The organism is Humidesulfovibrio sp. (assembly GCF_031082295.1).
Lineage (GTDB): Bacteria > Desulfobacterota > Desulfovibrionia > Desulfovibrionales > Desulfovibrionaceae > Humidesulfovibrio.
Genome location: NZ_JAVHLD010000013.1, coordinates 1 through 57,671 on the forward strand (window position 1 = coordinate 1; position 57,671 = coordinate 57,671).

The following is a 57,671-nucleotide window of genomic DNA, read 5'->3' on the forward strand; positions in this document are numbered from 1 at the left end:
CGCTTTTCTTTTGAAAGAACATCCGCTTCGCGTCCAGCCCGTTCGGCCTTCCCGTTGCGGCGAGGTGCGTTTCTATGTGAACCGCGCCCCGTAGTCAACTACTTTTTCACTTTTCTTCTGGAAAGATCTTTCGCTGCCCTGCGACCTTCCGGTCCCGTGCGGCGAAGGGGCTTTCTAGAAGAACCAGCTTCCAGAGTCAACCACTTTTTACTCATTTACTTGGAAAAGATCAGCCGCCCCCACACACCCTCTCGGGCCGTTCGTTGCGGCGAGGGGTGGTTCTAGGGAAACCAGGGCGGAAGGTCAACTGGTTTTTTAGGATTGCGGCAACATTAATTAAAATGCATATAAATTCAGAGTATTATGCGCGACGTTCTTTAAGCTGTCATTGCGCAAGGGCTACCGCTTACCTATAGTATGCTCTTACAGGAGACCAACCATGACTCACCCAGCCAGTTTGCTGGAAGCGCTACGCGCAGACCTACGCGCAAACGTTGACGCAAAGCACCGCGACGGCTGCCGTTCGTTCTTCAAAGAGACGATCCGACCCATGGGGGTACGCTCTGGCGAGCTGAACAGGATCATCGCCAAGCATTGGCGCGACTCAAAGGGCCTTGCTTCAGACGAGCTCATGGCCTTGTGCGACTTGCTCTGGGATTCCGGCGTGTTCGAGGAAGCCACTGTGGCCTGCAAATGGTGCGCTCGCGCCCTGCATACCCTTGGAAGCGCAAGCTTTGACGCGTTTGAGCGCTGGCTCGAAACAAGGGTAGACAACTGGGCGCACTGTGACGACCTTGCCAGCCATTGTGTGGGCGGTCTGCTGATGCGCAACCCTGAGCTGGCTGAGCGCACCATGTCCTGGCTGAGCAGCCCAAACCGGTGGCTCAGGCGGGCAGGGGCCGTCTGCTGCGTGGTGCCTGCCCGACGTGGACTCTATCTGCACCACGTGTTCCGCGTTGCGGATGAGCTCCTGAAAGACAACGACGACTTGGTGCTCAAGGGATACGGCTGGCTGCTCAAAGAGGCCTCGAAACCCTGGCCGCACGAGGTGCTGGAGTTCATCCTCGCCCGGCGCGAGCGCAAGCCGCGGGTGGCCCTGAGGTATGCAATCGAACTGCTCCCGGCGGCACAACGCGCCCAAGCCATGGAGCTGACGCGGAAATGAGAGTTTCCGTCAAGCGGGTCGCACCCGCACAGGCTAGAAGTCTTGCCTGGAGGAAAGGATGAAGCTCGACACCCACAACGATTACGCTGCCCGCATGCTCCGTGTGCTGAACCACATGCAGCGGCACCTGGACGCGCCCCTGAACATCGAACGTCTGGCCAGCATCGCACATTTCAGCACGTCGCACTTCCACCGCGTGTTCAAAGGCATGCTTGGCGAGACCATCATGGACCACGTCCGTCGCATCCGCCTTGAGCGAGCGTACATTGAGTTGGTGCGCACGGACGTGCCAGTGACGGACATCGCATTCGACGCGGGCTACGAGTCCCTTGAGGCTTTCAGCCGTTCCTTCCGCAAGACCTTCGGCCTCTCGCCAAGCCAGTGCCGTGAACAGCAGCACTGGTCGCGCCGGTTTCCAGCGGCGCCCTCAGCGGTTCACTACTGCGGAGGCGAGATCGTGGAAATCCTCTTTGACGAAACAGGAGCAGCTCACATGAATGTCCGCATCGAAAACCTGCCCGACCTGCGAATCCTCAAAGTGCGCCAGACAGGACCGTACATGGAGTCGGCCACCCGCGCCTGGGGCATGCTCTGCGCCTGGGCCGGCCCCAAAGGTCTGTTCGGTCCTCAGACCATGTCCATCGGCATCAGCCACGACGACCCGCAGGTGACCAGGCCTGAGGACATCCGCTACGACGCGGCCATCACCGCGCCGCCCGAAGTCGCCCCAGAGGCGCCGATTGAGGCGGACACGCTCCCTGGAGGCAAGTACGCCGTCATCACCCACCAGGGACCTTACGAAAAGCTTGAGGACGCCTATGCTCAGATCATGGGCCAGTGGCTGCCCGCCAGCAACCATGAATACCGCGATACTCCCTGGTTCGAGGTGTACCGCAACGACCCGGCCAACACCCCGCCGGAACAGCTCATCACAGACATCCACATTCCGCTGAAGTAATGAAAAAGGGCGCCTCCCGCATGTGGGAGGCGCCCTTTCCGTTAAAACTCCAGGTTGCGAGGCGTTCGCGGGAAGGGAATCACATCGCGGATATTGGCGATGCCCGTGACCAGCATGAGCAGGCGTTCGAACCCCAGGCCGAAGCCCGCATGGGGAGCGCTGCCGTAGCGTCGAGAATCCAGGTACCACCAATACGGCTCACTCGGCAGGCCCACCTCGGCCATGCGCGCCTGAAGCACGTCCAGGCGCTCTTCTCGCTGGCTGCCCCCCACCAACTCGCCGATGCGCGGCACCAGCAGGTCCATTGCCGCCACCGTGGCCTGGTCATCATTGAGGCGCATGTAGAACGCCTTTATTTCCTTTGGGTAGTCATAAACTATGACCGGACGCTTGAAGTGCTCCTCGCACAGGAAGCGCTCATGCTCAGTCTGCAGATCCGAGCCAGCATGCACCGGGAACTCGAAGCTTCTGCCCGAGGCCTGGAGCACGCGGATGGCCTCGGCATGGGGCAGGCGTAAAAATGGCTGGTCCAGAATGCCGTTCAGGGTGGACAGGAGCGTCTTGTCCACGAAGTTGCCGAACAGGGCCAGATCCTCCGCGCAATGGGTGAGCGCGTGTCGAACCAGCGAGCAGACAAGGGCTTCGGCCAGGTCCATGTCCTCGGCCAGATCGGCGAAGGCCATCTCAGGCTCCACCATCCAGAATTCGGCGGCATGCTTTGGCGTGTTGGAGTTCTCGGCACGGAAGGTCGGCCCGAAGGTGTACACATCGCCCAGGGCCAGGGCCAGCATCTCCGCCTCAAGCTGTCCAGACACAGTAAGGTTTGCCGGGCGGCCGAAAAACTCGGCAGCCTCGCGGTCTGCAGGGGACAGCTGTGCGGCCTTCTCTGGCTCCAGATTGCTCACGCGGAACATCTCTCCCGCGCCCTCGCAGTCTGAACCGGTGAGGATCGGCGCGTGGATGTGCGCGAACCCGCGCGACTGGAAGAAGGAATGCACGGCCAGGGCCATTTCCGATCGAACGCGCAGCATCGCCCCATACTTGTTGGTGCGCGGGCGCAAGTGGGCGATGGTGCGCAGGAACTCGTCGGAATGGCGCTTCTTCTGGAGCGGATAGGTCTCGGCGTCGGCCTCGCCGTAAACCGTGAGCGCGCTGGCGCGCACCTCCCACTTCTGCCCTGCGGCGGGCGAGGCGACAAGCTGGCCCTCCACAGCGCAAGCAGCGCCAGTGTTCAACCGTTCCAGATGCGGCAGCAGCTGCGGGCTGTGGTCCACCAACACCTGCACGTTGCCCAGGCAGGAGCCGTCGTTGACCTCCAGAAAGGAAAAGCCCTTGGCGTCGCGCCGGGTACGCACCCAACCCTTGAGCAGCAGCGCGCCATCCGGTCCGGCCACGCGGCCGTCATCGCTCGAAAGAATGTCCTTGACCCGTATCCGCTGCATGAGCGCTCCTTCAACCATGTTCTTGAGTGATTCGTCACGTCGCCCTCTTCTAGTGCCGATCCGCCAGGATTTCAACAGAGTTGCGCCCGGTCCGGTCCTGGGTTAGAACGCCGCCACACAGCATCAAGGAGAGCGCATGGGATTTTTCAGCAAGGTCAAGAAGCTCTGGGGCGGAAACGTTGCCACGGAAACTCCTGTTGAGGCCACTCCACAGGCTGCACTTGAGACCGGTTCTCAAGCCGGACAGGCTGTCGAAGTTGAACCCTCTCCCGCCTCTGAGCCCGCTGCTGAACCGGACCTCATCACGCAGCCCGAGGCCAAGCCGCAGACGGCCGAACTCACCCAGGCTTGGCGCGACGCCCTATCCGCCTCCCTGACCTCCGGACGCGCAAAGATTTCGGAATGGCTTGGCATTCTGCTTTCCGACATCAGCGCCACCGGCCCCGACCTCTGGGCGCGCCTGCGCTTTCTCTTTGCCACCCTGGGAGCTCCCAAGGCCGAGGCCGAAGCCTTCATTGCGGAATTCAACGCTTGGGCAACGGCCATGAACCTGCAAAAGCCCGAGGATATACGCTCCGAGCTGCGGTACAGACTTGTCTTGGCCCTGGACCTGGAACAGGAGCAGGAAGAGCGCACCAGCCTGTTCAAAAAGCTCACCAAAGGCCTGGCCAAGACCAAGGCCCGCTTCGCATCCGGCCTGGGCGCGTTGTTCGGCCGCTCTGGCGGGCTCGATGACGGCTTCTGGGACGAGCTGGAAGAGATCTTCATCACCGCAGACATGGGGTCCGAGGCAACTCAAAAGCTCCTCGGCAATCTCAAGACACGCGCGCGCACCATGGGCGTCACCGAGGCCTCGCGCTTCCGCGAAGTGCTTTCCGCCGAACTCGAGGAGATCTTCCCTCTGTTGAAGAAACCGAAGGTTGCCAGTGCGCCTGAAGTAGTCATGATGGTTGGCGTGAACGGAGTGGGCAAGACCACCACCATCGCCAAGCTAGCCTATCGCGCACGCCTGCAGGGCCGCAAAGTGCTCATCGCCGCGGGCGACACCTTCCGCGCCGCCGCCATCGGGCAGTTGGAAATCTGGGCGGGCCGTGTGGGCGCTGGCATCTTCTCCAAGGCCGAAGGCGCCGATCCTGCCGCCGTTGCCTTCGAGGCGGTGGACAAGGCCCAGCGCGAGGGCTTCGACCTGGTGCTGCTGGACACCGCCGGCCGCCTGCACACCAAGGTGAATCTCATGGAAGAGCTGCGCAAGATCAAGCGCGTGCTGGAAAAGAAACACCCAGGCGCGCCCCACCGCGTGGTGCTGGTCATCGACGCGACAACGGGCCAGAACGCACTTTCGCAGACCAAGCTGTTCCACGAGGCAGTCGGCGTGGACGAGATCGTGCTGACGAAGCTCGACGGCACGGCCAAGGGCGGCGTGATGGTTTCCGTGGCCATAACCCACAAGCTTCCAATCAGCTTCATCGGTCTGGGCGAGAAGATGGAAGACCTGCGCCCCTTCGTGGGGGAGGACTTCGCCAAGGCGTTGCTGGGCGACGGCGACTAGAACGCCAAACGACGCGCCTATTCCTGAATCGCCACGCCGCGATTGATGTAGGAGATGCCCAGGCCGTTGCCCGAACCGATCATGACGGCCTCCACAATGGGCACGTTGACCTGGACGTCGGACCTCCAGCGCACCAGGAATGATGCGCCAACGCCTCCCTCCTTGTCCTTTTCATCCACGAGAAACTCCCGCGCTGACAGGGGCGGTATGACCACCGGGGCCGCAAGGTAACGGCGCAGGAGCTTCCCGTCAGAGCCATAGTAGTCCACGAAAGACAACGTGAGTGGACGCTTGGTGTCGATGTTGCGCACGACGAGCGTTACCGTCAGGTCCAGGGGCCGCGTCTTGGGGCCATGGAAGATGTGCGAGGAGCACGGCACGTACTGCGTCTGCCCCGTGGACACTTCGGCCAAGCCCACGGTGGCAAACACGCAAACGAGAAGCGCGGCTACAATCACGGCAATAGAGCGACGACGTATCATGGTTCCTCCCAGCCGGTTTCAAGCAGGCATTCGGTTTACGACAGGACCGGAACGGTCCAGTTCTCCGGCGCCTCGGCCTCGAAGCGCGGAAAGGCGATGCGCCTGTGATGCAGAAACATGCGCGGGGCGACGATGTCGCCTTCACCGTACAGCGGATCCCCGAGGATAGGCAGCATGGCTGCGGCCAGGTGCGCTCGTATCTGGTGCCGGGCTCCGGCGTAGATCTGCACGCGGACCTTGGTCAGCCCTCCCGGCAACTCCTCCACCGGCCAGACAAAAGTCCAGTTGCGCCGCTCCGGGTCGAGCTTGGCCAGCACACGCGTGCGGCGGCGGTCATCGGAGTCAAGCGCGCGCCTGAGCTCAAGCGCCTCGTCCAATTTGCCGACCACAATGGCGACGTATTCCTTTGTCACCTTCATGGTGTCCATGAGCGCGTAGTCCTTCTGCGCCTGTGGCTTGAGCGCCACCAGCAGCAGTCCCGAGGTGAGGTTGTCCAGGCGGTTCAGCAGAACAGGCTGGGAGTCGGGGAAAAGTTCCGGCAGGTGCGCCTCGACGCAGGGTTCGGAGCGTCCGGCGATGGCCGAACTGTGCATCCCGGCAGGCTTGAGAAGCGCAGCGAAGCTCATGGTGCGCTTCACGATGGCGATCTTGGGCGTCGGTGCGCTGGAGCGTTCTTCAGCCAAGAGGTCGACGCGCTGGCCGAGCAAAACCTTGAGGCTTGGCGTGGCAGGCCGTCCCTGCACCAGCACCCGGCCCGACTCGATGAGCCGACGCCGCAGGCGCAGCCCTGAGCCGGGCATGAGCTGCTCCAACACCTTGTCCAGCCGCTGGCCGTTCATGGCCTCATTCACCTGGACGCTTTGCGCTTGCAGCTGATTTTCGTTGTGTTCCATGCCGACACCCTACCCTTTGCGGGCTCGGGCAGCAACAGCCATCAACGTGTTCCCGGTCGACATGTAAGCATCCGCTTTTGACGCGAGGAATAAAACAATCTAGTGAGTTGGGGTCATGCAAACCTCAACCTCGGGAGCTGTCCTCCATGCCTTTCGACGTTCTCTGGCTTTCCCAGGCCAATATCGACACACTTGGGATCACGATGCTTGAAATCATGGACGAGGTGGAGCAAGGCTTCGCAGCCCAGGGACGCGGCGAGGTCGAAATGCCCGCCAAGATCGGCATCCACACGCGCAAGGACTGCTTCAACCATTCCATGCCCTGCTATGTCAGCGGAAATTTGGACATGGCCGGGGTGAAGGTCGTATCCGGCTATCCGCCGAACCCCAAAAAGGGGCTGCCGTACATCACCGGCATCTGGTGCCTGCTTGACCCAGAGACCGGCCTTGTGCGCGCGGTGATGGACGCGGCCTGGATAACGGCATGGCGGACGGGGGCGGCCTCTGGCGTCTACGCGCGGTACTTCGGCAGCCCGGACACCAGGAGCATTGCCATCCTCGGCCTGGGCGTGCAGGGCCGCATGAACCTGCGGGCCATGATCGAAGTATTCCCGAACATTTCCGAGGTGCGCATGTATGACCCCATCGCGGGCCAGAGCGCGCGCTACAAGGCCGACATGCAGCCCCTGCTGCCGGGGGCAACGTTCGTGGATTGCGCTGATCCCAAGATTTGCGTGGACAATGCGGACGTGATCATCACCTGCTCACCCATTGTGGAGAAGCCGGAACGCTTCGTCAAAGCCGAGTGGCTGAAGCGCGACTCCCTGGCCATATCTGTGGACTACGACTCGGCCTTTGATGCCGAAACCATGAGCGGCGCCGCCTGCTTCACAACCGACAACGAGGGACAGTACCTCTGGACAAAGGGGCACGGCGTGTATTTCCAGAACGGCTACCCGGACAAGACTGGCCTGCACTCGGACCTTGGCGAGATCTGCGCCGGAAAGAAGGCTGGGGTCCGCAGCGGGCGTCGCTCTGCGGTGCTCATGGGCATCGCGCTGGACGACGTCATGACCGGCCACTTGATCTACCAAAAGGCGCTGGAACGCAAAGTCGGCACCTGGGTCCAGCTCTAGGAACGACATGCAAGTTCGCGGCTATCTCTACGTGCTCTGTGCGGCAGCGCTTTGGGCGCTCATCGGGCCGTTGTCCAAGCAGGCCATAGCCTACGGCGTGGAACCGCTGGAGGCGGCCTTCTGGCGTTCCGCCATCGGCTGGTCGCTGTTCGCCGCGCATGCCTTCTCCGCGCGCTGCTGGAAGCTCCAACGCGCCGATGCCCCCGCCGTGGCGGCGTTTGGCGTGTTCGGCGTGGCGACGCTCTTCGGTGCCTATATCATGTCGATCCACTATGTCGGCGCTGCCCTGGCGTCGGTGCTTCTGTACACGGCCCCGGCCTGGGTGGCCGTGCTGGCCTGGCTTATGCTCGGCGAAGCCATGACCGGCAACAAGATCATTGCGCTGTGCATGACCATCGCGGGCGTGGCCTGCGTCAGCCTTGGCCCTTCGCTGTTGAGTGGCCAGGGGCTCGGCGCCGTGAACATGCCCGGCGTGTTGCTGGGACTGCTCTCCGGCCTCAGCTACGCCACGTACTACATCTTCGGGAAACGATACCTGGGCCGCTACCAGACGCCCACCCTGTTCCTCTACGCCCTGCCGGTGGGCTGCCTGTGCCTGCTGCCCTTTGTCCCGTTCAGCCAGAAGTCCTGGCAGGCGTGGGCCACGCTCGCCGCCCTGGCCCTGACGACCACCTACGGCGCTTACAGCGTCTATTATGCCGGCTTGCGCCGCCTGGAGGCGACGCGCACGGCCATCGTGGCGTCCCTGGAGCCAGTTCTGGCCGCCGCCCTGGCCTATGTCTGGTGGGACGAGCGTTTCGACCTGGCCGGGTATGTCGGCAGCGCGCTCATCCTGGGGGCGGTGCTCTGCACCATTCTGGGCAGCCCCGCCAAAAGCGTCGACACGGAACCTGAACCGGCCATAGAGGCCAGCGCATGAACGCGCATGCGGGTTCGCCTTTCCGACAGGTGAAGGCCTCGGCAGGCTCGGGCAAGACCTTTGCCCTGACCCGGCGTTTTCTAGAGCTGCTGACCGGAGCCGACGCAGACACTGGCCGCTATGCCTGCGCCGGGGCTGCGTCACGGCCGGTAGGCTATTCCTGGCCGGAGATACTAGCGGTGACCTTCACCAACAAGGCCGCCGCCGAGATGAAGGAGCGCGTGCTCCAGGCCCTCAAGCGCCGCGCCCTGAACCTGCCGGACGCGGCTGACGAACACATGTCGCCCGCCCGGGCCGAGGCCCTGCTCACGGACATCCTGCGCCACACGCAGCACCTTGGCATCCGAACCATCGACAGCTTGTTGAACCTGCTGGTGCGACTCTTCGCCCTGGACCTGGGCATGCGCCCCGACTTTGAGACCGTCTTCGACGAAGGCCCGGCCATGCAGTCCCTGCTCGAGGGCTTCCTTTCGCGTTGCGAAGAAGGCGGCGAGGAGGAAATCCTCTACGAACAGGCCGTGCGCACGCTCATCGAGCATGAGAACAAGGACGGCTTCTGGCTGCAGGACGCACTACGCAACCGCCTGCTCGAGATGGCCAGCCTGCTCAAGTCGCTTCCCGGTCCATTCACCACGGACCAGAGACGCCTGGCCGACCTGCTGGCCCTGTCGTATGCCTCCATGCAGCAGGCCACAAAGGCTCTCTCGGATATCATCGAGACAGAAGGCCTCGCGCTGCATGGGAACGTCGTCAAGCTGCTGGCCCGCTGCGCCCAGGCCAGCCTCTTCGACGGCCTGCCCGACTCGGCCTATCTTGCCAAGGACGACCTGGACGAATGCCTGCTGGCAAAGAGCCGCGGCAGGCGCTCGGAGGACGCCCAAGCCAGTTACGTGGCCTGTTGTGCTGCCTGCGCCGAATATGTCCACGACCACGCGGTTCTGGCTCCGGCCTATGCCCTGGCGCCGTGCGCGGCCATCGGCGAGCGCCTTCTGCGCGAGCTTGCGACCCTTCAGCGCGAGCAGGGCTTCCTGTTTGGCGGCGAACTGGCGGGCAAGGTTTGCGAGCTGCTGGACGAAGGCAACGGCGTTCCCGACGCCTTCTGCCGCCTGGGCGATCGCCTGCACCACCTGTTGGTGGACGAATTCCAGGACACCAGCCGCGCCCAGTGGAGCGCCACCCTGCCCCTGGCTTCGGAGTGCCTGGCCAAGGGCGGCAGCCTCTTCTGCGTGGGCGATGTGAAGCAGGCCATCTACGGCTGGCGTGGCGGCGAGGCCAAGCTGTTCGACGAAGTGGCGTCTGACGCGGAACTGGACGCCATGTCAGGCGGTGTCGCTCGCGACAGCCTGCCCTACAACTGGCGCAGCCTGCCAACAATCGTCGACTTCAACAACCGCATCTTCAGCGCCCTGGAGCAGCCGGACACCGTGCGCGACATCGCCACCGCCCTGCTTCCCGGAGCTCCCCTGGACATCGTCGAAGCCTTCCACACGGACCTTAGCGCGGCCTTTGCGGGTGCCAGCCAGGCAATGCCGCCACAAAAATCCGAAACGCCAACGCTTGAGCCAGGGGTTGTGCAAGTGCGCCTCCTGCCGCCCGGCAAGGCAGCGGACATTGAGGCCCAGAGCATGGACGCGCTCGTGCAGACCCTCCGCGACCAGATCCTGCCCCGCCGCAAGCTGGGCGACATCGCCGTGCTGGTGCGCACGGGCAAGCATGCGGACCTGGTCTGCGAACGGCTGGTGCGGGAAGGGCTGCCCATCATCACCGAAAACAGCCTGCTGCTCTCGCGCCATCCTATTGTGCGCCAGCTCACGGCGCTCATGCGCGTGCTCGACTGTCCCAGTGACGATACCGCCTTCTTCGAACTCATAACTGGACGCGAGCTGTTCCAGCCCGAGAGCGGGCTTGAGCCTTCCTCCATCCACGACTGGGTCTGCGCGGACACAAAGCCCGGCCTGCTCTCCCGGTTCCGCAAGGACTTCCCGGATATCCACGCGAGGCTTATCGCACCGTTCGTCATGCGCGCCGGGTTCATGCGCCCCTACGATCTGGCCCAGGCGGCGCTCGACACCTTCCAGGTGCTGGCTCGCCACCCGGAGGCCGAGCTGTACGTGCGGCGCTTCCTGGAGGTGATCCATCAGGCCGAGAGCAACGGCATGGGGTCGCTCGCACGTTTCCTTGAATTCTGGGCCGAAGCAGGCGGCGAGGAGAAGGTTCCCCTGCCGGAGGCCGCCGACGCCATACGCATCCTGACCATCCACAAGGCCAAGGGACTGCAGTTCCCGGTGACCATCATCCCGCTGCACAACTGGTCCTCCGGGCGCATGGCCGACTATCGGCCGGTGGGGCTGCACGGCCACCGCGTGCTGACACGGCTGACCAAAGCCCTCGGACGGCCCTACCACCAGCGGAACGCCGCATTGCTGCTGGAACAGATCAATCTGCTCTACGTGGCCTGGACCCGTGCCGAGGAGGAGCTTTATCTCTTCGTCCCCGAACCGGGCGGTCGAGGAAACGCTGGACCGGTTCCGGCCCTCCTCAAGCTGCTGCTGGGCATCCCGGCCGAGGAGGCCGGGGCGACCTTTGGCCAGCCCCCAGCGGGCAGCCAGGAGGCTTGCAGCGCTGAACCTATCGACCGTCAGCAGCCCGAAAGCGTTCCGCCCCTGGTCGAAACGCCTGAGTTCCAGGCCTGGCTGCCACGCCTGCGCGTGTTCCGCCACGCGGTGGAAGACGCCGCCTTTGACGGCAGGGCTCGAGGCAAGGTGGCCCACAAGGCTGTGGAGCTTTTGCGGATCGACAAGGACGATGCGGCCAGCGCCAGACGCGCCGCCGCCCTCGCTCTTGAGGAGTTTCCCGAGCTTCGCACACTCGCCGAAGCAGAGCGGCAGGCCCTGGTGCTCGAGATTGAAGACATGCTGCGCTGGCTGCTCAAACGGCCAGAGGCCAGGCCGCACCTGGGCCAGAATTCAGGCGAGCTGACCATACTTACAGAGGACGGCAGCTTCCAGCGGCCCGACCTGTTGCACTTCACCCCGGAGGGGCCAGTGGTGCTGGAGTTCAAGACCGGCCAGGCCAAGCCGGAGCACGCCAAGCAGCTGCTGGCGTATCTTTCCCTGGCGCGTCAGCTGCCCCAGGCCCTGGGTAAGCCCCCGCGTGGGCACCTTGTGTACCTGGACCGCCGAGTGATCGAGCCTGTGGAACCTAAGCCCGAGGCCAGGCCATGAATCCGGTGCGCATCGTCCCCTGGACAACGGACTTCATCGAGGCCCTTGCCGACCGCATCGTGTCCGAGGCCGCAAGCCACGACCTTTCACGCACGCGCATCGTGTTTCCGCACAACCGCCCGGCCCGGCACCTGCGCGCCGCCTTGGCCGCACGGTCCGAGCTGCCGCGGCCAGTCATTTTGCCGCGCATGCAGGCCCTGGACGAATTCCTGCGCGGCCTGCGGCAGGACTTAAGCGAAACCCCGCCCAGACGGGCCGGCAAGCTCGACCGCATCGGCCTTTTGCACGGCGTGGTGAAAGACCTCGGCCTGAGCGGTGGCTGGAGCGGCGGCCCTTTCGCCAAGCTCGACGACAGCGCCCGCGCATTCTTCCCCTGGGGCGCGCGGTTGGCGTCGCTGCTGGAGGAATTGGCCCGACATGGAACCACTCCCCAGGACCTGGGCCACCTTGAAGGCTTGGTGCTTCCCTGGGCCGAGGCGCTCCTCAGCCAGCTCGGCGGCATCGACAGCGCATACAAGGCCGAAATGCAGCGTCGCGGCTGGACGACGTCTGGCCTCGACGTCCTGTGGCTGTCCGAGCGCCTGGATGATATCGTAACGCTTCTTTCCGGTGAACGCCTCATCTTCGCGGGGTTCTCCGCCCTTGCCCCCACCGAGGAAGCAGTGTTGCGCAGGCTTTGGGAACGTTCCGGGGCGCTGATGCTCTGGCACTCGGACCAGGCGTTGGCCCTTGGCGCAGAAGTCGCCTGGCCGGCGAGGGAGCACGCCCGGGTACTGCGCACCTGGCACGCCAAGGCCGTGCTGGAGGTGGACGTTCCGGCTTCGCCAGCGCCACAGGTGCGGCGATTTTACGAAGGGTTCGACCTGCATTCGCAGCTCCACGCGCTTGAACGCGAGCTTGCAGCCCTGCCCGACACGCAGTCCACGGCCATAGTGCTGCCCGACCCCGGCGCGCTCATTCCGGTGATGCACCACCTTCCGGCCGGAGAGGTCAACATCAGCATGGGCTATCCCTTGGCGCGTTCCTCTCTGGCCCAGTTGCTCGAAACCATTCTCGTGCTGCACGAAAACGGTGATGGCTCTGGCCGCTACTCCTGGCGCGACCTTATCGCACTGTCTCGCCAGCCACTGTTGCGCATGCTGCGCGCTGGCGAAGAGACGCCCCTCAAAAGCGCCTATCAGTCCTGGGAACGCCATATACGCTCGTCCAGTTCCCTGCAGTCCCCCTTTGAGTGGGCACCAGCCTACGACCCGGACGAAACGAACGTCCCTGAAGAGGAACTGCGAGCGTTGCACCAAGAAGTCCTGCACGCCTGTTTCACGAGCTTTGCGAACCTGACGACGTTGCGTCAAACCGGCCTCGCGGTGGCTGGACTCTGCGATCTCCTGCGACGACGTGGCGGCGACTCCTGGCAGCACCTGCTCATCGACGCCGAGTGCCTGCTGCGGCTGTGGCAGTCCGTGGTGCCAGAGCTTTCAGGCAGCATCCTGGCCGATGAGACCTACGATCAGCCTCTGCTGTTCCTCATTCTGCGACACCTGCTCGAATCCGAGCGCGTGTCCTTTGAGCCAGAACCGCTGGCGGGGATGCAGGTGCTGGGCATGCTGGAGACACGGCTCTTGCGCTTCCGGCGGCTTTTCATCCTGGACGCCACCGAGGAAAACCTTCCCGGCGCCAACGCCCCGGACCCGCTGTTGCCCGACCCGTTGCGCGCAGCCCTTGGCCTGCCTGGCGCCCGGGAGCGGGACAACGTGGCCGCCCACAACTTCTTCAGACTGCTCATGGGCGCCCAGGAAGTCTGCGTGCTGTATCAGGCCGGAGTCCGGCCCGGCGCACTGGAAGGCAAGAGCGTGCGCAGCCGCTACGTTGAGCAGATGCTCTGGGAGCTGGAGCGCACCACTGGCAAGCTGGTCAAGCCGCTGCCGCAGTCCATCACCGAAGCGCCATTGAAAGCTGTGAGCTTCCCTGTGGCGGCCATTCTTACCAGCCGCCCGGCAATACGCGTTACTTCCGACATCCGCCAACGCCTTGCCGATCGCTTGTGCGAAAAGGGCATTACGCCCTCGGCCCTGGAGGACTGGCTCACCTGCCCCAAGCAGGGTTTCTACCGGCGCGTGCTGAACCTGCGCCCGTTGCAGGAGGTTGCCGAGGACGGCGACCGCGCCCTTTTTGGAGAGCTGGTGCACAGGGTATTGCGCGACTATTTCGAAAAGCATCTGGAACAGATGATTACCTCTGCATCCCTTGACGAGAGTGCGCTCTTCTCGCTGTTGGAGGAAGCCCTGGCCAAGGACGCCGAAGGCTTGAACCTGGCGTATGATGCCAGGGTTGCGCTCAATGCCGCCGCCCGAGAGCGTCTGCACCGCTTTCTTGCCGCAACGCCGCCAACGACGGTGGTGGCTCTTGAGCATGGGGTCAAAGCGCAGATACAAGCTGCAGGCTACGACATCCTCTTGCACGGAAAGATCGACCGCATCGACCTTCGCGAGAACGAGACCGAAGACGGCCACAGGGTACTGGACTACAAAACCGGCACGGTTAAGGAAGGCGGCAGCAGGGCATGGCTCGACGACGAGATGTTCGAGAGGCTGGCAGCCTGCACGCCAGGAACCGAGGCTGCGGCGGCCTTGTTCGCCGAACTCTCTGATTCCGGGCTGGACGTGCAACTGCCCCTGTACCTGCACCTCCTCAGCGCGAGCGGTGAGTGGCGGCCTGTCAACGCCGCGTGGGTGGCGCTCAAGAGCGACGGGGCCGAGCACCCCTTCTTTCCTGTTGAGACAGAGGCGGAAGCACGCGCTCTTGTCATCTCCAAGCGCGTCCCGGCCCTTGTGGGCTTTCTGCTGGCGCACCTGATGACCACCCCTGAGTACCCCGCCCGCAGCGGCAAGCACTGCGACTGGTGCGATTACCAAGGCCCCTGCTGCGGCTGACCACATTCAATCAATGGAGTATTTCGCATGAAAGTTGCCGAAGGAAGCCTTGGCCGCGTCTTTGTATTGCGCCTGGAGGACGGCGAACGTCTGCCGGAGTGCATCGAGGCCTTTGCCCGGGAGCGTGGCGTCAGCCGGGCGTTCTGCGCGCTTGTGGGCGGCGTTGACGGCGGTACGATCGTCACAGGCCCGGTAGATGGCGGGGTGATGCCGCCAGTGCCCGTGCTGACGGCGCTGACCGGAGCCCAGGAGGTCGCGGCTGTGGGCACCCTGTTTCCCGATGCCGACGGCCAGCCCAGGCTGCACATGCATGGAGCCTTTGGCCGAGGCCAGGAAGCGCTGGTCGGCTGCATCAGGCCCGGCATCGAGGTCTGGACCATTGGCGAATTCGTGATTATAGAACTCCTGGGCCTGGACATGACGCGCAGACGCGACCAGGCCACCGGCTTTGAACTCCTCTGCGATTCTTGAACCCAAGGAACTGATTCATGATCCCTGCGAGCATTCTCATCTGCGGTGCTGGCATCGTCGGCCTCACCGTGGCCCGCGACCTTGTTGCCGCCGGTTACGACGACATTCTCATTATTGACAAAGAGCCTGAGGCCGGACGGCACGCCTCGGGCCGCAACAGCGGCGTTCTGCACGCAGGAATCTACTATGCCCCAGGCTCATTGCGTGCGCAGTCGTGCCTTGAGGGCAACTTCCGCATGAAGCAGTATTGCGAGGAACGAGGACTGCCGCTTCTCAAGACCGGCAAGGTCATCGTGGCCCGCGACGAGTCCGAACTGCCCACCCTGCGCGAGTTGTTTAGCCGCGCCACGCAGAATGGAGCAAAAGTGGAGCTCATCGACGACGCGCAGCTCGCCGAGATTGAACCCAACGCCAAAAGCGCGGGCCAGGCGCTGTTCTCGCACTATACCGCCGTGGTGGACCCCAAGGCCATCCTGAAGAGCATTCAGAAAGAGCTGCTCGATTCCGGCAAGGTGCGCATGCGTTTTGACACGCGTTTTGTCGGCCTTGGCGCGCCCGAGGGCAAGCGCCTGCGCGTGCGGACGACCAACGGTGAGGTCTCTTGCGCATTTTTCCTGAACGCCGCAGGAGCCTATGGGGATGTTGTCGCCCACTCCTTCGGCCTGGGAAAAGACTACCAGCTCATCCCCTTCAAGGGCATCTACAAGAAGCTGAAGCCAGAGAAGGCCCATACAATCCGGGGCAGCATCTACCCGGTGCCGAACATCAAGAATCCTTTTTTGGGCGTGCATTTCACCCGCGGCGTCCACGGCGATGTGTACCTCGGCCCCACCGCCATCCCGGCGCTTGGCCGCGAGAACTACGGCATCCTGTCCGGCATCGACGCCGAGGCTCCGTCCATCCTGCTGCGAGACGCCTTGCTCTTCCTGCGCAACAAGAAATTCCGGGAAGTGGCTTTAGAAGAACCACGCAAGTATTCCTTCAAGTATTTCTTCAACGACGCCCGCAAACTGGTGAAGGAACTCGCTCCAGAGGATATCGAGAACTCGCCGAAGGCTGGCATTCGCCCGCAGCTTGTCGACGTGAAGAAGAACGAACTGGTGATGGATTTTGTCATCGAGGGGACCGAGTCCAGCGTACACGTACTCAACTCGATTTCCCCGGCTTTTACCAGTTCGCTCTTCTTCTCCGGCATGCTCATGGACAAATATATCACCCCAAGGCTCCAAAAGCTCTAGAGCCTGAGCACTTCGCGACTCCTTGACAAGACCTGAAAAACACGGAACAAGGCCTCCAACAGAAGTGAGGATCACACGCATGATGAAGCTACCTGAACTCCATTTTGGCGACAGCACCGCCCAGATACCCATCGTCCAGGGCGGCATGGGCGTCGGCATTTCCCTTTCCGGCCTGGCTTCGGCCGTGGCCAACCAGGGCGGCGTCGGCGTCATCGCAGCGGCAATGATCGGCATGGGCGAGCCTGATGTTGGCAAGAACCCGACCGAGGCCAACATCCGCGCCCTGCGTGAGGAGATCCGCAAGGCCAAGGAGATCATGACTCAAGGCCTTCTCGGCGTGAACATCATGGTTGCCCTGACCAACTTCGCGGACCTCGTTAAAACCTCCATCCGCGAGGGCGCCGACGTCATCTTCTCCGGCGCTGGATTGCCCCTTGACCTGCCCAAGTACCTCAAGGAAGACCTGACCGACGAGCTGCGCGCCAAGGTGCGCACCAAACTCGTGCCCATCGTGTCTTCCGGTCGCGCCGCAGCGGTGCTTTGCAAGAAGTGGCTGGCCAAGTACGACTACCTGCCTGACGGCTTCGTGGTTGAAGGACCCAAGGCCGGAGGCCACCTTGGCTTCAAGCCTGAGGAGTTGGACGACCCCAACTTCGCCCTGGAAAAGATCCTTCCTGAAGTCGTTGAAGCTGTGAAACCCTTCGAAGCCGAGAGTGGACGCCGAATTCCAGTCATTGCCGCCGGCGGCATCTACACCGGTGCGGATATCGCCAAGTACCTCGAACTTGGTGCTTCCGGGGTACAGATGGGCACCCGCTTCGTGGCAACCCACGAATGCGATGCCAACATCGCCTTCAAGGAAGCCTTCATCGCGGCGCACAAGGAAGACGTCACCGTGATAAAAAGCCCTGTGGGCATGCCTGGCCGCGCCATTCTGAACGAGTTCATCCAGGCTGTGCGCGAGGGCCGCAAGAAGCCTTTCAAATGCCCCTTCCACTGCGTCAAGACCTGTGACGTGGCCAACGCCCCCTATTGCATCTCCCAGGCTCTGGTGAGCGCCAAGCGTGGTCTCCTCAAGCATGGCTTCGCCTTCTGCGGAGAAAACGTCTGGCGCGTTGACAAGATCGTCAGCGTCAAGGAACTCATCGACGGCTTGAAGAAAGAATTCGACGAATTCTGGGAACAGAAAAAGGCTCAGCTCGTCGCCAAATAATGACTACACACCGCCTGGCGCCCCCCGTGCCTCGCGGACCAAGGAGAAAGAATGTCCAATCCCACTGTGCTCATCGTGACCTCCATGGGTGAAATGCTTGTGGAACTTTACGCCGACAAGGCTCCCGAGACCGTCGCCAACTTCCTCTCCTACGTGGACGAGGAATTCTATGACGGGCTCATCTTCCACCGCGTCATCAAGAACTTCATGATCCAGGGCGGCGGAATGGACATGATGATGCGCGAGAAGAAGAACAAGGCTCCCATCAAGAACGAGGCCAGCGCCGATCTGCCCAACCTGGGCTTCACCCTGGCCATGGCGCGCACCATGGATCCGCACAGCGCCACCAGCCAGTTCTTCATCAACGTGAAGGACAACGACTTCCTGAACTTCACCGCACCGAACCCGCAGGGCTACGGTTACGCCGTTTTCGGCAAGGTCACCGAGGGTCAGGACGTGGCCACCAAGATCAGCACCGTTCGCACCAAGAACTACATGGGCCACGGCGACGTTCCCCAGGACCCCATCTCCATCATCAGCATTCGCCGCTTCGAAGTGTAGACACGACACTCATCAAAGGTAATGAAATCTACGGCGCGTCCGACCTGGGCGCGCCGTTTTTTTGCGCTTGATCCCCAACAACCTGAGGGGTGACTTGTGCAGATCATCAACACGCCGCATCAGCTATCGATTTTTCCATTTTGCTCTATCTCTTCCAGGAAATCTCAGCTTTTCCTTTCTCCCCTCTTGACCTGACAGGGGCTGCTTTTTACAACGTTGCGGTTGGACAAATCCGCTTCGCCTCAACCTCAAGGAGAATTCCCATGGCCGTCCACGTGGTCGATCACCCGCTGGTCAAGCACAAGCTTGGCCTGCTCCGCAAGCATGATGTCTCCACAAGCCTTTTCCGCGATGTGACGAAAGAAATTGCGCGTCTTCTTACCTACGAGGCCACCAAGGATCTTGAGGTTGAGAAGCGCATGATAAAGGGCTGGGCTGGCGAGGTTGAGACTGAGCGCATCAAGGGAAAAAAGATCACCGTGGTGCCCATTCTGCGCGCAGGACTGGGCATGATGGACGGCGTCATGGACATGATCCCCGGCGCCAAGGTCAGCGTTGTCGGTTTTTACCGCAACGAGGACACGCTCCAGCCGGTGCAGTACTATGTCAAACTCGCCCGCAACATCAAAGCGCGCATGGCGATCATTCTTGACCCCATGCTTGCCACAGGCGGCACGCTTGACGCTACCATCGACCTCTTGAAAAAGGCCGGGTGCAAGCAAATCCGAGGGTTGTTCCTGGTGGCCGCGCCCGAGGGCATCAAACGCATCATGGACAAGCACCCGGACATTGAAATCTACTGCGCCTCCATCGACGATCGCTTGAACGAGCAGGGCTACATCCTGCCGGGTCTTGGCGACGCCGGCGACAAGATCTTCGGCACGAAATAGCGCGGACAGTTCGGCAATTTTCTGCACGCACCCACAAACAACGGAGCGCACCCCCAATGGCTAACAGAATCATCCAGGTCGAGGAAAAGGTCCCCTTTCTTCAGGGTATCCCTCTAAGCTTCCAGCATCTTTTTGCCATGTTCGGGGCGAGCGTTCTGGTGCCGACCCTGTTCAAGATCGACCCGGCCATCGTGCTCTTGATGAACGGCATCGGCACGCTGATCTACCTGTTTTTGTGCAAGGGCAAGGCGCCTGCCTTCCTGGGCTCCAGCTTCGCCTTTCTCTCGCCAGTCTTCGTGGTGCTGGGCACAAACCAGGAACTCTGGGGCGGCAACTACTCCTATGCGCTGGGCGGGTTCATCGCCTCCGGCTGCATGTTCATCCTCGTTGCACTCATCATCTGGAAATTCGGTTCTGACTGGATCAAGACCGTGCTTCCCCCGGCTACCATGGGTCCCATCGTGGCGCTCATCGGGCTGGAACTGGCAGGCGTGGCCACCGGCATGGCGGGCATCATGCCCGATGCCAAGACCGGCGGCTATGACATGAACGCTGTCATCATCTCCATGGTCACGCTGATGACCGTGGCCTTCGGCTCACTGATCTTTCGGGGCTTCATGGCTGTCATTCCCGTGCTTGTGGGCATCGCCGCGGGCTACGCCACCTCCCTCGGCCTCGGCGTCGTCAAGTTCGACGCCATGCTTGCCGCGCCGATCATTGCCATGCCCACCATGTACATCCCCAAGTTCGACATCAACGCCGTGCTGATCATCATCCCGGCGGCACTGGTGGTCATCTCCGAGCACATCGGTCACCTGGTGGTCACCGGCAACATCGTCGATAGGGACTTGGTGAAGGATCCCGGGCTGCACCGCTCGCTCATGAGCGACGGCGTGTCCACAGTGCTCTCCGGCTTCTTCGGCTCTGTGCCCACCACAACATACGGCGAGAACATCGGCGTCATGGCCATCACCCGCGTGTACTCCGTGTGGGTCATCGGCGGTGCGGCTGTGATCTCCATCTTCCTTGCCTTCGTCGGAAAACTCTCGGCCTTCATCCAGTCCATTCCGGTTCCAGTCATCGGCGGCGTGTCGATCCTGCTGTTCGGCGTCATCGCAGCCTCGGGCATCCGCATGCTTGTGGAGAGCAAGGTGGACTACTCCAAGCCCATCAACTTGATCCTGACGGCCATCACGTTCATCGTCGGCATCAGCGGCGCTGCTGTGAAGCTGGGCACGGTGCAGCTCAAGGGCATGGCGCTGGCCACGGTGGTCGGCATGATCCTGTCGCTTGTGTTCCACCTGCTTGAGCGCGCGGGTTTGCTGAACTCTGGCCCTGCTGTGTCGGAAACCGCCGACGTCTAGCCTCTTCCTTCTCCTCAAAACAATTCAGGCCCCTGCGAGACCATCGCGGGGGCCTGTTCTTTTCGCCAAGCCGACCTGCAAGGTGGTTACAAGTCTTCTTCGCTGAGGACTTCAATGCCAGACGACAGCAGCAAGGCCGCCAGCATCCCATCGCCGGGGACGAGTTTGCTGCTGAAAGACCCGTCGTATACCATGCCTGCCCCGCAGGACGGGGAACGGGCCTTGAGCACTGCTCGGCGGCAACCAGCCTCCTGGGCGAGGGCAAGGCATTTGTGCGCGCCAGCGAGAAAGGCCCCTGTCACGTCATCGCCGGAGCGGTCTATGGCGCGGCCTTCACGCAGCTCCACGGGATTGCGCGGGGTGCCAAGCCCGCCCAGGACCTCCGGGCAGACCGCTATCACCCGCCCAAGGCTGGCAAGGCGCAGAATCTCCTGCTGCGGAGCAGAGCTTCCATCGTAACGGCAGGCCTCTCCGGCCAAGCAGGCGCTAACAAGAATAATTTCGTTGGCATTCAAGACGAGAGGCATCGTTTCTCCTGGCGCCATTTGCTGGATGCTAGTCCTGACTTTGCTTGTCGGTCGCATCCTCGCCTGCGTTTCCGGCATGCGGATGGGCCTTGTCGTACACTTCCATGATGCGCCGCAAATCCAGGTGCGTATAGCGTTCGGTGGTAGACAGCCGGGAATGGCCCAGCATCTCCTGTACGCTTCGCAGGTCTGCACCGGCCTGGAGCAGGTGCGTGGCGAAGCTGTGGCGCAGGGTATGGGGATGCACATCCTGCCCGATGCCCGCCCCTGCCGCCAACCTCGCAACGATGCGCTGGGCCTCGCGCCGCGTCAGCGGGCCGCCGCGCACGCCCACAAACAAGGACTCCTGGCTCACATCCGGCACCATCTCATGGCGTATGCGCAAGTACTCTACCAAACGTTCCCGTGCGGCCTCGCTCAATGGTGCCAACCGCTCCTTGTTGCCCTTGCCACGCACGCGGACAAACCCCCTGTCCGTGCGCACGTCGTCAGTGGTGAGAGACAAAGCCTCGCTCACGCGGAGTCCTGACCCGTACAGCACTTCCACAAGGGCCAGGTCACGCAGACCAAGGGCGCCGGGAGCGACCTGCCCCTCCATGACGGCCACGGCCTGGTCGACATTGAGCGTGCGTGGCTGCCGCTTTTCCTGCCTGGGATTGCGCAGGCCCGAGAGCGGATTCTTCTGGAGCAGCTGATTCTTCAGCAGATATGTGAAGAGGGAACGCAGGCTCGAGAGCTTGCGCGACATGCTGGACTTCTTCAGGCGCAACCGGTGCAACTCGGCCAGAAAGGCAGTGGCATCCTCTCGGGTTATGGACTCATAATCCTTGAGGCTGCGTGCGCGGCGAGCAGCCAGGAAGGCTTCGAACTGGTCAAGGTCGGCGGCATAGGCGCGCACCGTGGCGGCGGAATAGCCCTTCTCAATCTCAAGAAACGCGAGGAAGCCCTGGCAGACTTCCGGAAGATCCGCGCCAGGGTTAGTCCGCTGAGCGCCTGTCGAGGACATAGCAGCTCTTCACGTTTTCCTTGGCCTTTTTCTTGAGCCCCATGGCGATGGCCGAGGCTTCGCCATAGTGCTTGAGGCGGCCGCCGGTGTTGAACACCACGGCGATGGACAGGGCCATCAACGGAAAGGTGCGGATTTCGCCCTGGCGGTCAGTGGAGACAATGCTGCCGCGCTCGCGGTCATCCTCATCGTAGAAATGCGGGACGATGCCGTCAAAGGCCTCCACAACGCGCCTGCAGGCTTCCTCGGCAATCTCACCGGGTACGATGAAGACGTAGTCGTCGCCGCCCACGTGGCCCACAAAGCTGCGCACGCCGGAGAAGCCGCGGATGGTGTTGACGATGACCCGGGCGGTCATCATGAGCACCTCGTCACCTCGAGAGAAGCCGTACTTGTCGTTGAAGGACTTGAAGTAGTCCAGGTCGCAGTAAGCCAGGGCAAAGTCGTCCTTGCGGTCGATCAGATCCTGGATGCGGCTAATGATGCTGGTGTTGCCCGGCAGCTTCGTCAGCGGGTTGGCGTCCATTGCGCGCGATGCCCGGCACAGGGTCAAGTGCACACGCTCGCGAGCCTGGTTCGGCTGGAAAGGCCGCACAAGGAAGTCGTCCGCCTCGATCTCGTTCCAGTTCCAGGGCTTTTCCAGGTCGTCGGCATCCAGGCACAAGATCACCGGCAACTGGCGGTACACATTCTCGCTTTTGACGATGGTTGCGACCTCGGTGCTCGGGATGTCGGACAGACGGTTGTCCACCACCAGAATGTCTGGAGGCTCGTTGAAGATGATCTCCATGGCACGCCGACCGCGATCAATGATTGTCCACTCCACGTCGGAGGGGTCCCAGAGGCTGCGGAACAGTGCCGCGAGCTCCGGGTCCGGAGAGAGCAGGATGCCACGCTGCTGGCGGTGGAAGAGCATGTGGGCCAAGGAGTTCTCCGTGGTTAGGCCTTTCCGCCAGACGCCATGGCGTCCTCGGGTGCGAAGTTGACACCGGAAACCTCGGACAGGTTCTCGGCGAAGCTGTCCAGCACGCTGTCCAGGTCCGAAAACTTGATGTTCAGGGTCTTCAGCACCTGGGGAGACAAGGGCACTGCCTGGTCGTCGCCCCCGGAACCGTACTCGAAGACGCGGACAACGAAATCGCCAAGGTGCACCGCAGCGGCATGCATCGGATAGAGTTGCGCGCGCTCGGGATAATGGTGCGAGCCAATGGCTTCCTTGATTGTCGGAGGCAGGTGCCAGTGTTCGGCCAGCCAGGAGTTGATGCGGTCGTGCCCGAAGCCCAGCACGGCTTTCTCGGCCTCCAGCCAGCGCAGATCCTGGCTGCGCACGGTCTCGCCGACGGCCTTGTGCAGCTCCGGCAGCTGCACGGCGGCAACAACCTTGCCGAGGTCGTGCAACAGCCCGCAAACACTGTACTCCTCAGGGTCCTTGAGGCCGGCCTTGCGCGCGATGAGGCCCGTGGCCAGAGCGCAGCCCACGCTGTGCTCCCACAGGCCCTCCATGGCCTTGGCCATGATGTCGAAGACCGAGGTGGAGATGATGACACCGCGGATGACGTTGATGCCCAGAAGCACGAGCGAGTGCTGGATGGAGCTGATGCGGCCCGGAAAACCGTAAACCGGCGAGTTGACCATCTTCAACACCTTGGCCGAGAGCACCTGGTCACGCGAGATGACCTTGGCGATGGCCTCGATGGTGGTGTTGGGGTTCTCCACGAGCTTCGACACTTCACCCAACACTTTAGGGAGCGTGGGGAGGTCGCGGATGGACAGAATCTTGCCCTTGGCGCTTGTCTTGAGATCCTCGTCCATGCCCTAGCCCTTGCCCTGTCCGGCCGAAGCCGCGTCTGCGGCGGCCTTGATGGTGAAATATTCGCGCAGGTAAGCCTTGACCTTGACCATGTAGGGGTCGTCGCCAAGGCGGCGGAAGAGATGATCCAGCCTCACGACGCGTTCGGACGGATTCTGGCTTGCCGCCACGGCGTCGCCAACGACGAAAATCTTGTCTATGCCCATGCCGTCCAGGCGGTCGATAAGGGCCTCGGTAAGCTCCATGCCGGAACCGACAATGGCCATGCCGTTGGCCTTTGTGATGGCCTTGGCCAGCTTCATGCCCGGCTTGGCGAGGGACAGGGGTATCTTCTGCATGAATGCTCCAGAACGTGAAGGATGCGGGGATGTGTCACGAGAGGCTATAGTACATGCCCGGCCACTGGCGGACAAGCCCCTGCATTTCGAGCACCAGGAGCTTGCGGCTCACAACGTGGCTCTCCCAGCCAAGGGACTGGATGAGTGAATCAATGTGCGCCTTGCTTTCAGCGCTCAGGCTGGAAAGCAGAACCTTCTCGTCATCCGTCAGATTCTCCGGCAAGGCCTTTGGGATGGGCGGCGTAGCCGGCGGCGCAGACGTTGGACGCGGATAGGCCGTTGCCATGGCAGACTTCGCTGGAGCGGAAGAGATTCCGACCGACCGCGCCAAGGCTGAAGGAGACTGCTCCGGCAAGGATTTGGGAACGCTGGCCAGTTCCGCGCTGAACTGAAAGCGCAAGGTGCGCACGATATCTTCCGCGTTCTCCACCAAGGCCGCACCCTGCTTGATGAGCCTGTGGCAACCGGCGAAGGTGGGCTGGCCGAGGGGGCCTGGCAGGGCAAAGACTTCGCGCCCCTGCTCCGTGGCCAGACGCGCCGTGATGAGGCTCCCGGAACGTGCTGCGGCCTCAGCCACCAGAACACCGAGGGACAAGCCACTGATGATGCGGTTGCGGTATGGAAAATTGCGGGCTTCAGGCCTTGTTCCAGGACCGAATTCGCTGACAACCAGCCCGTGGTTCTCAAGCGCCTGGCGCACGTCCTCGTTCTCTGGCGGATAATGTACGTCGAGGCCTGCCCCAAGCACTGCAATGGAGCTGCCGATGCCGGAAAGCCCCGCCAGATGCGCCTGACGATCAATGCCAGCGGCAAGCCCGGACACAACAGTAATGCCGAAGCGGGAAAGTTGCGAGCTTATGCGCTCAACCGACTGCAAGCCAAGGAGGGTGCATTCCCGAGCTCCCACGACGGCGACGGACGGATTTCGCAGCAGGCTCACATCGCCTTGGACGTAAAGCAACGCGGGGGGATCTGGAATCTCGCGCAGGCGCTTGGGGAATTTGGGGTCGAACCAGGTAATGACGCGGGCGCCGAAGTTCCGGGCGGCACGATACTCGGCCTCAGCGCCGGGACGCCAGGGTTCCGCAAGGAAGGCCTCTGTGCGATTCTTGGGGAGAAGTTTTTTGGAGGGCCAGTTTCGAGCATCGGAAACGGCCTCAAAAGCGCTGTCATATCCTGACAGAACGCTCTTCCAGGAACGAGGACCGAGGCCCGGCGTATGCCGTAGTGCCAGGCAAGAAAAAAATTCTTTGGCAGCGTTCAGGGACATGCAAGCGCCAATGGCGGCCCGGGTAGAGCCGCCGAGTTCAACGTCCCAGCTCCGCGAGCTTCTTGCGTGCCGCCGGCGCAGGCTCAGACTTCGGAAAATCCTGCAGAAGCGCGCGCAAGTAGAGCGATGCATTATCCTTTTCACCAAGCATGGCGTAGGCCATGCCGATCTTGAGCATGGCGGCAGCGGCCTTGTGGTGCTTTGGATAGCGTCTGGTCACTTCCTTGAAGGACAGGATGGCCTGAGGGTAGTTCTTTTCAACGTAGTGGCTCTCGCCAATCCAGTACAGGGCGTTGGGAACGAGCACGCTGCCGGGCTCCGAGGCGAGGAACTCCTCAAGAAGCTTACGGCCTTCAGCCGCATGCTCGGCAGTCACCAAGGTCATGCCTTCAGTATACAGGGAAGAACCTTTGGGTGCTGCGCCAGTCGTGGCCGGTGCCGGACTTGCGGCATATTCCGTCTGGGGCGGTTCCGGCTGGGCATGAACCACGGCAGGAGCCGAAGTCATTGGGGAGGTGACGGTTTCGGCGTGCTTCTGCGGAGCGACAACACCGCCTGATCCCAGCTGCTGCTCCATGCGCTGAACAGATTCTTCAACGGCCTTCATGCGATCGGCAAGCTTGCGCTGCTGGTCGCGTCCCCGCTCCTCCTGCTCGCGCTGCCCCTCCTTGAAGTTAAGGAAGTTCTCCTCCAGGCTGCGCAAACGCCATTCCTCGCTCAAACCGCGCTTGGCGTCCATCTTGCCCGCGCAGCCGCTAAGGGACAAGACGAGCATGGAAACGATAAGGGCTTTATGGCGCATGAAACTCTCCTGTTCACCACCTCTTAGGCCAGACAATGAGTTTTGGCAAGAATCTCTAGAGGCTGTCTGAACACCGCAACTTGCCTGTGCCTTGGAAATACGGCAAAGGGTTTGTAGAACATGAAGAAACAGAGGAACGCATGCCTATAGCCGATCTGTTGCGCATTCCCGCCGCCATGGCCGCTCCGGCCTTCTTCCTGTTTTTTGGCTTGGCGGCCCTTGGCGCGCCCATCCTTGCGACCATCTGCCTGACGGTTGGCCAAGTGCGCGGGACTCAACACCCTGAAGCTTACGCCAGGCGTCTGCTGCGCATGGCCCTCACATGCTCGGTGATTACCAGTCTTGTGCTCGCCTCATCCACAGGCTTTGCCCTGTACCGATTGCCATGGCTCCGGGACTGGGTGCTTGCCGCGCCGATGGCGCCAGCGTTGACCACACTCGCTATAGCCTCATATTGTGTCTCTCTGCTCGTCCTGCGCTTCTCGCGCAGTTCGTACCGCCCGCATCGCGAGAATTCGCTGCCCCCAGCCGCAGCCTTGTCCTTGCTGGCCGTGGCCATCCTTTGGCTAGCGCTCTCCCTGTTGCGCGATCTCGCAGCCCAGGCCCAGGCCGTGCTCGCCGCGAGCCCTGAAGACGGCATCGCCATAGCCAGGCTCATTCTGCCGGACATGACCTCGACGCCCCCACTGCTCTGGGCCGCGGTTCTGGCCAGCACACTGGCTGCGACCATGTGCGCCGGAGCCTGGAGCCTTGAGTACCTGCTGCTGCGCCGTGATCGCGAACCCTTTGGTCGTGACGCCTTTTCCCATGCCATGCGTCTGGCGGCGCGATCCACGCTGCGCTCTGCCCTGCTGGCGGTTTCGTTTCTTCCTGCACTTTGGGGACGGCTTACCGCCATGCCCGGACCGCCGGAAGAAGCCCAGGCCGTGCGCCTCTTGCTCATTACCTGTGGAGTCAGCGTCCTTTTGTCCTGCGCAATGTGGGGATTGCTCGCGCGGAGCAAGCGACCCTTCTCAAGCACTCTTAAGGTGCATGGCGCCCTAGCGCTGATCTGGATGGCCCTGACCTGCGCGCTCTCGGCTGCCCTGCTGCACTTCTACGCTGGCTAAACTCCTCGGCAACTCGATCAAAGAAAAGGGGACAGCCCGAAGGCTGCCCCCATGCAATCTCATTGAGTCTTGTCACGCCTAGTCGTGGCCGGCTTGCTTTGTGGTGGCCGTGGCCAGCCGATAGACTTCGTGCGGGTCAAGGATGAGGACAACGGAGCCATCGCCCATGATGGTGGCGCCAGAGATGCCGTTGATCTCGAAGCTGTTCAGGTACTGGCCAAGGGGCTTAATGACGATCTCCTGACGTTCCAGAAGCTTGTCCACCACGACGCCAAGCCGACGCTCGTTGTCGTGAATGATGACAACCGGCAGGATCTCGCGGTTCTCAGGGTTGCCCGGCAAGCCCATGAGCTCGGAGAGCTCGATGATGCCCAAGACTTCGCCTCGCAGGGTCAGCGCCTTGCGGTGGTTGACCTCGCTCAAGCGCTCGACCTCGATCTTTGTTGTCTCGCTGACGGCGTCGAGGGGAATGGCGTAAGTGCCTTCGCCCACACGGACCATGAGTGCGTCGATGATGGCAAGAGTCAGGGGCAGGGTCAGGGTGAAGCGCGTACCACGCCCGACTTCGGTGTTTATCTGGATGTTGCCCTTGAGGTTCTTGATGTTGGTCTTCACCACGTCCATGCCCACGCCTCGGCCGGACACGTCGGTGATCTTTTCCGCTGAGGAGAAGCCCGGCGCAAAGATGAGGTCCACGGCCTGGCGGTCATCAAGGAGCTTGGCCTCCTCTGCCGTGCACAGACCCTTCTTCACGCCGACCATGCGCATCTTTTCAGGATCAATGCCGCGTCCGTCATCCTCGACTTCAATGGCTACTGAGTTGCCCTTGTGGTAGGCCCGCAGCCACACATGGCCCTTGGGATTCTTGCCCGCAGCGATGCGCTCGTCCTCAGGCTCCAAGCCGTGGTCCAGTGAATTCCGGATAAGGTGCACCAGCGGATCGCCGATCTCCTCGCCCACACTCTTGTCGAGTTCGGTTTCCTCGCCTTCTGTGATGAGCTCCACCTGCTTGCCGCTCTTGCGGGAGAGGTCGCGCACGAGGCGCGGGAAACGCGAGAACACCGTATGCACAGGCACCATGCGCACCTTCATGATGGTGTCCTGAAGGTCGTCGGAGATGCGCGCCATGGCGTAGGTCGTTTCGGTGAGTTGCTGCGCCACGTCACCGACATCCTCAAGCCCTTCGGCCAAGGCACGAGCGATCATGGAATAACGGTTGCGGTTGATGATAAGCTCACCGATGAGATTCATCAGGTGGTCCAGCTTCTCATGATCCACACGGATGGTGGTGGCACCCTTCTGCTGAGGCTGTCCGGCCTCGAAAGCGGCCTGCGCGGCGGTTGGGGGCGGGGTGCCGGGAGCAACTGGCTTGGGAGCTGCCGCAGTCGCGGGCTTGGGCGCGGGCTTGGGCTTGGGTTCTGGCTTGGGCTCGGGCTTGGGCTCGGGCTTAGGCTCGGGCTTAGGCTCGGGCTTGGGCTCGGGCTTAGGCTCGGGCTTAGGTTCGGGCTTAGGTTCAGGCTTAGGCTCGGATGTAGCAGGTGTCGTTTCTGTAGGACTCTCTGCCTCCGCGGCTGACGCAAGAGCTTCCTTCGGCACCCCCTTAATGTCCGCCAAAGCCTTCAAGATCATGTCCTTCAGGATGGATATTTCCTGGGACAGGATGTCGAGCATGAGGTCGAACCCGAGGTCAGACTTGCGAGCCTGGTCAACAAGTCCAGCAGTACGCTCGGAATAGCCCTTGATATCTGCAAGTCCCATGTAGCCGCTAGAGTTTTGCAGAGTCGTCAAACTTCGGTACAAACCGTCAATGATGTCGCGCTGCGAGGCATCCTGGCGCAGCATGTCGAGCGCCATGTCCAGGCTCTTGAGCTGATGCAGAACTGTTTGCTCAAATATGTCGATATCTTCAGCATCATAATCACTGGACGATGAAACCGGGACTGCTTCAACGACTTCTTCTGTCACCTTGGCGCCCTCAACCATTGCTTCGGTTGCGGGAGGTGTCTCCTCAACAGGCGCGACAAAAGTTTCATCCATGCCAGCCACGGAATCAGGCGCGAGCATGGCGCGATATTGTTCAGGAACCGCGAGCTCACCAGCTTCAGTGGTTGCTTGCAGGACTGCGGCCATGACCGAGATATCCTTCGGTGTGGCCTTCATGCCCTCGACCTCGATGCGGCCGAGAAGTTCTTCAATGAGGTCCACCACGGCCAAGAGAAGGTCGATGACGGCGCGGCTGGTGCGCATTTCACCCTTGCGCACGCGATTGAGAAGCGTTTCGGCCTCATGAGTCAGCGCATTGAGCTCCTTGTAGCCGATGATGCCGCTGTTACCCTTGATGTTGTGGAAATATCTGAAGATATCGTTGACAAGTTCCCCTCCGCCATCGGGGTTCTTTTCCAGTTCGAGCAGTCCCTCGTTCAGGCTGCCAACAAGGTCACGCGATTCTTCAAGGAAATCGTTAAGGTGTCCTTCACCAACAGTGGTCAAAACGTAGGGTGTCTGGTCAAAATCAGGGCTTGGCGCCAGATGCACATTCTGCCAACGGATGTTCAGCGGCCCTGCGGAAACCTGGGGAATCTGCTCATCTGAAGCTTCAGCCTCAAGGGCTGAAAGTTCATCCACTTCGCCAGCGGCATCAACAGTCTCTGCTGCGGCATCCTCAGCAACGTCAACGGGTTCAGCCTCGGACTCTTCGACCTTAGCTTGTGCCTCGGCCATTGGAGCGGATGCCTCGCCAGCGAGAATGCTTTCAATGCGCTCAATGATGGACGAGGTGTCCACCTCCCCCTCGCGACCGGTAGTCTCAAGGTTCTCGACAATCTGGCGCAGAGCGTCTGTGGCGGAAAGAATAACATCCATAATGGCCGAATTGACGGCCATTGCCCCCTGCCGCAATTCATCAAGGATGTTCTCAGCCTTGTGAGCAAGGCCATTAATTTTGTGCAGTCCAAGAAACCCGGACGCACCCTTGAGGGAGTGCATCGGCCTGAAGATTTCATTCAGAAGACCAAGATTTTCCGGATTCTTCTCCAACTCGAGAAGGTTCGGCTCGATGGTCTCAAGGTGCTCTTTGGCTTCAACGAAGAAGTCAGAGAGTATCTCCGGATCTAGATATTCTTGGCTCATCGAGTACCTGCCTGATCTCATGTGTCCGCCTTGCAATGAACGTCATTGCAGAGCCGGAACGTTCACCTCCGAGCTTTAGCCCAGAAGCATCTTCACATTGCGGACCATCTTCTCCGGCTGCGCCGGCTTTACCATGTACAAATTCGCGCCCAGGGTCAGTCCGGTCTGGATGTCCTTCTCCTGCCCCTCTGTCGAGAGGACAATGATCGGGATATCCCTGTAAGCCTCTTGCTCGCGAACATTCTTGATGAACGTGAAGCCGTCCATCCGCGGCATGTTCACATCGCTGACGATCAGGTCGACCTGATCTTCAGCGTAAAGCTTCTCAAGCCCATCCAATCCATCCTCAGCCGTGGTCACGCGGAAACCTTCCTTCTTCATGATGAAGGCGACGAGGTTCCTTACAGTCTTAGACTCGTCCACTATGAGAATATGTTTAGGCATGAGATGAACCTCCCCCCTGGAGTACTCCTTGAACCAAATTATCGATGGAAAGGATGCTGATCAATCGTTCACCGGATTTGTACAGCCCCATGAGCAAATGTGCGGATACGCCCACGTTGCCCTCAACGTTCCATTCAAGCTCGTCGCCAGAGGCGAGATACATGGTGGACACGGCATTGATAACGAGACCGATCTGCAAACCCCGGTGCCTGCAAACAACAATAAAACGATCTTCCTGGTCGCCCGGTATGCCCATGAGCATTCGAAGGCTCACCAAAGGCGTCACGCGCCCGCGCAAATTGATGATGCCCGGCATGAAAAACGGAGCGGCGGGCAATTTTGTCGGCTTCACGTAACGGATCACCTCTTGGATCACCGTGATCGGCAGAGCATATTCACGGCCCATCAGAGAGAAGCTCACCAGGCGAATGTTCGCCTGGCTGCGCATCTGCTCATCGGAATGCTCCACGGCGTTGCCTTCGCCAGATGATGAGAAGCCTGAAAGAGAGTCCTCGCCGCGCGGATCGAGCCTTCGGGCTTGCGCCAGAACCTTCTCACGATCCACGCCAAGGTACTTGTCAAGAAAGGCTTCCTCGGCATTGGTCAACGTGCGCCCAGGGTCGGTGACATCGGGCAGCCGGACATCTTCGACAAAGTATTGTTCAGGCGTTTTCATTGCGCACTATCTCTCTTGCCAGGTTCAGATATTCCACAGCGCCACGCGCCTTGGGATCCACATCGAAAATCACCTTGCCGCCTGCACTGGACTCACGAAACTTTGTATCGAAATGTATCACTGTCTCCAGAACCTTGTCGCCCAGCTTGTCACGCATTATCCGCAAAATTCGCCTGCAAGCCGCCGTTCGCTGATCGAACATTGTCGGCAGGGCCATGTAACGTACAGGCCTCGGCAATACCCGGTTCAAAAGACGTATGGTATCAAACAACAACCGTATCCCATATAAGGCCAAGAAATCCGTCTGGATCGGTATAAGCACCAAATCGGCAGCAACAAGCGCGTTCACAAGCAGAATGCCCACATGAGGCGGACAGTCCAGCAATACATAGTCGTAGCGCTCGCGCATGTCCTCAAGGGCGACGTTCAGGATCAAACCCTTGTTTTTGCGCTCCTTCAGGTCAACCTCAAGCTCGGATAGCCTGATGGAGCCCGGCGCAAAATCAAATCCGCCGCCTGTGCCCAGCTTGAGGATGCGCTCCCAGATCGCGCCATCCGCCTGCTGTTCCTGAAAAAGATCGTATACCGATGCCTCAAGCGTCTCTGGAAAGTAGGAGAGATGCACCGAGGCGTTGGCGTGCGGGTCAAGATCCATGACCAGCACACGTTTCTCAAGTCTCGTCAGGGCCGCTCCCAAAGTCAGGGCCGTGGTCGTCTTACCAACCCCCCCCTTCTGGTTCGCTATGGCAATAACCCTGCCGGCCAATGCGCTACCCTGCTCCCGGTTGCAGGCCTTTTGCTGTCGGCATCAGGCCTCCTTCTTGTACATGATCGCACCGGGGTAATGGATGGGCTTGAACGAGCGGGTTATGTTGTGCAGAGACTCAGAGTGCCCGATGAGCATGTACCCGCCCGGCAACAGGTTGTCATAGAACGCGCCGATGACCTTCTTCTTCATCTCGTCGTCAAAATAGATGATAACGTTGCGGCAGAACACGATCTGTGAACGTTCCACGCGTTTGAGCGCCACACGGTCGGAGAGATTCAGCTGCCCGAAGGAGATGAGTCGCTTCAGTTCGGGCTTGATTCGGAAATTCTCACCGTCCTTGTCGAAATACTTCGGCAAAAGCTCCTTCGGCGTGGTGCGCAAGGTGTACTCGTTGTAGACACCCTTGCGAGCGGCCTCGAGGACTCGTTCGGAAAGATCGCTGGCAGTGATGCGCACATCCCAGCTTGACAACTCGCCCTTGAGCACCTCGGCCACAATGATTGCCAGTGTGTAGGGTTCCTCTCCCGTGGAGCAACCGGCGGACCAGATGCGGAGGCGTTTGTCGCCTTTCTTGCGCAACTCGGCGATGACTTCGGTCAGGATATTCTCCTGAAACACCTTCAACTGGGGCGGGTTTCGGTAAAAACTCGTCTCATTGGTGGTGATGACCTCAAAAAGCTTGGTGAGTTCGGCCTTCTTGTTGGTGTCATACTGCAGGTAATGATAGTATTCGCCAAGGTTTTTAAGGTTCAACAACTTCAACCTGTTGGCCAAGCGATTCTCAAGCAGGTACTTGCGGTTGTCCGCAACATAAATGCCGCACTGAGCGTAGATGAAGTCTCGTAGTTGAACAAATTCAGCATCGCTGATCTTAAGTTCGCCGCCTACCGCAGATGATGTGGAAAAAAGAGCAGACATCTATATCTCCCGCTCCTGGTCGTCTTGTATCTTGGCTATGGCTGCCTCAGCGGCCTCCATGATCTCGTAGTCTTCGCTGCCGGACACGGCCAGCAACGCGCGGAAGGCGGAAGTGCCACCGATGCTTCCAAGGCACTCGATGGTTCTAATTGTCACCAACTTGTTTGGGTGCTCAAGAAGCTCAACAACTTCAGGTATTGCATCAACAACCTTGTGCTGACCAAGGACCTCGAGTGCGCGCACCTTGACCCAGTCGTCATCGTCGTGCAGGGCGTGCAGAAGATGAGGAATCGCAGCTGCGGAGAAGCACTGGCCCATGATCTCCACCACGGTCTGCCGCACGTCCCTGTTCTCATCGAGCAGGCGTGTCACCAAAAGTTCGAGCCAGACCTCCGAGTCGTGGCAAAGCGAGGCGACGGCCTCGAGCGCATGCTTGCGAATCTCAGGACTTTCATCCTCAAGCGCGGACTTGAGAATATCGATGTTCCCGGAAGCGTCCATCTTGCCAAGCGCGTAGACGGACATGAGTCGCTTGAGCGGATCGATGCCCTGGTAGAGTTGCTGGAAGCGATGCTGCATTTCTGGGCCATCAATGGCAACGCAGGCATCCAGCGCAGCCTCCTTTACATCATCGTACTGGTGGTCAAGCATGGCGAAGAGGGCATCCGCAGCCGGTGCATGACGAAGCTTCTGGCCAAGGAAGTTCGCTGCGGACCTGAGCACCTTGCCGTCGTGGTGGCGCGCGAGAATGTCCATGAAAAAGTCGATGGCCTCGGGACCAGCGATACGCGCCAGCACAAAGATTATGCTGCGTTGGACGGCCACCTGGTTCTCCCAGAAAGCACTGACGAGGCAGGTTTCCACCTCAGGATCGTTGACTCTGGAGAGGGCCTCTACAGCGAGCAGCGCCTTGGCCTGATCGCCGCCCTGGAGGTTGGTACGGAGTATCTCAGTTAGTCCCATGCGCGAGAGACTGCCAAGAATTCGCTCAAGGCGGTCCTGATCCTTGTCGGGATCAAGCTTGCTGGCGATGCGGAAGATGCCGGCTGCGGCGTCGTCGCCTCCCATGGCCGCAAGGCCGAGGATGGCGGCATCCTGAACTTCGATCTCTTCGTCCTCAAGCGCCACAAGCAGGTATTCGCGAAAATTCTCGCGCTCCGCCTTAGGAAGCAGGTTCACAAGCTTTGCGCCGAGAATGTTCACGATCGATTTGACGATCTTGTTGCGCAAGGCCGTGGGCGAAGATTCCATACGGTTCAGCAGGAGTGTCACGGCCTTGACGTTGCCCATCTCACCAAGGGCGTCGATAATCATGGAAACAACGAGTTCCGAGGAATGGCTCATGGCCTTGACCATGGCGTCCACGGAACTGGCGTGACCGATCTTGGCAAGGGCCTCGATAACCGAATACTGAACCCATTCCTCGTCGCGCATGGCCTGGTTCAGACACTTTGCGGCCTCAGGCATGCCCAGGCTGCCGAGACTTACCGCGGCCTGGTAACGCACGTTGACTTCGGGGTCCTTGAGCAGGGCTTCGCACAACGGCGCAACCGCCATGACATTTTCTGCCGAACCCAATATGTCGCTGGCAAAGATGCGCAGGTCGACATCCTCGTCCTTCAGCAACGGGATGAGCAGCTGCAGTTCCTTCCCGCCAAGTGCGCGCAGGATATCCATGGCGCCGTTTCGCACGGGAGCCTCATCAGACTGCAACAGTGGAATGACGCCGCTGACGGCCTCTTTTCCGCCGATCATGCGCAAGGCATTGTCAGCGGCTTCTTGCACGCCAATATTGCTGCTCTTAAGCATCTCAACGAGTAGCGGGACCGCATCCTCGCAGTGGGCCTCACCGGCCAGATAAGCCCCTTCGCGCAACACGTCCGACTCGGGACTCGTCAGCATCGACAGGATTTCTTTACAGTCAGTCATTTGCTCGCGCCCCCCCAGAATCTTGCTCACTCGATCAACGCGCCCGCCATTATTGGGCGCGGAAGCTTCCACTATATATACAGATTATTCATAATGGCTTGAGCCATATCATCAATATCAACTATTTCGTCGGAAAGTCCAGCATCAACTATGGCTTTTGGCATTCCATATACTACGCAAGTTGCGTCGCTTTGGGCCAGGGCGCGACCGCCCTTCTGCTTTAGCGCGCGTATGCCTTCCATGCCGTCGTTGCCCATTCCAGTCAGAATGACGCCCAGCGCGCGCCGCCCCACGGAATCAGCAACAGAGCCGATGAGCACATTGGCCGAAGGTTTGTAAAGAGCGCTTGCAGGCTCGGAAGTAATCTCGAGGTCTATGCGGCTGATCATCTGCTTGATCATCAAATGCCTGCCGCCAGGAGCGATAAAGGCGCAGCCGGGCTTCAGGCGATCACCAGGCTCGGCCTCCTTGACGCTAATCTTGCACAAGCCATCAAGACGCTTGGCAAAAGGGCCGGTGAAGGCCTGTGGCATGTGCTGCGCGATGACGATGCTGGCAGGAAAGTCTGCAGGCAAGGCCGAGAGCACCTTCTGGACCGCTGGCGGCCCCCCCGTGGAAACGCCTATGGCCACCACGTCGCGCTTCGGCGAACCGCTGGGCTGGATTGGCGCAACTGAAGGCCGCGGCGCAGCAGCTGACGTGGCGGAGGACGCGGACGGCGTGTACTGTGGCGTCCGCACAACGGGAGCTGAGACACGCGCCCTGGAATGCAGCATCTTGCGCGAGGCAACGATCTTGACCTTGGCGATAAGGTTGGCCTCGATCTTGACGATATCAAGCGAGACCTTGGACAGCTGTTTGGGGATGAAGTCAACGGCCCCAAGGTCCAGCGCCTTGAGAGTGGCCTCGGCGCCTTCGTTGGTCAGGGAACTGACCATGAGCACCGGACGAGGCATTTCCATCATGATGTGGCGCAGGGCGGTGAGCCCGTCCATGCGCGGCATCTCGATGTCCATGGTCACAACATCCGGGTTATGCTTACGGATCATCTCAAGGCCTTCTTCGCCGTCGCGGGCTGTTGCCACAACGTCGATTTCTGGGTCCTTGGTAAGCATGGTGCTGATGGCTTTGCGCATGAAAGCCGAATCATCGACAACAACGACCTTGATCACACAGGTCTCCTTTGGGTGGCTGACACTACGCCAACAATGTTTCGAACGCTTAATGCTCTCACAAAATGGAGTTGTTGTCCAACGGCAAAGGGTATTCGGCGGCGCTTGGCCAGAGACTCTAGGGCATAATTCAGGCGCTGAAGGCTTGCCTTTTGTTTTGGATTCAGCTAAATGCCACCTCTCACATCGGGATGTGGCTCAGTCTGGTAGAGCGCCGCGTTCGGGACGCGGAGACCGGAGGTTCAAATCCTCTCATCCCGACCAGACAAATCAAGGGCTTGCGGCATAAACCGTAAGCCCTTTTTTCTGTGGCTACATTCAGTGGCTACATAAACGCTAGTTTACACAGGCGGGTTGGCAGCAGCGCGGACCTCAACAAAAGCCAGAAAAGATTCCACAGCATCCCAAGAAGCGGGCATACGAAGCAGCTCCTGATGCGCCTCAATGGTGACTGTTTCCATGCCCATGAACTCACCGTCAGGGCCAAACATAGGGCGTTCTTCGGTGTATGTAGGGACATCCACGACAACAGACGGGAAGGCCGAAACTGCGTACTCGCCAGCGCCTTCGATCACTTCCACACCTTCTGGCAACTGCGCCAGCAGCTCGCGCGACAATTCCACTTCCGGGTGATGCAAAAGTATCATGCTACCAGCCTCCTATGCTGCCGTGAAAATGTTAACCGAGCCAGCGCCGCCAGCACCGCCGTCGTCCCCAATGCGTCCAAGGCCCCCGACACCGCCAGAAGCCCGCACAGTGCCTAAATTGCTGTACCCGCCTGGGGCGGTGACAATGACCACGCACCCGCCACCCGCACCGCCGCCGCCCGAACTACCAGCAATACGGCTGTCATTACCCCCGCCTTTGGCCCCATCAGCACTAATAATGCACCCGGAGGCTACAGATACTAATGGTGAGAACAGCATCAGCAACCCACCGCCAGCCCCCGTACCAGCAGAAAGAGAGCCAGTACCAGCACCAACTGGGTCGCCAGCACCGCCGCCAGCATTTGCGCCAAGACCCGCAGAACCTGTGGCACCATAAGCACCAGCGTCCGCGCTAGGCCCTGGGACGCTGGCAACACCACCGGAACCAGCTCCACCGCAGCATGGACCACCCTTGCCGCCAGCCCCAACTGATACCGTCCCACCGCTTTGTGGAGCGCCCGTTGCACCTCCGCCAGTCTGCATAGCAGATGCCGCAGACCCAGGATGCCCATTGTTGTCTCCTGAAGCTGTCCATCCGGCAGCGCCAGCAGCGCCCTCCCCAAGAACTATATAGCCCGCGAGACTACGCTTGAGCTTGCGCTGGATATAGGCTGGCACGATGTCAAACACGGTGACGTTGCCGAAGTTCCCGGCTTTGCCCAGCTTGTCGATGTTGATTTTTCCTCCGTTTTTCAACTCCACCGAAACAGACGAAAATACGATCAGCCCTTTGCAGTTAGCGCTGACCGTGAGCGTTCCGCCGTCCACAATGAGCTTTTTACACATGAGAACAGCGGCCTCAGTGATTGTGTCGATGTCCAGTGTGGCCGAGCCAGTGACGGTCCAGGTGCCGTCGCTGTAGCTGACCACCCCGGTGATGTTGCCAAAGGCCGAGCCATCACCGAACAGCGACTGTGTCCCCAGCGGACCGGGAGGAATCCCCCCGACCCCTCCGGGCCAGCCACCGCCGCCTTCATGCGGTGACATGATGAGGCTAGGCATCTGCGAATTTCCAGCCGCGAGTCTGAATCCACGCGGTCTTGCCAGAGGTCAGCGCGGCGTTGAACTTCGCACGCAACTTCCAGCCAGCGGGGATGATGAGGAACTTGTTTCCGGCGATGTCGGCCTGGACGATGCCCGCCATGTTCGCGTGACCGAGCACGTTCGTCGGAGGAGTGGCCCCATCAGACTTGCTACCAGCAGTTATCGCAGTCGGAACATTCGTGATCTGGTAGTCATTGGTCCCGTCGTGCAGATACAGGTTGCACAACGCGACAGCAGTATCGTCGGTGGCGATGGTGATGCTGTCGATGCGCTGATCGACACCAGCGGTAACAGTCGTAAGGTCTGCCTCGGTCGTGGACGAAGCAGCGGGGAAACTGACCAGATTACCAATAGCAACGCCAGCGTAAATCGGAGTGGTGTTGACAGCCATGATTATGCACCTCCACAGGTTGCTTGCAGTACAAGGTTGGCGGCCACTGTGAGGCTGGCCGGGACGTCTGGAATATCCGCATTTGTTGGAACCTGGTCTGGATCGGTCCCTATATCCACCCGAAAAACAAGCACCTCATTTCCACCAGGATTAAGAGTGGACACAAGCAGTCCGGAATTGGAAGCCAGACCAAGCTTTTGGCCAAGATATCCCGACGCCGCATCCGTTGCGCTTATCATCACCGTGCCGACCGCCGCAGCGGCCTCGTCCGCGCTGTCCGCAGCGGCAGCGGCAAAGCCTTCGGCTGCATCCTTGGCGGCCACGGCCGCGAGTTCGGCGTCCTCGGCGTTGGTTTCCGCAGTCTGCGCGGCCTGGGCAAAGCCTTCCGCGCTAGAAATCTGCGTCGTTGTCGGCCCATTGACCAGGGCGTTTGCCGATCCGTTCCATGTCAGCACAGCGTTGGCCACGGGGCTGGGCACGGAAAGGGTGGCCCCGGAATAGGACACCGGCAGCGCCAGGCAACGATTGATCTGCTCCTGCAGGGCGAGGCAGACCATGATGGCCCGGTCCAGGCAGTCCTCCAGCGGCTCGGCCGGCACACCGTCGCCGGGCTGGAAATCCGTCTCCTGGGTCATTCCCGGCACGCGTCTGGCGGTAAGGGTCCAGCCCGTAGGCAGCACTGGATAGGCGCTCCCGGCCAAGGGGAACGTCAGCGTGCCGCTGGACTCCCCGGCGCCCGTGAGGCTGTAGTCCACGCCTTGCACAAGCGGATATTCCACGTTGGGCGTCACCAGGGTGTTGGTGATGATGGCCACCACGTCCGCGTCCTGCTGGAAGGGAAAGCGCAGCGGAAAGCTCGTGGCGGCATCGTTGCCGGAATAGTCCTCGCGGTTTTTATCGGTGGAGAACGCCATTACTTAGCCTCCTTGGGTGCGCGGAAGAACAGGCGCATGGGGTTTACCGTCTTGCCCTCGGCCATGTCGTGGACGCCCTGCACCGCCCGCCAGATGGGCCGGGTGGGAATGCCCACGCTGAAGCCGACCAGATCCACCAGGGACTGCGCCGCCAGCAAAAACTCGCCGTCCCTATTCTTGCCGTCAAGCAGGTTCATCGTGCGTTGCACCAACTTGCCTACGTCCTCCACGGGCTTGAGGGCCGCGGCGCCGCTCGCGCGGCCGCCGAACTCGATGGAGCGCACACCCTCGCGGATGAGGGGCAGGCCCGAAAGCAGGTAGCCGAACAGGTCAAAAAACAGGTCGCGGAACTCCGGCCAGGGCTCGCCCTTGGCCCAGGCGATGATGCACGAGGTCAAGAGCGGCGGCAGCACCCAGGAGAGCATGACGTGGCGCATAAAGTCCTGGCTGGAGATCATGCTCTCGCGCCAGCCCCGGATGAAATAGGCCTGGTTGTTCAGCAGATTGGCCGAGAAGGACATGAACATGGAGAACAGCCTGGCCACGCCGGCGGAGCGCAAAAAGGTCGGCGCGTCCACGATGCCGCCGCTGGCCTGAGCGCGCTTGACCTTTTCGTCCGCGTAGGCAACGGCGCTGGCCGGGTCCATGCCGCGCTGGTTCAGGGCCTGGTCGTAGGCGCCGTACCACGTGGGATAGGCCACCAAAGCGTCCATGGTCTGGATGAGCGAGAACATGAAATCCTGGTAGTCCTTGACCGTGAGGTTGATGCCGACCTTTTGCAGCAGCTTGATCTGGTGCTTGTCCAGGTCGAGCCGCATCACCAGGTCGTGCATGGTGGAGTCAAGGTTGTGCCTGCGGTCGGCCATGTAGGGCGAAAGGTCCGCAGCCACGGCAAAGGCGTCGGCCCCGTGCTCGGCCATGATGGCCGCGCCCTTCATGAAGGCCTTGAACCCGATTTCCTGCCAGGACATGGACGCGCTGGAGAGCTGGGTCAACGCCGTCTGCATGGACAGGCCAAGGGCCTGCAGGCTGCCCAGCACGCGCAGTTTCTCGAACATCTTGTCGAACTTGCCCGGCATGACCAGGCTGGGCCGGGCCTGGCGGCGCAGCCAGTTGCCCAGCTCCATGTATGAGTCCTCGCCCAGCGCCTTGACCCAGGCCGTGCGGAACTCGGGCACGGCCACCAGCTTGTAGGCGTTGCGCAGGGGCAGGCCGTAGTGGATGAAGTGCAGGCTGGAATTGATGTGCGAGGACAGCACGCCGAGGGACAAAAGCGGCGGCAGGCTGGAGCCCTTGCGCTCCTTGGTGAAGGAGTTGACCGGGTTGGACTTGCGGAACACGGCCGCCGTGTGCTGGATCTCGTCGGCGTAGGCTCCGGTTTCCACCTCGTTCATGAGCTTGTCCAGCCCGCCCAGGAAGGCGGCCTTGTCACTCAGGCGATGGTCGAAGATGAGCGGAAAGTACCCGCCGCGCAGGTGCCCGGCCGGAGAATCCAGGGCCAGGGGCTCCACCTTGATGAGCGGCCCGCCGTTGACCACGCGGTGCACGTGGTCGATGAGCGGGTAGAGCTCGTCGATGGTGTCCCAAATCTGTTGCACCATGCGCCATTCGTCGGCGGTCAGGCGCTCGGTGATCTTGGCCAGATGGTCGTAGGTCCAGCCGTAGCCGCCCATAAGCGCGCGGATGTTGCCCTCGTTGCCCATGTTGAGCGCCACCATGAGCACCTTCTGGCGGTCCCACAGGCCGCCCCACTCCTGGGCCACCTCGGCCCGCAGCGGCACGCCCTCGATCTTGAACACCTCGGCGCGGTCCTGGGCCAGGTAGGGCTCGAATATCTTGTCCAGCTTGTCGCCCATTTGGCGCAGGGCGTGCTGCTTGTCGCTCTCGGCCTGGTCAAAGGGATGCACCAGGTAGGTGGTGGTATTCCCGGCCTTGGAGTTGGGCCCGTGGTTGGTAAAGCCGTCCGCCGCGTCGGCCCAATAGCGCACCATGCCCAGCTCGGCCATGAGCCCGCGCGCCCGGATGAGAACCTTGCGGCTTTCGCGCTCGCGCTCGGAATAGGCCTTGGGCCCCTTGGTCAGCTGGTTCATGGTGACGACCGAGCGTTCTGCCACGTCGGTGATGAGCAGGTCCTCGGCCAGGCCCAGCATCTTGCGCTCGTTCACGCCCTGGTGGTGCAGATAGTTGAGGGCGCCCTTGAGCTCGCGCATCTGCGCCACGGTCATGGTCTGCACCGAGCGGAAGCCGGACTGCGGCTCGGAGAACAGCCAGGCCGGAATCTCGGCCAGGGCCGCCACGTCGATGCCCTTTTCCTGCACGAACTGCAGCAGGGGCGGCATGTCGTAGGGCATGGCCGGGGCCATGGTCGGCGTGCCCAGGCCAAAGCGCTGGACGATGGCCATGGCCTGCTCGCGGTAGTCGAAGTCCATCCGCTTGGAATAGAAAATCCGCTTGGACAGGTCCTTGAGCTTGGACATTTCCTCCCGCGCCTGGGTGCGCTCGCGGATCTCGGCCAGGGCCAGGCGGCGGCGCTCGTTGGCCTCGGACACGCGCTCGGCCCACTTTTCGCGCAGGACCGCGACGCGCGCCTTGTCCACCTCGCGCTGCTCCTTGACGGCCATGTTGGCCTCGTTCTTGAGCGCCACGGCCAACAGGAACTTGTCCTGCTTGATCTGCTGGCCGACCTTGGCCACGGCGGCCTTGAGGTTCTGGAAACTGGATTGCAGCTGGGCCACGGTCATGTTCTCGACCTTGCGCGACACCATGCGCTTGATGCCTTCCATGCTGGCCGGAACGAAGTTGCGCGTCAGGCGCTGGAGCATGCGGGCCTCGGCGTCCAGGCGCCTCTCCTGCAGCTCGTTGGCCCACGGGGTGCCGTACTCGTTCCAATCGGCATCGAACTGCGCCAAACCGGACTCCACGAAGGCGCGGCGCTGCTCGCCGCCCTTGAAGTTCAAGGCCTCCAGCACGGCCTCGGGCGAGTCGAACTCGAACTCGATCATGGCCTGCTCCACGGTGTAGGTGGAGTCCTTGGACAGAAGCCCGGGCCGCACGCGCTCGTTCACGTCCTGCCCCCACAGATAGCGCGCGCTTTCCAAGTTAATCTTGGGTCCTGGCTTGTAGTCTTTGGCTTTGCGGTCCGGGCGCTCCTGCATCAGGGGGTCGTAGTTGTAGGCCAGGTAGGTGACGAGGCGATAGGCCTTGTTGTTGCGCAGCTCGTCGTCGAAGTGCTCCACCAGCTGCTGGCGGTACTTGCGGCGCTCGGCCTCGTGGTACTTCTGCATTTCGATGTCCGCGGCGAGCGACGCGCGGTTGGCCAGCGTCTCGTAGGCGTCCAGCTCCTGCCTGGTGAGCACGGACTCGTCCAGGCTCGTCTCTCCGGCAAAGATGGGCTCCAGGCCGTACTTGTTGCGGGCGCCGTCCAGTTCTTCCTGGGTGGCCAGCATGCGGTCGTACACGCCCCGGATCTCGGGGTTGATCTTGACGCCGGCGCCGCGCGCGGCCTTGTACAGGGCCAGGAGCCAGCGCTTGAACTTGGCAAAGACCTCGTACATGGCCTCGGTGGGGGCCTTGCCTTCGCGCAGGTAGGTGAGGAAGCCGTTGGCGAACCGCTCCTGCCCTTCCTCCGAGATCCGCTCGTCCTTCTCGCGCAGCCAGGCGCGGATGGTGGCCAGGTCCGCCTCCTGCTGGGCCGTGGCGTGGCCCAGGCCGACCAAACGCTCCAGCTCGGTCAGGTACAGGTGCCCGCTTTCGTGCGGCACGGTGGAGACGTTGGCCTTCTCGAACGTGCTGATGATGGTCTGCCCGTGCTCCCAATGGATGGCGCCGTACTTGCTGCCTGCCATGCTTTGATACAGCGCCTGGCCATCGGCCACGGTCTGGCGCAAGGCCGGGGTGATGGTCAGGGAATGGACCGAGATGTTGCCTAAGCGCTCTGCCTCGGCCCAGGCTTCCGCAGCGGTGTTGTGGCGCGAAAGAATGTCCGGCGAGTCCCGGCGCTCCAGGCGGTAGGGTTGGGACTGGCTATCTCGGTTGACCTTAAACTCTCCGGCGTCAAGGTTCGTCTCCCCCACCTTGGCGCTGGGGTCCAACTTCTTGACGTACTCGGCCACGGCCTTGGGCAACATCTTGTCGTAAAAGCCCTTCATTCCACCGCCGCCGATGTCCAGACCGTTGCCGGACTCCTTGCCCTCGGCCTCAGCCATGATCTTTTCAGCCATGGGCTTGCCAATAGCTTCATCCAGCGGCTTGTTCACCAAACCGTCAAAAGCCCTGTTGCGCGAGTCAACGCGGCCAATCGTTCCGTCAGCGCCGATAAACAGGTCTGCCTGGGCACCATCGGTCGTCACCAGCGTTGCGATTCTTTGTGGCCCGCCACCGTTCTGGCGCCAAGCGATACTTTCCAGAGAAGCACTCAATTTATACCGCGCGGCCTGCTGCTCGCCCGTGGTCCAGGCCACGGCGTCGTAGCCCTTTTCCACGGCCTCGCGCAGGATGCGCTTGAAGGCCAGCATGGCCCAGGATTTTTTGAAGGGGGCGTTAGGCACGCCCACAGTACGCTTGCCTTCAAGCCTCACTTTTTCATCGTAAATTTCATAGTATAGGTTATTGGCCTGCTGCTTCTCCGCTTCTGTTGGCAGTTGGTCCGCAGAGCGTCCGTCTAACAAGCGGTCAAGTTCGGCTTGAAGCGCGTCAAGTTTGGCTTGGCTTCCCGCCACCAATTCCTGGGAATATCCCTTCTTCCGCCCTGCCTGGTGCCAATCGCTTTGGATCTCCTCGATGAACAGCACACGGTTGCCGTCCGCGTCCATGCGGTCGTTCAGGCGCACGTGGGCCAGGACGTTGGGCTCCTCCCAATGCGGTGAGCGGTACACATCCGGGCTTGCCGCCGCGGTGATCTTGCCCTCCTTTGGCACCATCACGCCACGGTCGTAAAAGCCACGTACTTCGGCGTCGGTCGCCTTTGCCTGCGGGAAACGCGCGCGATAATCGGTCAAGAACTGCGCAAAGGTCATGTCCGTGCGCTGGCTCGGCAGCGTCAGCAGCACCTCGCGGTAGTTCTCGCCACCGGGGAGTTGGTAGCTGGCAAACTTCGGCGTGTTCGCCGTGCTGCCAGTTTCCTCGTCGATGCCTTCCCAGGCTTCTTGAATACGCGCCGCCTCGTCCCAATTTCCCGCCGCCTCGGCTTCATTGATAGCCTGTTGCCACTCGTTGCCCGTATAGTTGTATTTGCTGTTGCTGCGTTTGGTGATTTCCTCCAGCCTCGGCCCGCCTTCCTTGATGAACTGGAGCACCTGCTCCTTGCTGATCTTCGCGTCGGAGTCCTGGGCCACGCGGATGTAGTGCTCCAACCCAAGATCGGACAGTTCCTCGGGGCGCAGTCCTGGCTTGGGCGTGCCGTTCTTGTCCCAAAACTGACTGAGCCAGAACTTGGCCGGCTGAGGCTTCTTGACGTTGATGCCTTCCAAAAAGCGCGCCGTGGGCGAGTAGAACGCGGGCGCCGACTGAAAGAACAGCCGCCCCTCGTGGTCCTTGACACCTTCGAGCATAGACAATACTGTCATTTCGGAAATGCCAACTGCTGGCCGCGTGGGACTCTGGCTCTTGCCGGAAGAAGGCGCGGAGGTACCGGTTGGCATCTTCTTTTCCGAGCGCAGGTCATACAGCCGGAAGTCCTCCAACTCCTTGACGCCCTTCTCGGCCTCCTTCACCGTCAGCTTGACCACGTAGATGCTGTCGCCCACGCGCACCGGGGAGTACAGGCGATGCACCTGCGCCACGCCGGCCTGCTTCTTCAAATCCAGGTGGGTTTCCACCAGCACCGCGTTTTTCACGATGTCCGAGAGCACCGTCATCACCTGCACCATGGCCGGGTAGTGCCCCTCGTCCGGGTGGTCCTGGGCCACGTGGCGCGCGCCGCGCTCGGAAAGGGCAATGTTCCATCCCGTGTCCGTGTTGACCACGTGGCCCACGTGCTGCTTGGTGTTGGCCAGGGCCTGCTTGCGCATGGCGGCCTTGTGCATGTTCAGGTCTATGGTCTCGCCGGCGTCCAGCACCGGCACGGATCGGTTCAGGTCCACGTCCTCGTTCATGGGCGCCTGGAACAGCGGTCCCTCGATGTGCGTCTGGCCGTCGTCCACCTGGTTGCCCAGGCGCTCCAGCCTGGTCTGGTCGCGGTCGATGGCCGCCGAAAGCGCCGCGATGGAATCCTGGTTGGCCCCGTCCGCGCGGGCCATTTCCTCGGCCAGCTTGGCCTGATAGCCCTCAAGGCGCGTGCGCACGTTCTGCATGATCTCGGCAATGGGCACGGCCACGCGGTTGCCGCGCTGGATGTCGCCCTGCTGCTGGCCGCCTTCCTGGTCCGCCACGGGCGCGAGGTCCGCAGCGCTCACGCGGTCGCCAAAGCGGCGCTTGAAGGACTCCAGGCTGTCGGCCTGGATGCGGATCTTGTTGCGCTCGAACCAGGCGGCCGGGGTTTCGTGCCCGCTTTGGGTCAAGGTGCGCGCGAGGTTTCCGAACAGGCTGGCGGTCATGATGGCCTGGTTCTTGGACACGCGGCCCGTGGCCATGAGCTCCCCGGCCAGGCGGTCCACCTCGTGCTGGGGCACCTGGGCCTCGTCAAAGGCGCGGGCCAGCTCCTGGATGCGCACCTGCTCGGCCTCTATGTCCAGGCCAAGGGCCTGGCGCGCGGAAATGTCAAAGGCGTTGACCTTGAGGTCCGGGGCCAGGGCCTCCCAATGCCTGCCCTGCGCCAGGGTGGAGGCCACCTTGTCCGTGGGCAGGGCCAGGTCGGCGTCGATGGCCTTGGCGTGGGCGTACTCGTCCTGGCTGATGCCCATGACCTCCAGCACGCGCATGGCCTCGTCCATGGCGTCGGCCTGCTGGAAATAGCCGTCAAAGGCCCGCGCGTTGATGAACAGAGGCGGCGCCTCCTGGCCTTCCGGGGTGCCGGTCATGGTGCGCACGGCCTGCTCCACGGCCTCGGGGCTGCGCTGGGCCAAACGGTTGGCATCAAGCGTGGTTTTGAAGTCGTTGAGCTTGGCCTCCACCACGCGGGCGCGCGCCAAAGACTTGGCCGTGCGGAACATGCCAAGCCCGGTGCCGGCGCCGATGAGCGGCAGGAAAGACGCGCTGGCGTCCACCACGGTCTGGCCCACGCGCTCGCCCTTGGCCTGCTGGCTCATGGGCTCGATATAGTTGCCCGGGGCCTGGGCGTTGTGCATGTCTTTGGCCAGTTCCCCGAAGTAGATTGTCACCAGCTCCTGCAGGCCCTCCTGGCCAGACTCCAGCAGCCAGGCCCACACGCCCTTGGCGCCGATGCGCGCCATGAGCGCGCGCGTGCCGGGCAGGCCCATGCCCTTGACCACGGCCTCCTTGACGAACTGGCGCTTGGTGGCCTCGCTCAGTCCGCTCACGGCCTTGCTCACGCCGGTCATTTCCAGCAGCACGGCGAGCTCGGCAGCCTCGATGCCGGCGTTGACGGCGCCGGTGAGCACGGCCATGCCGCGCGCCAGCTTAAAGTCGATGGGCTTGCCGGTGTTGGCATCGGTGTAGCCCATGTATTCCTCTAACGCGCTGCCGCCTTCCAGCTTGAACATGCTGTAGTAGGCGCCTGCCCCTGCCCCCACCTTCATGCCGCGCTCCGCGGCCACGGCTGCGGAGGCCGGGTTTTTGGTGGCGGCCAGGGTGGTGCCGTACATGAGCGCGCCGCCGGCCAGGGAGGGCCAGCCGATATCCGGCAGCATGTCGCGGTACTGCGCGGCCTGCACCACGCCGCCCGTCAGGATCTTCTCCAGGTAGGACTCGGCCTTGGGCACCTGGACCTGGGCCAGCTTCATCTGGCCGATGGTGCGCCGCAGTTCCGGGCGGTCGCCCTCAAGCAGCAGCTGCGAATAGGCGAAGGCCAGGGCGTCCTGCTGCCTGCCCGCCTCCCAGGCCTGGCCCGGGGCGCTGGCCAGCCAGGCCACGCCGGTGCGCTCGTCCACGGGCCTGTTCTTCTGCCAGAAGCGGTCCCACGCGCTCCAGGGCGAGGTGTCGCGCGCGGCCTGGGCCGCCTGCACGCCGGGCCAGAGATCGGCAAGGGAGTTTTCCAGGCGCTGCAGGGCCGCCACGTCGTCCTTGGCCAGGGCCATGTTGGCCGGGTCGGAAAGGAACAAGGCCGTGCCGGGGTTGTCGCGGGTGAGCTCGGGCACGTTGGGGTCCGGGTACTTGGCGATGTCGCGCACCTGGGCTAGGTTGGCCTGCACAAACGGCTCGGGCAGGCTGGTCTGCCTGGCCAGGCTGCGCACCTCGGCCACCTGGTCGGGGGCCATGTTGCCCGTGCGCTTGAAGGCCTGGACCACGTTCTCGGCCAGCACGTCCGGGGCGATGGGCTCCAGCGGCTTGAGGCCGAAAGGCATGGCGCCGGGGAACTTGGGGGCCTTGTCCGCGCGGGCCTGGTCCTCGGCCTGCAGGCCTTCGATCAAGTCAGGGGCGGTCCGCTGCACGGGCGCAAAGTCCACGGGCAGCATGGTTTCGGTGCCGCTGGCCTTGTCGCCTTCCAGCACGTCAAAGAGGTTTTTTACTGCGCCAGCCATGCCTGCTGCCCCTTCTTAAAGAGATAGTCCGGGCCGTACTTGGCCAGGGCGTCGCGTTCGATGCGTTCAATGGTGCGCTCGTTCACCGGGTACTTGTCCTTGCGGCCCGCGTTCAGCTCGTCCATGAGGCTCATGACGCCCTGCCGGATGATAAGCGAGTCCTTGCCAAGGGTCTGGTAATACTTGAGCGCGGCCTCGTCGCTGGGGATCATGCCCAGCTTGGACATCTGTTTGGCCGTGGGCTTCAGGTCCGCCCTTTCGCCCGTGAATTGCGCCAGCCCGCCGCCGTAGCGAGCGGAGCCAAAGGTCGTTTTGTCGCCGCTGGAGCCGAACAGCCCGCCCCAAAAACCGGGACCGCTGCCCCATGTGGTGCGGCCGGTGACGACCGGGGCGGTGTACTTGTCGGCCACCTTCTGCATGTCCGCAGGGCTCATGCTGGGGTTTCTGCGCACCTCGTCCTCGTAGGCCCGCAGCGTGCGCACGTACTCGCCATTCTGCTTGACCTCGTTGTCGTCCTTGGGCTTGTCGTGGAAGGAAAGCCCGGCCGCGCCCGCGGACTGCTTGAACGCCTCGTAAGCGGGCTTCATGTCCAGGCCATCGGAAACGATCTTGGTCCAGTGGTCGCGCCGGGCGGTGGAAAGGGAAGGCGCGTGCTGCGCCAAAAGCTGCCAGCCCTGCGAGGACAAGCTGCCGTTCAGGCTGGCCTGGAACATGGCATAGTCTGCGGCCGCGGCCTGGGCTTCGTTTTGGGCCTTCATGCTGTTCTGCATGAAGGGGATGACGTGCCCGGCGGCCGCTGGGTTTTGCTTGGCAAACTGCATCCAGGCCTCGGGCGAGACGTCGCCCTTGTTCTCCATCCAAAAACCGACCAGCTTTTTGCTGGCCGCCTCGTTGGCCAGGCTGCGCGCGCGGTCCTGCTGCCCCTGGAGGTAGTGGGCGCGGCCCTCGGCCAGGGCCATGACGTTGCGCCAGGTGTCGCCCTTGAGGCCCTTGGACGCCACGTAGTTGGCATCGTTCAGTAGGGCCACGGCCTTGGCCGGGTTGTTGCCGGCGTCGGCCATGACGCCGAAATAGGTGTCCATGTTGGCCGTGTTCTTCTCCTGCACGCGCAGAGTGGTCACGGCGTGGGCCTGCATGTCCGGCGAAATCTTGTCGCGGATGCCCTCGGTGAGCTGCTGGCCGTCCTTGCCCTTCTGGCCGAACAAAAGTTCCTTGGCGTAGGCAAAGTCATCCTTGTCGCCGTAGGCCAGGGCCAGGTTCAGCGCGTGCCCGTAAATGTCCTGCTGGGCCAGGATCAGGCGCTTGGTGTTGTCCTCGCCCGGGTGCGCGGCGTTGATGGCGTTGGCGGCCTTGACGTACTCCGCCTCCACTCCGGCCACGTCGCCCCACTTCAGAGCCACGCCCTGCCTGGCGGCCTGCACGGCCCCGTCGGAGACGCTTTCGGCGTAGAGCTTTTTCTGCTGGGCTTGGTGCAGGCTCACGGCGTCCAGGCCCTTGTCGCGGTTGGAGCCGATCATCTTGGCCAGGAGCAGCTTCTGGCGCTCGTTCGGCACGGCCTCCAGGGTTTTCTGCGCCTCCTCGTCGTACCACTGGATGGCCTGGTCGTAGACCGCGGGCTTGTCCTGGCCGCCGAGGGCATCCTTGCCCTGCGTCTGGCGCACCTTGTCCAGCATCTGCCGCTCGCGGTCGGCAAAGGAGTTGTGCGTGTCGATTACCTGCAGGGCGTCCTGGCGCTCCTGGTCCTGCTTCATGGCCTCGATCACTTCCTTGGGCAGAAGCTCCCGGCCAAGGTTGGGGTCGCCATAGTCCGAGGGCTTTGCGAACACGCCGGCGCCGGACTGCGGAAGGCCTACAGTAGGGCCGACAGGGGAATCAGGAATCTTGACCATGCGCGCCTCCTAGCCGTTTAGCTGCCAGTAGCGGCCGCCAGCGGTGAGCAAAGACTCCGTGCCTGCGGAGGCGGACTTGTTGGCCGCCAGCGTGGCCTCGCGCTGCACGCCCGGGATCTGGTTGCGCAGCTTGGTGGCTGCTATTTCCGCATTCCAGCGGATGAGCGCGGCGTCGTCCTCCATGGCCTGGTAGGTGTCCTCCAGCACCATGAGCGGGCTGCCCTCGTTGACCTTGACCCCGGAGGCGCCAAAGCCCGCCTTCTGCTTGCCGGCCAGGGCCATGTACTTCTTGCGCACGGTCTGCTCGTCCATCCTGCCCTTGGCCAACTGGAACTGCGCCTCGTTCTCCAGCAGGGCGGCGTTCATGGCGCCGATGCTGCGCTGGCCGGCGGCCACGTTGCGCCCATTGATGAACTGAGCCAGGCCGCCGATGCCGAGCGCGGCCTTGAGCACGTTGGTGGAGGTCGTCTTGTCGGTGAAGTGGTCCCACCAGGAGCCGCCGCCGGAGGTCAACCCGGGCGTGCCCGTGTCCGCCGGGGCCGGTCCTGGCCCGGTCCATTCGCCCGAGGCGGTCCAGGGGGTGTCCTCGTACAGGGGCGTGGAATCCACGAGGCTGCCGGTGGACGGACCGGCATCGACAGGTACGGCAGGAGTTTCCCAGGTCATGGCTACCTCGCAAGTTTGGCGAACAGGATATGGTCGATGCGGTCCTGGCCGAAGTTTTTCAGAGTTACGATGTCGTCAGTCAGCCCCACCAGGTGCGCGAAGCGCTGGCCCCGGTCGTAGTCCGCGCGCACCGTGGCCTGCAGGCGGTGGAATCCGCCCTCGCTCATGAGCCCGGCGATGCCGCGCTTGAAGGCATGGACAAGGCCCGCGGCGTCCACGAAAGCGCGCTTGTCGATGAAGGCCCAGCCCCAGCCCACGCCGGGCCAGAACAGCGTGGCCCCGGACACGGCCAGGATCTCGCCCTGCGTTGACCTGTAGGAAAAGGCCGGGCCGCTCTTGGCCAGGGTGAGGGCATGCTCCAGGCTGCCGTTGACGCTCCAGCCTTCCACGCCGTCGGTGTCCAGGCGCTCGCGCGGGCATATGGCCAGGAAGTGGTCCGGCTCAAACTGGATGATATCGCCCATGGTCAGCCTCCGGTGCCGTGGATGCGCGGCATGATGGACAAGATGGTGCAGGGCAGCGGCACGTCGTGGACAAAGCGAATCTGCGGGCTGGCCTCGGTGCCGCTGTCGAGGGTTATCTCCTTGTCGCCGGAGAAGGGCACCAGGGCCGCGCCCATGCGCTCCGTGCCGTCGCAGAAGTTGATGGTGGAAAGGTCGCCGTTCTTGGGTCCAGCCTTGAGCCCATAGGTCTGGTACAGGCGGATACCGACCTTGGAAATGCGCGCGGCCCGGCCCATGGCGGTGCCGTCCTGGAACCCGGCCTCCATGGCGTGCGGGACCATGCTCGCCTCGTAGTGCAGTCCGACGTGAACCTTGGCGCAAGCCTGGAGAAGCGGCACGGCACCGCCCGTTACCACTTGCGGGGTCAGCAGCTTGCCGTCGCCCAGCATGTCCACGGTCTTGCCTTCCAGCCAATCCAGGCCCACCAGGCCGGTGAACATGCGCGCGAACTCCGCCACGGCCACGTCCCGCAGCTCGGCCGGGACGCTAGTCTGCAGGCTGGCCAGAACCTTGCCCGCGTTACTTGTGGTGGCCGTCACCTTGGCCCGCGACAGGGTGGTGTCTGCGTTGCGGAACGCGTACTGCCGGCCCACGTTGGAGGCGAAGTTGATGTTGAAGGCCGCGCCGCTGCCGGCGTTGCTGGAGAAGATGAACACCTCGTCGCCCTTGGACCAGGTGGCGTTGCTCACCGGCTGCATGCGCAGGCGCTTGGCCGTGGCTTCTGTGTCCGCAGGGTTCCAGGCGCTCACGGTTGCGCCGCAGTCCACGAAAAAGGCGTCCTCGCAAGTGTCGTCATTGGAGAATGTGGGTGCCAGCACCTCCACGTAGCGCTTGGTCACGCCGTCTATTTCGCGGCGCACGATAAGCCATATCTCGTCCCGGTCCTCGCCGGGGATGGTGCAGACGCTTTCAACGGCCCCGTCCGTGATGAAGCGCCACCAGCCCACGACCTCGTGGTCGCGGAAGTAGGTTAGCACCGGGGAAATGCCGTCGTCGCGCACGGTGAACACAAGGCGGTGCGGGGTTTGCGCGTAGGCCCATTCTTGCAGCACGTTGTCGCGCGTCAGGTGCTCGGCCAGGACCATCATGTCCGGGGAGTTGTAGCCGTCGCTTTCCAGGGTGTAGGCAAACTCCAGCACGCGCTTGCCGAACTGCTCCACAAACAGCACCACGGAGCCGATGGCCAGTGCGCGCATGGTGGAACAGCCGTTGAAGGTTTCCTTGTCCGCGTCAATGGAGGTCGGCGTAATGGCCCCGCCGTCCGAGGACTTGAGGATCCACTCCGAGCCGGTGGTGCCCATGAGGAACACCTTTTTGCCGCGCGTCATCCAGACGATGGCGTTGACCTCGCTGTCGTCGATGGTAAACTGTGCCATGTCGTTGTCGCGGCTGGGGCGCGAGCGCGAAAGGTTCTGCGGCTCGCCCACCTTGCTGCCCCACACGGTTTGCGGGCGATTGTCAGTGCCGCCCATCCACTTGCGGCCGCCAAAGAAGGCGCCGCAGCGCGGATAGTTGCCCGCGGAGTCGAACGGCTGGTAGTCCTCGGGCGGGGTCAGGGTGGCGTCGTAGTCCTGGCCGGTGTCCTTGAACACCTCGCCGTCCGGGTCGGCAGAGCCTATGTACTTGAAGATGCCGTCATAGCCTCGGTAACAGCACACTTCCACGGCATCCGCGCCGGCGTTGCTCCACACGCATTCGTTGTAGTTGGTGGTGGAGAGCGAGGCGTTGCCGTTGGCCACAGTGATGGTGGCCGTGGGCAGCGACTCGTTGCCGTCCATGTCCTTGGCCGTGAGCTGGTAGGAGTAGCTGGTGCTCCCCGTGGTGCCCTTGGCCGTCACCGCGGCGCCGAGCGGCGGCGTGATGCTCGGGCCAAACACCTCGTCGGCCATGTTCCACTGCGTGTGGGACAGGCGCGTCAGTTTTTGCGGGGCGTGGCGGCTGTGGTAGGAATACAAGATGTCCGCGGTCTGCGTGTACTGGAGCTCGGGCAGGTCAATCTCAAGGTACGGAGTCCCGATCTTCACCGGACTGGCGTTGCTCACGATGACGCCGTAGATGCCGTCCTCTCCGCGCTTCCAAGGGCGCATGTAGCCGTTACCGCTCGCATCCTCGCCAAACTCCAGGGCATAGGCCTGCACCGTGGAGAACTTGAAGGGGATCAGGCGCGCGCGCGCGTTGTGGTTTTCCACCTCGCCGGCGTAGATGGTGCCGGAGCGCTTGGTGCCCGGCCCCTGCGGCCGCACGATGAAGTTGACCAATTCCTCGCAGGCGTTCTTGAGCTTGTTGAAGTCCACGCGCGCGTCCAGCAGCGGCGTGGTTTCCCCTGCGGTCAGGTTGGTGATGATGGGAACGACCTTGCCCATGGCCCGCTCCTAGCGCCTGATGGTGATGTAGGTGTCCTTGGGCAATTCCGGCGGCGTCTGCTGGGAACTGTCGAAGCCCGTCACCTTGCGCAGGGTGTAGTCGTACAGCTTCAGCAGATCCACGGTGCTGGATTCCTCGTCAAGCAGCGGGGTGCAGGCCTCCATGGCCAGGCGCACCACGAGCAGCCGCACGAAGCCGGGGGAAAACTGCAGAGGGTCGTCGATGGCGGCGGTGTAGATGAGCACAGGCGCGACCTCGTTGCAAAACAGCAGGTCGCCCTCAAGCTCGTAGGGTATTTCGGCCAGGCCGGCGTCGCGGTCGATGGCGCGCGCCTTGACCATATCTGTCGGCAGCGCGAAGGAATAGGCCCAATAGTCCGTCGGGTCGTCGGCCACCTTGGCCAGGGCCTCGCGCTTGCGCGCAAAGCCCCAATTGTGCTCCTCCAGGGTTTCGAGCACCATCTGGTCATAAAGCAGATTGCAGGTGGCGGCGGGCTTGTTCCCGCTCTGCTCCAGGCTGGCGATGCGCGCCTGGCCGATCTTGAGCAGGGCCATGTTGCAGATTTTGACTTTGGATATGGTGGCCATGCGCTCCTCCCCTTTCAAAAAGGGGGCTTGTGAGGCCCCCTTGGTGCGTCTTGCCGCTCAGGTCTAGTTCAGCGTCTCGCTGATGGGCGTGCCGGCGGCGTCCTGGGCCTCGGCCTCGGGATCAGCCTTGCGGGGCGGGGCGCTGGCTTCGGCGCCGGTGCCCAGCAATTCGGGCTGGGCCGGGTCGGCCTCGATCTTGGCGCGCTGGGTCGGGTGCAAGGGGTCAATGCCCTTGGCCTTGGCGGCGTCGATGATGAGCTTGGCGATTTCCTCCGTGCTGGCGTTGCCCGGCACGCTCACCTCGAACTTGGCCAAGAGCTTGGCGCGCTTGCTGGTCTGCAGCCCGGCGATGAACGCGACCTCGCGCTGGTCATAGCCCTGCGGGCCCTTGGGCTTGGTGCCTTTGGGAGCCGGGGAGTTGGCGGGCTTGGCAGCGGGCTTTGCCGGGGCGGCAGGAGCGGCGGCCATGAGCTCGGGCTCCGGGCCGTCCTCGGCCACCGGGCCCTCGTCCACGCGCGCAAAATGGCGCGGCACCTTGTCCGCATGCTCCGCTGGGTAGCTGATGCGCTCGCCCGGCTTGTACAGGCGGCCTTTCCAGAACGTCTTTTCCTCGCATACAAATACAGCCATGTTGCCTCCTTGCGCCACTAATGTATTGCGCGGGGCGGGGAGGTGGCGGCTGCCCCGCCCCGCGCGGGCAAGGGGGCTTGCGCCCCCATCCCTTCAGGTTCTGCGGCCTACTTCATGGACTCCGGGGTGCCCATGGGGCTGCCCAGCCAGGCAGTCATCTTGCCGGCGGCGATGGCCGCGTCCGCCGGGGTGGTGATCTTGAGCTGCAGGTACTGGTAGGTGGCGTCCGCCGGAAGCGGCACGTTCCACAGCTGGTCGCCGTCGTCGCAGTCAGTGATGGTCAGGGTCTTGGACATCAGCACCGCGGCGTTGGTGGTGATGGCCGTGCCGTTGTTGGCGCTGCCGTGGATGAGTTCCAGGGTGCAGGTGGTGCCGTCGCCGGTCTTGGTCCAGTCCGTGTCCTCGCAGATGACGTTGAGGTTCAGACTGTTGCCCTGGCCGGGGTTGAGCGCCTTGGCCGCGCCAAAGAAGTTCTGGCCCACGCCCAGGTCGATGATGTTGGTCGAGTAGATGCTGGCGCCGGAAGCGCAGGCGACCGACTGCGAATCGGAAAAGACCAGCTTGTCGTCCATGATAGCCATAGTGTTGCCCTCCTAACGATTGACGCCAGCGCCTAGCTGACCTGGGTTTCGGTGTCGAGGATCTGGTCCACGCGGCGGATGGGCACGCCGCGGAAGTGCTGCACGGGCACGCCGAAGATCTCCGCGCTGGTGAAGTTGACGTTGGTCTTGTCCTTCACCGCACTGTCAATCTGCGCCAGCACGGTGCCGTTGCAGTAGGCCTTGGAGCCCTGGCCGCGCTTCTTCATGCGGTTCATGACGTTCAGCATCACGTCGTCGCTCCAGAGGTTGCTGGAGCCGGAAGTCTCGATGTTGCACACGCGGCCCACGGTGCGCGGATCCTTCACGGCCATGCCGGCCTTCACCTCGAAGTAGTCACGGTAGCCCTGGAACTTGCGGCCGGTGGAGGCGCCGGAGCTGTCGTACTCCTCCAGCGTCACCTCGCCCAGGTCCTGGTGCTTGATGCCCATGTTGGGCTGGTTGCGCGGATAGAACATGAAGGTGCCGTTCAGGCTCCAGTTGACCAGGTACACCGAGGTCAGGTCCGATCCGGTGCCGGAGCAGCCCAAGGTGGTGTTCTTGGAGGTGCCGGTGCCGGACAGGGTGTTCAGGCGCGGGGCCAGGCCCGTGGGCTGCTCGGGGTCGATGTTGCCATTGGCGTAGACCATGGCCTCGGCCAGGGTCTGGCCCAGGCCTTCCAAAAAGGCCGAGGCTTCGCTCATGCGGAAGGCCTTGGGGTCGGCGGCGGCGTCGGCCAGGGTCTTGTCGCACTCGGCGTAGGAAACGAGCATGCCGAGCGTGTCCACGATCTGGCGGGTGTCGCTCACCTCGGTGCCGGCACCGCGGTTGATGCGGCGCCAGGTGCCGCTGGGCAGGCTGGAGCGCTGGGTGGACAGGTTGGAGAAGGTGTCGTTGCCCTCGGTCCAGATGGCGTCCTGCAGGATCTCGTTGTCCTCGGTCAGCACCTCGACGATGGCGGCGGTGTCGCCGTTGGGATCCTCGCGCTTGGCGAGGTCCATCAGGGTCAGCTTGTTGCGGGTGAGTTCAGCCATAATGGCCTCCTTGCCAGCCTCGATACTGGCTCGTTATTTTTTGTCCATGCTGGGGAAGTTGAGCATGGGCGCGCCGTCCTTGGTCCTGGCGGCAGTGGCCGGGCCGCCGCCCCTGGCACCGCCCAGCGAGTCCTCGCTCATGCGCTCGGCCGCGCGGCTGAGAAGCATGAGGAAGGGAGCGCTGGAACCGATGAGCGGGTTGCGCGCCCATTCCACGATCTGCTTGTCGTCTCCGGCCAGGGCGTTGAACGCGCGCTTGGCGTGGTCCAGCTTCTGGTCGAAGTTGGCGCCCCAGCCGCCCTCCTTCTCGGGCTTCTGGAGCATCTGCTTGCCCTGCTCGTTGGCCTTGGCTTTGGCTTCGGCCTCGGCCGCCTGGTGCTTCTCGCTGGCGTCCTTGAGGAATCCGTTCTGCCATTCGGCCAGGCCCTTGACCTGCTCCTTGGTCAGCTTCAGCTCCAGCGCCTTGGCGCGGAAGCTGCCGCTGTACGCCTCGTCCACCGTCATGCCTTCGGCCACGGGGATTTCGTAGGCGTCCGCGCTTTCCGGCGGCTTGGGCAGCGCCTTGAGCTCGCCGTCCATGTCGTGGAAGCGCTTCAGGAAGCCCGCCAGGTCCTTGTGGCCCTTCAAAGCCTCGGACCCACGCAGCTCCTCGGGAATTGCGTTCTTTAGTTCTTCCGGCAGGGAGTCGAAGAAGCTGGCGCCAGCGCCGGCTCCTCCCGCTCCCTGGCCCTCGGCCCCGGTCCCGGCGCCGTTTCCGGCCCCGTCGTTGCCGCCCTGGTTCAGGTTGGCGTTTCCTTCCGTTCCGGCGCCCTGGCTCGCGGTGTCATCCGCTCCGGCAGCACCATCATTCAGCAGGGTGTCCATCCGTCTCTCCTTGTGTTGGTTTCTGAGCTCTGTAGCTCAAGGTCAAAAGGCGGGCAGCGCCCACCGGGTCCGCGTCTGTGATGTCTCGGAACAAGCCTTGGGCCGCCTCGTGCTTGCCCAGCAGGTAGTAGGTTTCCGAGTTGCCCGTGAACAGCTTCTCCTTGAACAGGCCCAGCCGCTCCAGAATGACCCACAGCACGCGCAGGCCTTCGGGCATGGACAGGAGCTTGGCCAGGTCGTTCAGGTACTCGCGCACGAGCTCCGGCTGGCTCGCGTGGTCCCGGGCGATGCGCGCGCGCATTTCCGCCAGGGAAAAGCCAAGGCCGTGCTCCAGGGCGGAAAGGTTGACGGGTTCGGGTTCTTTCTTCTTCATGGCCTACCCCGGCAAGCCGAACGGGCGCGGCCCGGCAGGAGGTCCAAGGGGCTCGGTCTGCACCGGGTTGCCCGCGCCCATGATGGAATCCAGGGCGTTGTTCCCGGCGCCGACCGGCGTCTGCGAAAGGGTCTGCGCGGCCTGGGGCATGACCTTGGCCATTTCCAGCTGGTGCTGGGCCTGGGCCTGGGCCTGCAGTTCGGCCTGGCGCTTGGCG

General features: G+C 62.3%; 48 protein-coding genes and 1 tRNA gene (1 of these 49 running past the window's edge). 16 read left to right on the forward strand and 33 right to left on the reverse strand.

Annotated elements, in window-relative coordinates; translation table 11 throughout:
- Positions 1 to 439 precede the first annotated feature (439 nt).
- Together RDU24_RS08590 and RDU24_RS08595 are read left to right on the forward strand one after the other, a co-directional pair.
- Positions 440 to 1,165: a DNA alkylation repair protein gene (locus RDU24_RS08590; protein WP_308735331.1), complete on the forward strand. Its 726-nt coding sequence runs from the start codon at positions 440 to 442 to the stop codon at positions 1,163 to 1,165.
- A gap of 58 nt (positions 1,166 to 1,223) precedes the next feature.
- Positions 1,224 to 2,123, forward strand: coding sequence for an AraC family transcriptional regulator (locus RDU24_RS08595; protein ID WP_308735332.1), 900 nt, complete (start codon positions 1,224 to 1,226; stop codon positions 2,121 to 2,123).
- A 41-nt stretch (positions 2,124 to 2,164) separates the two neighbouring features.
- Here the strand turns inward: RDU24_RS08595 and asnS are convergent, their stop codons facing one another.
- A complete protein-coding gene (gene asnS / locus RDU24_RS08600) occupies positions 2,165 to 3,565 on the reverse strand; it encodes an asparagine--tRNA ligase (RefSeq protein ID WP_308735334.1) in 1,401 nt (466 codons plus the stop codon).
- A gap of 136 nt (positions 3,566 to 3,701) precedes the next feature.
- On the opposite strand from asnS, the gene ftsY reads away from it, so the two are divergent.
- Positions 3,702 to 5,114: a signal recognition particle-docking protein FtsY gene (ftsY, locus tag RDU24_RS08605; RefSeq protein WP_308735335.1), complete on the forward strand. Its 1,413-nt coding sequence runs from the start codon at positions 3,702 to 3,704 to the stop codon at positions 5,112 to 5,114.
- A 17-nt stretch (positions 5,115 to 5,131) separates the two neighbouring features.
- Here ftsY and RDU24_RS08610 read toward each other — a convergent pair whose 3' ends face one another.
- Both RDU24_RS08610 and RDU24_RS08615 read right to left on the reverse strand, forming a co-directional pair.
- Positions 5,132 to 5,596, reverse strand: a complete 465-nt coding sequence (locus RDU24_RS08610; protein ID WP_308735336.1) for a DUF3124 domain-containing protein — start codon at positions 5,594 to 5,596, stop codon at positions 5,132 to 5,134.
- Positions 5,597 to 5,631: 35 nt separating this feature from the next.
- A complete protein-coding gene (locus tag RDU24_RS08615) occupies positions 5,632 to 6,489 on the reverse strand; it encodes an RluA family pseudouridine synthase (protein WP_308735337.1) in 858 nt (285 codons plus the stop codon).
- Between the two features lie 146 nt (positions 6,490 to 6,635).
- On the opposite strand from RDU24_RS08615, the gene RDU24_RS08620 reads away from it, so the two are divergent.
- The 10 genes from RDU24_RS08620 (at position 6,636) to uraA (ending at position 20,435) form a co-directional block, all read left to right on the forward strand.
- Positions 6,636 to 7,625 carry an ornithine cyclodeaminase family protein gene (locus tag RDU24_RS08620; RefSeq protein WP_308735338.1) on the forward strand — a complete coding sequence of 330 codons (990 nt, stop codon included), beginning with the start codon at positions 6,636 to 6,638 and terminating at the stop codon, positions 7,623 to 7,625.
- 7 nt (positions 7,626 to 7,632) lie between these two features.
- On the forward strand, positions 7,633 to 8,544 hold the full coding sequence (locus RDU24_RS08625) for a DMT family transporter (protein WP_308735339.1): 912 nt from the start codon (positions 7,633 to 7,635) through the stop codon (positions 8,542 to 8,544).
- Complete coding sequence (locus RDU24_RS08630) at positions 8,541 to 11,768, forward strand: UvrD-helicase domain-containing protein (protein WP_308735340.1); 3,228 nt, start codon at positions 8,541 to 8,543, stop codon at positions 11,766 to 11,768. Before RDU24_RS08625 ends, RDU24_RS08630 begins: the two co-directional genes overlap by 4 nt.
- Entirely contained in the window at positions 11,765 to 14,698 is a 2,934-nt protein-coding gene (locus tag RDU24_RS08635; protein WP_308735341.1) for a PD-(D/E)XK nuclease family protein, read from the forward strand. Before RDU24_RS08630 ends, RDU24_RS08635 begins: the two co-directional genes overlap by 4 nt.
- 27 nt (positions 14,699 to 14,725) lie before the next feature.
- Positions 14,726 to 15,169, forward strand: a complete 444-nt coding sequence (locus RDU24_RS08640; protein ID WP_308735343.1) for a PPC domain-containing DNA-binding protein — start codon at positions 14,726 to 14,728, stop codon at positions 15,167 to 15,169.
- 17 nt (positions 15,170 to 15,186) lie between these two features.
- Entirely contained in the window at positions 15,187 to 16,407 is a 1,221-nt protein-coding gene (gene lhgO, locus RDU24_RS08645; RefSeq protein WP_308735344.1) for an L-2-hydroxyglutarate oxidase, read from the forward strand.
- Positions 16,408 to 16,489: 82 nt separating this feature from the next.
- Entirely contained in the window at positions 16,490 to 17,620 is a 1,131-nt protein-coding gene (locus RDU24_RS08650; RefSeq protein WP_308735423.1) for an NAD(P)H-dependent flavin oxidoreductase, read from the forward strand.
- Between the two features lie 51 nt (positions 17,621 to 17,671).
- A complete protein-coding gene (locus tag RDU24_RS08655; RefSeq protein ID WP_308735345.1) occupies positions 17,672 to 18,181 on the forward strand; it encodes a peptidylprolyl isomerase in 510 nt (169 codons plus the stop codon).
- Positions 18,182 to 18,444: 263 nt separating this feature from the next.
- A complete protein-coding gene (gene upp, locus RDU24_RS08660; RefSeq protein WP_308735346.1) occupies positions 18,445 to 19,071 on the forward strand; it encodes a uracil phosphoribosyltransferase in 627 nt (208 codons plus the stop codon).
- A 56-nt stretch (positions 19,072 to 19,127) separates the two neighbouring features.
- On the forward strand, positions 19,128 to 20,435 hold the full coding sequence (uraA, locus tag RDU24_RS08665; protein ID WP_308735347.1) for a uracil permease: 1,308 nt from the start codon (positions 19,128 to 19,130) through the stop codon (positions 20,433 to 20,435).
- A gap of 86 nt (positions 20,436 to 20,521) precedes the next feature.
- Here the strand turns inward: uraA and RDU24_RS08670 are convergent, their stop codons facing one another.
- Genes RDU24_RS08670 through RDU24_RS08700 form a run of 7 tightly spaced genes read right to left on the reverse strand, consistent with a single transcriptional unit; the run spans position 20,522 to position 26,188 of the window.
- Positions 20,522 to 20,962 carry a DUF523 domain-containing protein gene (locus tag RDU24_RS08670; protein ID WP_308735348.1) on the reverse strand — a complete coding sequence of 147 codons (441 nt, stop codon included), beginning with the start codon at positions 20,960 to 20,962 and terminating at the stop codon, positions 20,522 to 20,524.
- A 28-nt stretch (positions 20,963 to 20,990) separates the two neighbouring features.
- Complete coding sequence (locus tag RDU24_RS08675) at positions 20,991 to 21,968, reverse strand: tyrosine recombinase XerC (protein ID WP_308735349.1); 978 nt, start codon at positions 21,966 to 21,968, stop codon at positions 20,991 to 20,993.
- Entirely contained in the window at positions 21,940 to 22,884 is a 945-nt protein-coding gene (locus RDU24_RS08680; protein WP_308735424.1) for a GGDEF domain-containing protein, read from the reverse strand. The genes RDU24_RS08675 and RDU24_RS08680 overlap by 29 nt, the downstream gene beginning before the upstream one ends.
- A gap of 23 nt (positions 22,885 to 22,907) precedes the next feature.
- Positions 22,908 to 23,780, reverse strand: coding sequence for an HDOD domain-containing protein (locus tag RDU24_RS08685; protein WP_308735350.1), 873 nt, complete (start codon positions 23,778 to 23,780; stop codon positions 22,908 to 22,910).
- A 3-nt stretch (positions 23,781 to 23,783) separates the two neighbouring features.
- Entirely contained in the window at positions 23,784 to 24,116 is a 333-nt protein-coding gene (locus RDU24_RS08690) for a hypothetical protein (protein ID WP_308735351.1), read from the reverse strand.
- A 34-nt stretch (positions 24,117 to 24,150) separates the two neighbouring features.
- Positions 24,151 to 25,518 (reverse strand): DNA-processing protein DprA, encoded by a 1,368-nt coding sequence (gene dprA, locus RDU24_RS08695; protein WP_308735352.1) that lies wholly within the window; start codon positions 25,516 to 25,518, stop codon positions 24,151 to 24,153.
- Positions 25,424 to 26,188: a tetratricopeptide repeat protein gene (locus RDU24_RS08700; RefSeq protein ID WP_308735353.1), complete on the reverse strand. Its 765-nt coding sequence runs from the start codon at positions 26,186 to 26,188 to the stop codon at positions 25,424 to 25,426. The genes dprA and RDU24_RS08700 overlap by 95 nt, the downstream gene beginning before the upstream one ends.
- A 140-nt stretch (positions 26,189 to 26,328) precedes the next feature.
- Between RDU24_RS08700 and RDU24_RS08705 the strand changes: the two genes are divergently transcribed.
- Positions 26,329 to 27,297 (forward strand): hypothetical protein, encoded by a 969-nt coding sequence (locus tag RDU24_RS08705; RefSeq protein WP_308735354.1) that lies wholly within the window; start codon positions 26,329 to 26,331, stop codon positions 27,295 to 27,297.
- 78 nt (positions 27,298 to 27,375) lie between these two features.
- Here RDU24_RS08705 and RDU24_RS08710 read toward each other — a convergent pair whose 3' ends face one another.
- The 7 genes from RDU24_RS08710 to RDU24_RS08740 form a co-directional block, all read right to left on the reverse strand.
- Positions 27,376 to 30,426, reverse strand: a complete 3,051-nt coding sequence (locus tag RDU24_RS08710; RefSeq protein ID WP_308735355.1) for a chemotaxis protein CheA — start codon at positions 30,424 to 30,426, stop codon at positions 27,376 to 27,378.
- Positions 30,427 to 30,501: 75 nt separating this feature from the next.
- Entirely contained in the window at positions 30,502 to 30,870 is a 369-nt protein-coding gene (locus tag RDU24_RS08715; RefSeq protein ID WP_308735356.1) for a response regulator, read from the reverse strand.
- Positions 30,863 to 31,546, reverse strand: coding sequence for a chemotaxis protein CheW (locus RDU24_RS08720; RefSeq protein ID WP_308735357.1), 684 nt, complete (start codon positions 31,544 to 31,546; stop codon positions 30,863 to 30,865). Before RDU24_RS08720 ends, RDU24_RS08715 begins: the two co-directional genes overlap by 8 nt.
- The gene (locus RDU24_RS08725; protein ID WP_308735358.1) at positions 31,533 to 32,312 is read right to left on the reverse strand and encodes a ParA family protein; all 780 of its coding nucleotides are present in this window, start codon (positions 32,310 to 32,312) and stop codon (positions 31,533 to 31,535) included. The genes RDU24_RS08720 and RDU24_RS08725 overlap by 14 nt, the downstream gene beginning before the upstream one ends.
- 42 nt (positions 32,313 to 32,354) lie before the next feature.
- On the reverse strand, positions 32,355 to 33,233 hold the full coding sequence (locus tag RDU24_RS08730) for a CheR family methyltransferase (RefSeq protein ID WP_308735359.1): 879 nt from the start codon (positions 33,231 to 33,233) through the stop codon (positions 32,355 to 32,357).
- Positions 33,234 to 35,192: a HEAT repeat domain-containing protein gene (locus RDU24_RS08735; protein WP_308735360.1), complete on the reverse strand. Its 1,959-nt coding sequence runs from the start codon at positions 35,190 to 35,192 to the stop codon at positions 33,234 to 33,236.
- Positions 35,193 to 35,233: 41 nt separating this feature from the next.
- Positions 35,234 to 36,334, reverse strand: coding sequence for a protein-glutamate methylesterase/protein-glutamine glutaminase (locus RDU24_RS08740; protein WP_308735361.1), 1,101 nt, complete (start codon positions 36,332 to 36,334; stop codon positions 35,234 to 35,236).
- Between the two features lie 187 nt (positions 36,335 to 36,521).
- On the opposite strand from RDU24_RS08740, the gene RDU24_RS08745 reads away from it, so the two are divergent.
- Positions 36,522 to 36,598, forward strand: a tRNA-Pro gene (locus RDU24_RS08745).
- 77 nt (positions 36,599 to 36,675) lie between these two features.
- Here RDU24_RS08745 and RDU24_RS08750 read toward each other — a convergent pair.
- Both RDU24_RS08750 and RDU24_RS08755 read right to left on the reverse strand, forming a co-directional pair.
- Entirely contained in the window at positions 36,676 to 36,981 is a 306-nt protein-coding gene (locus RDU24_RS08750; RefSeq protein ID WP_308735362.1) for a hypothetical protein, read from the reverse strand.
- Between the two features lie 278 nt (positions 36,982 to 37,259).
- Complete coding sequence (locus RDU24_RS08755) at positions 37,260 to 37,553, reverse strand: hypothetical protein (protein WP_308735363.1); 294 nt, start codon at positions 37,551 to 37,553, stop codon at positions 37,260 to 37,262.
- A gap of 107 nt (positions 37,554 to 37,660) precedes the next feature.
- On the opposite strand from RDU24_RS08755, the gene RDU24_RS08760 reads away from it, so the two are divergent.
- Complete coding sequence (locus tag RDU24_RS08760; RefSeq protein ID WP_308735364.1) at positions 37,661 to 37,903, forward strand: hypothetical protein; 243 nt, start codon at positions 37,661 to 37,663, stop codon at positions 37,901 to 37,903.
- 132 nt (positions 37,904 to 38,035) lie between these two features.
- On the opposite strand, the gene RDU24_RS08765 is transcribed toward RDU24_RS08760, so the two are convergent.
- The 14 genes from RDU24_RS08765 to RDU24_RS08830 all read right to left on the reverse strand — a co-directional run.
- The gene (locus tag RDU24_RS08765; RefSeq protein WP_308735365.1) at positions 38,036 to 38,476 is read right to left on the reverse strand and encodes a hypothetical protein; all 441 of its coding nucleotides are present in this window, start codon (positions 38,474 to 38,476) and stop codon (positions 38,036 to 38,038) included.
- 2 nt (positions 38,477 to 38,478) lie between these two features.
- A complete protein-coding gene (locus RDU24_RS08770; RefSeq protein ID WP_308735366.1) occupies positions 38,479 to 39,390 on the reverse strand; it encodes a hypothetical protein in 912 nt (303 codons plus the stop codon).
- Complete coding sequence (locus tag RDU24_RS08775) at positions 39,390 to 47,966, reverse strand: hypothetical protein (RefSeq protein ID WP_308735367.1); 8,577 nt, start codon at positions 47,964 to 47,966, stop codon at positions 39,390 to 39,392. Before RDU24_RS08775 ends, RDU24_RS08770 begins: the two co-directional genes overlap by 1 nt.
- Positions 47,951 to 49,855: a hypothetical protein gene (locus RDU24_RS08780; protein ID WP_308735368.1), complete on the reverse strand. Its 1,905-nt coding sequence runs from the start codon at positions 49,853 to 49,855 to the stop codon at positions 47,951 to 47,953. Before RDU24_RS08780 ends, RDU24_RS08775 begins: the two co-directional genes overlap by 16 nt.
- 9 nt (positions 49,856 to 49,864) lie before the next feature.
- Positions 49,865 to 50,521, reverse strand: a complete 657-nt coding sequence (locus RDU24_RS08785; protein ID WP_308735369.1) for a hypothetical protein — start codon at positions 50,519 to 50,521, stop codon at positions 49,865 to 49,867.
- A 2-nt stretch (positions 50,522 to 50,523) separates the two neighbouring features.
- The gene (locus tag RDU24_RS08790) at positions 50,524 to 50,985 is read right to left on the reverse strand and encodes a hypothetical protein (RefSeq protein WP_308735370.1); all 462 of its coding nucleotides are present in this window, start codon (positions 50,983 to 50,985) and stop codon (positions 50,524 to 50,526) included.
- Positions 50,986 to 50,987: 2 nt separating this feature from the next.
- Positions 50,988 to 53,387 (reverse strand): hypothetical protein, encoded by a 2,400-nt coding sequence (locus tag RDU24_RS08795; protein ID WP_308735371.1) that lies wholly within the window; start codon positions 53,385 to 53,387, stop codon positions 50,988 to 50,990.
- 9 nt (positions 53,388 to 53,396) lie between these two features.
- Positions 53,397 to 53,975, reverse strand: coding sequence for a hypothetical protein (locus RDU24_RS08800; protein WP_308735372.1), 579 nt, complete (start codon positions 53,973 to 53,975; stop codon positions 53,397 to 53,399).
- Between the two features lie 63 nt (positions 53,976 to 54,038).
- Positions 54,039 to 54,605, reverse strand: coding sequence for a hypothetical protein (locus RDU24_RS08805; RefSeq protein ID WP_308735373.1), 567 nt, complete (start codon positions 54,603 to 54,605; stop codon positions 54,039 to 54,041).
- A gap of 107 nt (positions 54,606 to 54,712) precedes the next feature.
- Positions 54,713 to 55,186 (reverse strand): hypothetical protein, encoded by a 474-nt coding sequence (locus RDU24_RS08810; protein ID WP_308735374.1) that lies wholly within the window; start codon positions 55,184 to 55,186, stop codon positions 54,713 to 54,715.
- 32 nt (positions 55,187 to 55,218) lie between these two features.
- On the reverse strand, positions 55,219 to 56,217 hold the full coding sequence (locus tag RDU24_RS08815; protein WP_308735375.1) for a major capsid protein: 999 nt from the start codon (positions 56,215 to 56,217) through the stop codon (positions 55,219 to 55,221).
- Between the two features lie 33 nt (positions 56,218 to 56,250).
- Positions 56,251 to 57,081: a hypothetical protein gene (locus tag RDU24_RS08820; RefSeq protein ID WP_308735376.1), complete on the reverse strand. Its 831-nt coding sequence runs from the start codon at positions 57,079 to 57,081 to the stop codon at positions 56,251 to 56,253.
- Positions 57,062 to 57,454, reverse strand: coding sequence for a hypothetical protein (locus RDU24_RS08825; RefSeq protein ID WP_308735377.1), 393 nt, complete (start codon positions 57,452 to 57,454; stop codon positions 57,062 to 57,064). Before RDU24_RS08825 ends, RDU24_RS08820 begins: the two co-directional genes overlap by 20 nt.
- 3 nt (positions 57,455 to 57,457) lie before the next feature.
- Positions 57,458 to 57,671 carry the 3' end of a portal protein gene (locus RDU24_RS08830; protein WP_308735378.1) on the reverse strand. It continues 1,652 nt past the right edge of the window, so the window shows 214 of its 1,866 coding nt (coding positions 1,653-1,866); its start codon lies off the right edge, out of view; the stop codon is at positions 57,458 to 57,460.

Coding starts and splice junctions, on each gene's coding strand:
- RDU24_RS08590 (WP_308735331.1), top strand. CDS start 440: ATGACTCACCCAGCCAGTTTGCTGGAAGCGCTACGCGCAGACCTACGC.
- RDU24_RS08780 (WP_308735368.1), bottom strand. CDS start 49,855: ATGGTCAAGATTCCTGATTCCCCTGTCGGCCCTACTGTAGGCCTTCCG.
- RDU24_RS08720 (WP_308735357.1), bottom strand. CDS start 31,546: ATGAAAACGCCTGAACAATACTTTGTCGAAGATGTCCGGCTGCCCGAT.
- RDU24_RS08800 (WP_308735372.1), bottom strand. CDS start 53,975: ATGGCCACCATATCCAAAGTCAAAATCTGCAACATGGCCCTGCTCAAG.
- RDU24_RS08700 (WP_308735353.1), bottom strand. CDS start 26,188: ATGCGCCATAAAGCCCTTATCGTTTCCATGCTCGTCTTGTCCCTTAGC.
- RDU24_RS08775 (WP_308735367.1), bottom strand. CDS start 47,966: ATGGCTGGCGCAGTAAAAAACCTCTTTGACGTGCTGGAAGGCGACAAG.
- RDU24_RS08625 (WP_308735339.1), top strand. CDS start 7,633: ATGCAAGTTCGCGGCTATCTCTACGTGCTCTGTGCGGCAGCGCTTTGG.
- RDU24_RS08630 (WP_308735340.1), top strand. CDS start 8,541: ATGAACGCGCATGCGGGTTCGCCTTTCCGACAGGTGAAGGCCTCGGCA.
- RDU24_RS08705 (WP_308735354.1), top strand. CDS start 26,329: ATGCCTATAGCCGATCTGTTGCGCATTCCCGCCGCCATGGCCGCTCCG.
- RDU24_RS08715 (WP_308735356.1), bottom strand. CDS start 30,870: ATGCCTAAACATATTCTCATAGTGGACGAGTCTAAGACTGTAAGGAAC.
- RDU24_RS08615 (WP_308735337.1), bottom strand. CDS start 6,489: ATGGAACACAACGAAAATCAGCTGCAAGCGCAAAGCGTCCAGGTGAAT.
- asnS (WP_308735334.1), bottom strand. CDS start 3,565: ATGCAGCGGATACGGGTCAAGGACATTCTTTCGAGCGATGACGGCCGC.
- RDU24_RS08805 (WP_308735373.1), bottom strand. CDS start 54,605: ATGGCTGTATTTGTATGCGAGGAAAAGACGTTCTGGAAAGGCCGCCTG.
- RDU24_RS08760 (WP_308735364.1), top strand. CDS start 37,661: ATGTCAAACACGGTGACGTTGCCGAAGTTCCCGGCTTTGCCCAGCTTG.
- RDU24_RS08650 (WP_308735423.1), top strand. CDS start 16,490: ATGAAGCTACCTGAACTCCATTTTGGCGACAGCACCGCCCAGATACCC.
- RDU24_RS08595 (WP_308735332.1), top strand. CDS start 1,224: ATGAAGCTCGACACCCACAACGATTACGCTGCCCGCATGCTCCGTGTG.
- upp (WP_308735346.1), top strand. CDS start 18,445: ATGGCCGTCCACGTGGTCGATCACCCGCTGGTCAAGCACAAGCTTGGC.
- RDU24_RS08680 (WP_308735424.1), bottom strand. CDS start 22,884: ATGCTCTTCCACCGCCAGCAGCGTGGCATCCTGCTCTCTCCGGACCCG.
- RDU24_RS08755 (WP_308735363.1), bottom strand. CDS start 37,553: ATGGGCATCCTGGGTCTGCGGCATCTGCTATGCAGACTGGCGGAGGTG.
- RDU24_RS08810 (WP_308735374.1), bottom strand. CDS start 55,186: ATGGCTATCATGGACGACAAGCTGGTCTTTTCCGATTCGCAGTCGGTC.
- RDU24_RS08655 (WP_308735345.1), top strand. CDS start 17,672: ATGTCCAATCCCACTGTGCTCATCGTGACCTCCATGGGTGAAATGCTT.
- RDU24_RS08770 (WP_308735366.1), bottom strand. CDS start 39,390: ATGGCGTTCTCCACCGATAAAAACCGCGAGGACTATTCCGGCAACGAT.
- RDU24_RS08690 (WP_308735351.1), bottom strand. CDS start 24,116: ATGCAGAAGATACCCCTGTCCCTCGCCAAGCCGGGCATGAAGCTGGCC.
- RDU24_RS08765 (WP_308735365.1), bottom strand. CDS start 38,476: ATGGCTGTCAACACCACTCCGATTTACGCTGGCGTTGCTATTGGTAAT.
- RDU24_RS08670 (WP_308735348.1), bottom strand. CDS start 20,962: ATGCCTCTCGTCTTGAATGCCAACGAAATTATTCTTGTTAGCGCCTGC.
- RDU24_RS08620 (WP_308735338.1), top strand. CDS start 6,636: ATGCCTTTCGACGTTCTCTGGCTTTCCCAGGCCAATATCGACACACTT.
- lhgO (WP_308735344.1), top strand. CDS start 15,187: ATGATCCCTGCGAGCATTCTCATCTGCGGTGCTGGCATCGTCGGCCTC.
- RDU24_RS08635 (WP_308735341.1), top strand. CDS start 11,765: ATGAATCCGGTGCGCATCGTCCCCTGGACAACGGACTTCATCGAGGCC.
- RDU24_RS08825 (WP_308735377.1), bottom strand. CDS start 57,454: ATGAAGAAGAAAGAACCCGAACCCGTCAACCTTTCCGCCCTGGAGCAC.
- RDU24_RS08675 (WP_308735349.1), bottom strand. CDS start 21,968: ATGTCCTCGACAGGCGCTCAGCGGACTAACCCTGGCGCGGATCTTCCG.
- RDU24_RS08790 (WP_308735370.1), bottom strand. CDS start 50,985: ATGGGCGATATCATCCAGTTTGAGCCGGACCACTTCCTGGCCATATGC.
- uraA (WP_308735347.1), top strand. CDS start 19,128: ATGGCTAACAGAATCATCCAGGTCGAGGAAAAGGTCCCCTTTCTTCAG.
- RDU24_RS08685 (WP_308735350.1), bottom strand. CDS start 23,780: ATGGACGAGGATCTCAAGACAAGCGCCAAGGGCAAGATTCTGTCCATC.
- RDU24_RS08640 (WP_308735343.1), top strand. CDS start 14,726: ATGAAAGTTGCCGAAGGAAGCCTTGGCCGCGTCTTTGTATTGCGCCTG.
- RDU24_RS08710 (WP_308735355.1), bottom strand. CDS start 30,426: ATGAGCCAAGAATATCTAGATCCGGAGATACTCTCTGACTTCTTCGTT.
- RDU24_RS08795 (WP_308735371.1), bottom strand. CDS start 53,387: ATGGGCAAGGTCGTTCCCATCATCACCAACCTGACCGCAGGGGAAACC.
- RDU24_RS08730 (WP_308735359.1), bottom strand. CDS start 33,233: ATGTCTGCTCTTTTTTCCACATCATCTGCGGTAGGCGGCGAACTTAAG.
- RDU24_RS08750 (WP_308735362.1), bottom strand. CDS start 36,981: ATGATACTTTTGCATCACCCGGAAGTGGAATTGTCGCGCGAGCTGCTG.
- RDU24_RS08820 (WP_308735376.1), bottom strand. CDS start 57,081: ATGGACACCCTGCTGAATGATGGTGCTGCCGGAGCGGATGACACCGCG.
- dprA (WP_308735352.1), bottom strand. CDS start 25,518: ATGCATCGCTCTACTTGCGCGCGCTTCTGCAGGATTTTCCGAAGTCTG.
- RDU24_RS08785 (WP_308735369.1), bottom strand. CDS start 50,521: ATGACCTGGGAAACTCCTGCCGTACCTGTCGATGCCGGTCCGTCCACC.
- ftsY (WP_308735335.1), top strand. CDS start 3,702: ATGGGATTTTTCAGCAAGGTCAAGAAGCTCTGGGGCGGAAACGTTGCC.
- RDU24_RS08815 (WP_308735375.1), bottom strand. CDS start 56,217: ATGGCTGAACTCACCCGCAACAAGCTGACCCTGATGGACCTCGCCAAG.
- RDU24_RS08610 (WP_308735336.1), bottom strand. CDS start 5,596: ATGATACGTCGTCGCTCTATTGCCGTGATTGTAGCCGCGCTTCTCGTT.